Source organism: Streptomyces kanamyceticus (assembly GCF_008704495.1).
Lineage (GTDB): Bacteria > Actinomycetota > Actinomycetes > Streptomycetales > Streptomycetaceae > Streptomyces > Streptomyces kanamyceticus.
In genome coordinates this window covers 1,838,070-1,894,279 of sequence record NZ_CP023699.1, presented here as the reverse complement: position 1 = coordinate 1,894,279, position 56,210 = coordinate 1,838,070, and the positions used below count along the sequence as shown (strand labels likewise).

General features: G+C 69.9%; 49 protein-coding genes and 5 pseudogenes (2 of these 54 cut by a window edge). 29 read left to right on the top strand and 25 right to left on the bottom strand.

Translation table 11 applies throughout. From position 1 onward, the window contains the following. A pseudogene (locus CP970_RS46195) lies at positions 1–451 on the top strand (ATP-binding protein); its annotated part reaches 77 nt to the left of the window's first position; the annotation flags it as partial. A 211-nt stretch (positions 452–662) separates the two neighbouring features. On the opposite strand, the gene CP970_RS07350 reads toward CP970_RS46195, so the two are convergent. Beyond that, on the bottom strand, positions 663–1,541 hold the full coding sequence (locus CP970_RS07350) for an alpha/beta hydrolase (protein ID WP_055544291.1): 879 nt from the start codon (positions 1,539–1,541) through the stop codon (positions 663–665). 335 nt (positions 1,542–1,876) lie between these two features. On the opposite strand from CP970_RS07350, the pseudogene CP970_RS44795 reads away from it, so the two are divergent. After that, positions 1,877–2,176 (top strand): annotated as a pseudogene (locus CP970_RS44795) (transposase); the annotation flags it as partial. Positions 2,177–2,395: 219 nt separating this feature from the next. On the opposite strand, the gene CP970_RS07340 reads toward CP970_RS44795, so the two are convergent. Then, on the bottom strand, positions 2,396–3,637 hold the full coding sequence (locus CP970_RS07340; RefSeq protein WP_055544290.1) for an IS110 family RNA-guided transposase: 1,242 nt from the start codon (positions 3,635–3,637) through the stop codon (positions 2,396–2,398). A gap of 365 nt (positions 3,638–4,002) precedes the next feature. On the opposite strand from CP970_RS07340, the gene CP970_RS07335 reads away from it, so the two are divergent. Then, entirely contained in the window at positions 4,003–4,419 is a 417-nt protein-coding gene (locus tag CP970_RS07335; RefSeq protein WP_079043197.1) for a transposase, read from the top strand. On the opposite strand, the gene CP970_RS07330 is transcribed toward CP970_RS07335, so the two are convergent. Then, positions 4,382–4,888 carry a hypothetical protein gene (locus tag CP970_RS07330; protein WP_055544288.1) on the bottom strand — a complete coding sequence of 169 codons (507 nt, stop codon included), beginning with the start codon at positions 4,886–4,888 and terminating at the stop codon, positions 4,382–4,384. The genes CP970_RS07335 and CP970_RS07330 overlap by 38 nt on opposite strands. Before the next feature lie 112 nt (positions 4,889–5,000). Then, on the bottom strand, positions 5,001–5,150 hold the full coding sequence (locus tag CP970_RS44080; RefSeq protein WP_157877652.1) for a hypothetical protein: 150 nt from the start codon (positions 5,148–5,150) through the stop codon (positions 5,001–5,003). A gap of 297 nt (positions 5,151–5,447) precedes the next feature. Between CP970_RS44080 and CP970_RS07325 the strand changes: the two genes are divergently transcribed. From CP970_RS07325 to CP970_RS07310, 4 genes and pseudogenes are all read left to right on the top strand, one after another. Further along, positions 5,448–6,326, top strand: a complete 879-nt coding sequence (locus tag CP970_RS07325) for a hypothetical protein (RefSeq protein ID WP_055544287.1) — start codon at positions 5,448–5,450, stop codon at positions 6,324–6,326. After that, the gene (locus CP970_RS44790) at positions 6,311–6,589 is read left to right on the top strand and encodes a PDDEXK family nuclease (RefSeq protein ID WP_055544286.1); all 279 of its coding nucleotides are present in this window, start codon (positions 6,311–6,313) and stop codon (positions 6,587–6,589) included. The genes CP970_RS07325 and CP970_RS44790 overlap by 16 nt, the downstream gene beginning before the upstream one ends. Positions 6,590–7,317: 728 nt before the next feature. Continuing rightward, positions 7,318–8,442 (top strand): annotated as a pseudogene (locus CP970_RS07320) (IS110 family transposase). A 449-nt stretch (positions 8,443–8,891) separates the two neighbouring features. After that, positions 8,892–9,256, top strand: a pseudogene (locus CP970_RS07310) (transporter); the annotation flags it as partial. A gap of 378 nt (positions 9,257–9,634) precedes the next feature. On the opposite strand, the gene CP970_RS07305 reads toward CP970_RS07310, so the two are convergent. From CP970_RS07305 to CP970_RS07295, 3 genes are all read right to left on the bottom strand, one after another. Next, complete coding sequence (locus tag CP970_RS07305; protein WP_055544285.1) at positions 9,635–10,054, bottom strand: hypothetical protein; 420 nt, start codon at positions 10,052–10,054, stop codon at positions 9,635–9,637. Between the two features lie 11 nt (positions 10,055–10,065). Next, positions 10,066–16,560 carry an RHS repeat-associated core domain-containing protein gene (locus CP970_RS07300; RefSeq protein ID WP_398656898.1) on the bottom strand — a complete coding sequence of 2,165 codons (6,495 nt, stop codon included), beginning with the start codon at positions 16,558–16,560 and terminating at the stop codon, positions 10,066–10,068. Between the two features lie 253 nt (positions 16,561–16,813). Continuing rightward, the gene (locus CP970_RS07295) at positions 16,814–21,166 is read right to left on the bottom strand and encodes a LamG-like jellyroll fold domain-containing protein (protein WP_079043196.1); all 4,353 of its coding nucleotides are present in this window, start codon (positions 21,164–21,166) and stop codon (positions 16,814–16,816) included. Positions 21,167–21,383: 217 nt separating this feature from the next. On the opposite strand from CP970_RS07295, the gene CP970_RS45940 reads away from it, so the two are divergent. Continuing rightward, the gene (locus CP970_RS45940; RefSeq protein ID WP_157877651.1) at positions 21,384–21,551 is read left to right on the top strand and encodes a hypothetical protein; all 168 of its coding nucleotides are present in this window, start codon (positions 21,384–21,386) and stop codon (positions 21,549–21,551) included. A 207-nt stretch (positions 21,552–21,758) separates the two neighbouring features. Here CP970_RS45940 and CP970_RS07290 read toward each other — a convergent pair. Next, positions 21,759–22,043 (bottom strand): annotated as a pseudogene (locus CP970_RS07290) (transposase); the annotation flags it as partial. Positions 22,044–22,373: 330 nt separating this feature from the next. Here CP970_RS07290 and CP970_RS07285 point away from each other — a divergent pair. Genes CP970_RS07285 through CP970_RS07270 form a run of 4 tightly spaced genes read left to right on the top strand, consistent with a single transcriptional unit; the run spans position 22,374 to position 26,268 of the window. Beyond that, the gene (locus CP970_RS07285; RefSeq protein WP_055544283.1) at positions 22,374–23,495 is read left to right on the top strand and encodes an IS110 family RNA-guided transposase; all 1,122 of its coding nucleotides are present in this window, start codon (positions 22,374–22,376) and stop codon (positions 23,493–23,495) included. Positions 23,496–23,511: 16 nt separating this feature from the next. Continuing rightward, the gene (pcaDC, locus tag CP970_RS07280; protein ID WP_055544282.1) at positions 23,512–24,792 is read left to right on the top strand and encodes a bifunctional 3-oxoadipate enol-lactonase/4-carboxymuconolactone decarboxylase PcaDC; all 1,281 of its coding nucleotides are present in this window, start codon (positions 23,512–23,514) and stop codon (positions 24,790–24,792) included. A 12-nt stretch (positions 24,793–24,804) separates the two neighbouring features. Further along, positions 24,805–25,458 carry an MBL fold metallo-hydrolase gene (locus CP970_RS07275; RefSeq protein ID WP_055544281.1) on the top strand — a complete coding sequence of 218 codons (654 nt, stop codon included), beginning with the start codon at positions 24,805–24,807 and terminating at the stop codon, positions 25,456–25,458. 30 nt (positions 25,459–25,488) lie between these two features. After that, complete coding sequence (locus CP970_RS07270; RefSeq protein WP_055544280.1) at positions 25,489–26,268, top strand: exodeoxyribonuclease III; 780 nt, start codon at positions 25,489–25,491, stop codon at positions 26,266–26,268. Between the two features lie 50 nt (positions 26,269–26,318). Here the strand turns inward: CP970_RS07270 and CP970_RS07265 are convergent, their stop codons facing one another. Beyond that, on the bottom strand, positions 26,319–28,145 hold the full coding sequence (locus CP970_RS07265; protein ID WP_224058303.1) for an SGNH/GDSL hydrolase family protein: 1,827 nt from the start codon (positions 28,143–28,145) through the stop codon (positions 26,319–26,321). 213 nt (positions 28,146–28,358) lie between these two features. Between CP970_RS07265 and CP970_RS07260 the strand changes: the two genes are divergently transcribed. From CP970_RS07260 to CP970_RS07245, 4 genes are all read left to right on the top strand, one after another. Next, a complete protein-coding gene (locus CP970_RS07260) occupies positions 28,359–29,156 on the top strand; it encodes a class I SAM-dependent methyltransferase (protein WP_055544279.1) in 798 nt (265 codons plus the stop codon). A 19-nt stretch (positions 29,157–29,175) separates the two neighbouring features. Continuing rightward, positions 29,176–29,517 carry a TcmI family type II polyketide cyclase gene (locus tag CP970_RS07255; RefSeq protein ID WP_055544278.1) on the top strand — a complete coding sequence of 114 codons (342 nt, stop codon included), beginning with the start codon at positions 29,176–29,178 and terminating at the stop codon, positions 29,515–29,517. A gap of 10 nt (positions 29,518–29,527) precedes the next feature. Further along, positions 29,528–30,967 (top strand): cation:proton antiporter domain-containing protein, encoded by a 1,440-nt coding sequence (locus CP970_RS07250; RefSeq protein ID WP_055544277.1) that lies wholly within the window; start codon positions 29,528–29,530, stop codon positions 30,965–30,967. A 77-nt stretch (positions 30,968–31,044) separates the two neighbouring features. Beyond that, positions 31,045–31,494, top strand: coding sequence for a MarR family winged helix-turn-helix transcriptional regulator (locus CP970_RS07245; RefSeq protein WP_055544276.1), 450 nt, complete (start codon positions 31,045–31,047; stop codon positions 31,492–31,494). Positions 31,495–31,515: 21 nt separating this feature from the next. Here CP970_RS07245 and CP970_RS07240 read toward each other — a convergent pair whose 3' ends face one another. After that, on the bottom strand, positions 31,516–32,877 hold the full coding sequence (locus tag CP970_RS07240; protein WP_055544275.1) for an acetyl-CoA carboxylase biotin carboxylase subunit: 1,362 nt from the start codon (positions 32,875–32,877) through the stop codon (positions 31,516–31,518). Beyond that, positions 32,859–34,667 carry an acetyl-CoA carboxylase, carboxyltransferase subunit beta gene (gene accD, locus CP970_RS07235; protein WP_079043195.1) on the bottom strand — a complete coding sequence of 603 codons (1,809 nt, stop codon included), beginning with the start codon at positions 34,665–34,667 and terminating at the stop codon, positions 32,859–32,861. The genes CP970_RS07240 and accD overlap by 19 nt, the downstream gene beginning before the upstream one ends. 509 nt (positions 34,668–35,176) lie before the next feature. Here accD and CP970_RS07230 point away from each other — a divergent pair. Together CP970_RS07230 and CP970_RS07225 are read left to right on the top strand one after the other, a co-directional pair. Continuing rightward, a complete protein-coding gene (locus CP970_RS07230) occupies positions 35,177–36,268 on the top strand; it encodes a sensor histidine kinase (RefSeq protein WP_169801191.1) in 1,092 nt (363 codons plus the stop codon). Positions 36,269–36,275: 7 nt separating this feature from the next. Then, positions 36,276–36,938, top strand: coding sequence for a response regulator (locus tag CP970_RS07225; RefSeq protein WP_055544272.1), 663 nt, complete (start codon positions 36,276–36,278; stop codon positions 36,936–36,938). A 4-nt stretch (positions 36,939–36,942) separates the two neighbouring features. On the opposite strand, the gene CP970_RS07220 is transcribed toward CP970_RS07225, so the two are convergent. Genes CP970_RS07220 through CP970_RS07185 form a run of 8 tightly spaced genes read right to left on the bottom strand, consistent with a single transcriptional unit; the run spans position 36,943 to position 42,444 of the window. Beyond that, positions 36,943–37,425, bottom strand: a complete 483-nt coding sequence (locus CP970_RS07220; RefSeq protein WP_055544271.1) for an acetyl-CoA carboxylase biotin carboxyl carrier protein — start codon at positions 37,423–37,425, stop codon at positions 36,943–36,945. Beyond that, on the bottom strand, positions 37,422–37,883 hold the full coding sequence (locus tag CP970_RS07215) for an SRPBCC family protein (RefSeq protein WP_055544270.1): 462 nt from the start codon (positions 37,881–37,883) through the stop codon (positions 37,422–37,424). The genes CP970_RS07220 and CP970_RS07215 overlap by 4 nt, the downstream gene beginning before the upstream one ends. A gap of 2 nt (positions 37,884–37,885) precedes the next feature. Further along, a complete protein-coding gene (locus CP970_RS07210) occupies positions 37,886–38,176 on the bottom strand; it encodes an acyl carrier protein (RefSeq protein WP_055544269.1) in 291 nt (96 codons plus the stop codon). Next, the gene (locus CP970_RS07205) at positions 38,173–39,420 is read right to left on the bottom strand and encodes a beta-ketoacyl synthase N-terminal-like domain-containing protein (RefSeq protein WP_055544268.1); all 1,248 of its coding nucleotides are present in this window, start codon (positions 39,418–39,420) and stop codon (positions 38,173–38,175) included. Before CP970_RS07205 ends, CP970_RS07210 begins: the two co-directional genes overlap by 4 nt. After that, complete coding sequence (locus tag CP970_RS07200) at positions 39,417–40,679, bottom strand: beta-ketoacyl-[acyl-carrier-protein] synthase family protein (protein ID WP_055544267.1); 1,263 nt, start codon at positions 40,677–40,679, stop codon at positions 39,417–39,419. The genes CP970_RS07205 and CP970_RS07200 overlap by 4 nt, the downstream gene beginning before the upstream one ends. Beyond that, the gene (locus tag CP970_RS07195; RefSeq protein WP_055544266.1) at positions 40,676–41,071 is read right to left on the bottom strand and encodes a cupin domain-containing protein; all 396 of its coding nucleotides are present in this window, start codon (positions 41,069–41,071) and stop codon (positions 40,676–40,678) included. Before CP970_RS07195 ends, CP970_RS07200 begins: the two co-directional genes overlap by 4 nt. Before the next feature lie 27 nt (positions 41,072–41,098). Next, a complete protein-coding gene (locus tag CP970_RS07190) occupies positions 41,099–41,419 on the bottom strand; it encodes an antibiotic biosynthesis monooxygenase family protein (RefSeq protein WP_055544265.1) in 321 nt (106 codons plus the stop codon). Continuing rightward, positions 41,416–42,444 carry a methyltransferase gene (locus tag CP970_RS07185; protein ID WP_055544264.1) on the bottom strand — a complete coding sequence of 343 codons (1,029 nt, stop codon included), beginning with the start codon at positions 42,442–42,444 and terminating at the stop codon, positions 41,416–41,418. The genes CP970_RS07190 and CP970_RS07185 overlap by 4 nt, the downstream gene beginning before the upstream one ends. 135 nt (positions 42,445–42,579) lie before the next feature. On the opposite strand from CP970_RS07185, the gene CP970_RS07180 reads away from it, so the two are divergent. The 3 genes from CP970_RS07180 to CP970_RS07170 are packed head-to-tail and all read left to right on the top strand — an operon-like array spanning position 42,580 to position 45,246. Next, positions 42,580–42,939, top strand: a complete 360-nt coding sequence (locus CP970_RS07180; protein ID WP_055544263.1) for an antibiotic biosynthesis monooxygenase family protein — start codon at positions 42,580–42,582, stop codon at positions 42,937–42,939. Continuing rightward, positions 42,932–44,224: an NAD(P)/FAD-dependent oxidoreductase gene (locus CP970_RS07175; RefSeq protein WP_063806000.1), complete on the top strand. Its 1,293-nt coding sequence runs from the start codon at positions 42,932–42,934 to the stop codon at positions 44,222–44,224. The genes CP970_RS07180 and CP970_RS07175 overlap by 8 nt, the downstream gene beginning before the upstream one ends. Beyond that, the gene (locus CP970_RS07170; RefSeq protein WP_055544262.1) at positions 44,221–45,246 is read left to right on the top strand and encodes a methyltransferase; all 1,026 of its coding nucleotides are present in this window, start codon (positions 44,221–44,223) and stop codon (positions 45,244–45,246) included. Before CP970_RS07175 ends, CP970_RS07170 begins: the two co-directional genes overlap by 4 nt. Before the next feature lie 54 nt (positions 45,247–45,300). Here CP970_RS07170 and CP970_RS07165 read toward each other — a convergent pair whose 3' ends face one another. After that, positions 45,301–45,963, bottom strand: a complete 663-nt coding sequence (locus CP970_RS07165; protein ID WP_055544261.1) for a response regulator — start codon at positions 45,961–45,963, stop codon at positions 45,301–45,303. Further along, positions 45,960–47,219: a sensor histidine kinase gene (locus CP970_RS07160; protein ID WP_055544303.1), complete on the bottom strand. Its 1,260-nt coding sequence runs from the start codon at positions 47,217–47,219 to the stop codon at positions 45,960–45,962. The genes CP970_RS07165 and CP970_RS07160 overlap by 4 nt, the downstream gene beginning before the upstream one ends. Positions 47,220–47,353: 134 nt before the next feature. Between CP970_RS07160 and CP970_RS07155 the strand changes: the two genes are divergently transcribed. From CP970_RS07155 to CP970_RS07145, 3 genes are all read left to right on the top strand, one after another. After that, entirely contained in the window at positions 47,354–48,265 is a 912-nt protein-coding gene (locus CP970_RS07155) for an ABC transporter ATP-binding protein (protein ID WP_191094880.1), read from the top strand. After that, positions 48,262–49,116: an ABC transporter permease subunit gene (locus CP970_RS07150; RefSeq protein ID WP_055544259.1), complete on the top strand. Its 855-nt coding sequence runs from the start codon at positions 48,262–48,264 to the stop codon at positions 49,114–49,116. Before CP970_RS07155 ends, CP970_RS07150 begins: the two co-directional genes overlap by 4 nt. A gap of 90 nt (positions 49,117–49,206) precedes the next feature. Further along, on the top strand, positions 49,207–50,796 hold the full coding sequence (locus CP970_RS07145; RefSeq protein ID WP_055544258.1) for an FMN-binding glutamate synthase family protein: 1,590 nt from the start codon (positions 49,207–49,209) through the stop codon (positions 50,794–50,796). On the opposite strand, the gene CP970_RS07140 is transcribed toward CP970_RS07145, so the two are convergent. The 3 genes from CP970_RS07140 to CP970_RS44070 are packed head-to-tail and all read right to left on the bottom strand — an operon-like array spanning position 50,786 to position 52,004. After that, on the bottom strand, positions 50,786–51,250 hold the full coding sequence (locus CP970_RS07140; protein WP_055544257.1) for a PRC-barrel domain-containing protein: 465 nt from the start codon (positions 51,248–51,250) through the stop codon (positions 50,786–50,788). The genes CP970_RS07145 and CP970_RS07140 overlap by 11 nt on opposite strands. Beyond that, a complete protein-coding gene (locus CP970_RS07135; RefSeq protein WP_063805999.1) occupies positions 51,250–51,861 on the bottom strand; it encodes a PRC-barrel domain-containing protein in 612 nt (203 codons plus the stop codon). The genes CP970_RS07140 and CP970_RS07135 overlap by 1 nt, the downstream gene beginning before the upstream one ends. Beyond that, the gene (locus CP970_RS44070; protein WP_169801190.1) at positions 51,858–52,004 is read right to left on the bottom strand and encodes a hypothetical protein; all 147 of its coding nucleotides are present in this window, start codon (positions 52,002–52,004) and stop codon (positions 51,858–51,860) included. The genes CP970_RS07135 and CP970_RS44070 overlap by 4 nt, the downstream gene beginning before the upstream one ends. A gap of 217 nt (positions 52,005–52,221) precedes the next feature. Between CP970_RS44070 and CP970_RS07130 the strand changes: the two genes are divergently transcribed. The 5 genes from CP970_RS07130 (at position 52,222) to CP970_RS07110 (ending at position 55,995) form a co-directional block, all read left to right on the top strand. Further along, positions 52,222–52,665, top strand: a complete 444-nt coding sequence (locus tag CP970_RS07130) for a DUF6278 family protein (protein ID WP_055544302.1) — start codon at positions 52,222–52,224, stop codon at positions 52,663–52,665. Between the two features lie 114 nt (positions 52,666–52,779). Further along, the gene (locus tag CP970_RS07125) at positions 52,780–53,523 is read left to right on the top strand and encodes an amino acid ABC transporter ATP-binding protein (protein WP_055544256.1); all 744 of its coding nucleotides are present in this window, start codon (positions 52,780–52,782) and stop codon (positions 53,521–53,523) included. Between the two features lie 34 nt (positions 53,524–53,557). Beyond that, positions 53,558–54,475 (top strand): glutamate ABC transporter substrate-binding protein, encoded by a 918-nt coding sequence (locus tag CP970_RS07120; protein WP_055544301.1) that lies wholly within the window; start codon positions 53,558–53,560, stop codon positions 54,473–54,475. 9 nt (positions 54,476–54,484) lie between these two features. Then, positions 54,485–55,129, top strand: coding sequence for an amino acid ABC transporter permease (locus tag CP970_RS07115; RefSeq protein ID WP_055544255.1), 645 nt, complete (start codon positions 54,485–54,487; stop codon positions 55,127–55,129). After that, positions 55,126–55,995: an amino acid ABC transporter permease gene (locus tag CP970_RS07110; protein ID WP_055544254.1), complete on the top strand. Its 870-nt coding sequence runs from the start codon at positions 55,126–55,128 to the stop codon at positions 55,993–55,995. Before CP970_RS07115 ends, CP970_RS07110 begins: the two co-directional genes overlap by 4 nt. Positions 55,996–56,031: 36 nt before the next feature. Here CP970_RS07110 and CP970_RS07105 read toward each other — a convergent pair whose 3' ends face one another. Then, a protein-coding gene (locus CP970_RS07105) for an alpha/beta fold hydrolase (RefSeq protein WP_055544253.1) crosses the window boundary here: on the bottom strand, positions 56,032–56,210 show its final stretch. The gene runs 1,438 nt beyond the window's last position; the window shows 179 of its 1,617 coding nt (coding positions 1,439–1,617); the start codon falls outside the window, past its right edge — the gene reads right to left on this strand; its stop codon occupies positions 56,032–56,034.

Sequence of the window (56,210 nt, the reverse complement as noted above, 5' to 3'; positions counted from 1 at the left end):
CCGGCTGGCCCAAGCGCACGGCGGTGAGCTCGGGCACCTCGACTTCCTGCAGGTTCTCTGCCAGGACGAGATCACCCGCCGCGAGACCGTCGCCTTCCAACGCCGCCTGCAGCGAGCGTAGTTCGAGCAGCAAGTCACCCTCGAGGAGTTCGACTTCAACGCCTCCTCGAAACTGCCCGCGGCCCAGATCCGCGACCTGGGCGCCCTGCGCTGGCTGCATGCCGGGGAGTCGGTCATTCTGTTCGGCCCGGTCGGGATCGGAAAGACGCATGTCGCCCAGGCACTCGGCCATCTCGCAGTGCGCCAGGGCGCTCAGGTCCGTTTCGCCAAGACCAGCAGGGTCCTCGCGGGCCTCGCCGGCGGACACGCGGATCGCACCTGGGATAAGCGGATCCGCGAGTTGGTACGTCCCGACGTCCTCATCCTCGACGACTTCGCGATGCGCCAGCTGAGAAGCCGTATTCCAACCGTTCATGGAACGTATTAATCGAACGGAGTTCCTGGCGAGGGGTCTTCCACCGATGACACGAGCACGGGCTGGACAAAGGGGCTCCATGGACGGGGTGGGCTCCGGCCGGATCGTCCTCGGCGAACTCCGTCGCGCTGCCGGGGGCGATCCGGCCGGCTGATCCACTTCCCGGTGACTGGGACGAGAGCCCCTGTTACCTCGACGCCGCTCGGACCAGGTCGGCCAAGAGTGCTGCGAAGAGGTGCGGTCGGCTGAAGTATCCGACGTGTGACGCGGCCAAAGTGCGGACCTCGAACGGGTTCTCCGGGGTCAGTTCGTCCGCCTTGCGGATCATGTAGTCCTGGACGGCCGGGGGGATGCTCAAATCTTCGGTGAGGCGTACGAAGGTGTGCGGGACCGCACCCCATCGCGCAGCCCGGGCCACCGTGCCCTCCTCCAGCACCGCGTAGTTCTCGTCCGGGTCCATGGAGTCGAGTAGCATCCGGAACTGGTGGTCGGTGGAGTCGGCCATGACGGCGGTCTTGAGCTGCGCGAACAGTACGGGGTCGGCGTGCGCGGCGCGCCAGTTCAGCCGTACCACCCCCTGGTTTGCGGTGTCCGGCACGGTGATGCGTGCCGCTGCGGCGTCCAGCACGTTGTCGTCGAGGACGTCCCACTTCTCGGTGACCATCGCCGGGTCGCTAAGGCAGACCGCGGAAAGGTAGACGACGCGGTCGAGGAGTTCGGGCACGGCGTTCGCGACGGCGGTGACGGTCAGGCCGCCGAAGCTGTTGCCCGCCAGGACCAGGGGTCCCGACGGAGCGAGCCGGTGCAGGACGTCCAGCACGTGACGGACGTTGTCCTGCAACGTGATGCCTCGCATCGGGGAGGGGGCGGCGGCCAGTGCCGCCAGGTCCTGCGGCTGCTGGTAGTAGGCGGCCGGGTGGTTGGCGCGGTCGCCGTGACCGGGCAGGTCGACGGCGTACGAACGGTGCCCGTGGAGGGCCAGCTCGTTCTGCAACGGCCCCCAGGCGCGGGCGTTGCTGGACCCGCCGGGAACGAGCACGAAGGTGGGGCGTGCGCTGGTGTGCATGAAGGAATCCTCGTCATCCGGAGGCGAACGGTGAACAGTGCACGGATGACCAGGTGCCGACGGAACGCTCGGGTCAGCACCGAGTCCGGGACACCGAACGGATGCGCAGGGACTGCCAGTTGATGAGTACCGAGTGCATGATCGAGACCATAGGCCCCGCCCGGCACCCGCGCCACCGCATTGCCGATCGCCCCTGTGCAGTCGTGTTGCTACCGGTCCTCGAACATACGGAAGGACTGGGGTCCCGGCCGGGTGGCCTTCCGGCTGAGCGCGCATGAACGCCGAACCTCTTGGTAGCTCGGGGAGCGACCCCGTCCGAGCGGTTCCAGGAGGCCATGTTGTCGTATGTGAACGCGCCCGAGTCCACCGAGTTCAACTCGCCGCTCGTGTTGTGCGATTGTCTCGCTCACCGGTTCGGGAACGCCGCTGATCATCCCGGCCGGGTCCGGGCTTACGAGACGGACCTGACCGGCGTCCAGTGGCAGGAGATCCGGCCGCTGCTGCCGGTTCCTGCCTGGTTGGAGGGGCGGGGCGGGCGGCCGGAGGGCTACTGCCACCGGGTCATGCTGGACGCCGTGTTCTACGTGGTCGACGGCGGAATCAAGTGGCGAGCGATGCCGGCCGACTTCCCGCCCTGGGACCGGGTCTATGCCTTCTTCCGCCGCTGGCGGGAGCACGGCCTGATCGGCGAGTTCCACGACCGGCTGCGCGGGAAGGTCCGTCAGGCGGCAGGCCGGGATCCGCAACCCAGCGCGGCCATCATCGACTCGCAGTCGGTGAAGGCCGACGCGGTGGTCGGTGCCGGCAGCCGGGGCTACGACGGCGGCAAGAAGACATCCGATGCGAAGAACGTGTCAAGCGGCGAGGGCAAGACGTGGTTCTCGCGAGGTCGGGAAGGCCACGGCCTCGTTGAACGGGACCCGGTGCGTCAGACAGTGGTGGAGGCAGCCGACCATCCGGTTGAAGAGGTTCCTCTGAGCGGCCGTGTGCCGGTCTCCGGCCTCACGACGGCGGTCGTAGTGAGCCCGTGCTCCGTCTGAATGGGCCATCGCTGAGAAGGCCCACATATAGCCGACGCCGGCCAGCCGCTGGTTCTTCACCCTGCGGGCCGCGACGGACACGCTCTTGCCGGAGGCCCGGGTGACCGGGGCGGAACCCGCGTACGCCTTCAGACCTCTGGCGTCGGCGAACCGTGTCCTGTCGTCGCCGATCTCGGCCAGAACCCGAGCACCGCTGAGCGGACCCAGCCCCGGGAAACTGGTGATGATCTCGGCATCAGCATGTGCCTCGAACGCCTGCACCGCGGCCTCGGCAAGATCTTCGGCGCTCGTGCACGCGGCCTCCAACTGCCGAAGCAGCGCGAGTGCCTGGCGGCCCATGGCCTCCTCGACCAGGGGAAGATGACGCATCTGCGATGCGCGAAGTGCGCTGTGCAGACGCTCGACCTCTCTATCGATGGTGTTCTTGCGGCCTGCCTTCTTCAGCACGGCCCGCAGCTGCGGCCGGGTCAGCTTGGCAGCCTGTTGCGGAGTGGGTGCCGCGGCCAGGAGCTCCCGGGCTATGGGGTGATAGATGCCCTCACGGCGGTGCCCGACGGCGTTCAGGTAGCTGGGGAAATACTCGCGCAGGTGAGAAGTCAGCTTGTTGCCGGCCTGGGTTCGGTCCCATACGCCGTCCTGCTGGGCACGGGCAAGGACGGCGACGGCCTGGGCCACCTCCGAGTCGGCGGGGAGCATGCGGTGCGCGGCGGCGTCGGTGCGGAGAATGTTCGCAAGCACCATGGCGTCTAGGTGGTCGGACTTCTTCCGGGAGACCGTGTGACGGTCCCGATATCGAGCCGCGGCCATCGGGTTGATGGCGTAGACGGGGCGGCCGGTTGCCCGAAGGCAGGCGACCAGAAGTCCGCGGGAGGTCTCGATAGCCACCGGGATGGGGCTCTGCGAACTATCGCCGTGCTCGGCGAGCATCTGAAGCAGCTGGTCGAGCCCTTCCGCGGAGTCGTCGATGCGAGCACGAGCCAGCAGCGAACCCATTTCGTCAACGACGGCTATGTCGTGGTGGTCGCTGGCCCAGTCGATGCCGCAGAACGCTTTCACTCGCCTCACGCTTTCTCATCGAACCTGTGTTGTGGCTGGTCACAGCCGTGCAGGGCATGCGTCTCTCTAATGGAAGGGCTCAATGGCCCGACATCCGATTAGCCGTTCATGACCCCAGCGACCTGCGGGGCCCTCGGTCTTGATCGGAGCTGGCGGCTCCCGAGCACGTAAGAGGTAGTCCCCGCAGGGGGCTTGGACCACGATCATCATCGGTGATCAAGTGATTGCTCTCGATGCCGACGGCGAGCGTCAGCACACGTCAGTCTTCTTTGAGGGCTCAAGGCCCGGATCAACGGAGGACGTCGTGCTGACGCCGGCGATCGGCATCGAGAAGGTGCTTAACGAGCTCAGCTCTCGCCCATTAGATCAACGGCAGGCGCCGGCACCTGATCTGCGACACCCTCGGACTGCTCCTGACGATCCACGTGAGCGCGGGAGACGTCACCGACCGCCAGGCGGCCACCGACATGCTGCCCGACCTGGCCGACCGCTTCCCCACCATCACGAAGGTATGGGCCGACGGCGGCTACACCGGCACCCTCATCACCTGGGCCCTGGCCATCCTGCACCTGGCCGTCACGGTGATCAAGCGCACCGACGAGATCACCGGCTTCGTGGTCCTGCCCCGGCGGTGGTGCGTGGAACGGTCTTTCGCCTGGCTGCTTCGCTCACGCCGTCTCGTCCGTGACTACGAGCGCCGGCCTGACAGCAGCGAGGCCATGATCCGATGGTCGATGACGATGCTCATGATCCGCCGCCTCGCAGGCCCGCGGCAAGCGTGAACCGCCCCGACGGCTCCCTGACCAGCCAGCCCCGGTCCACCAGCCGCCTCGCCCTCGACCGCACGCCCTCCACCCTCGTCTTCACCGCGATATCCACCCCGAGCCTGGACGCCAACTCTGCGCAGGCCAGGCCCTTTTCAGCAGAGTTCAGCACCGTGACGATCCGCTGATACTCCGTCGGCAGTACCGACGCTTCGTGCCCTTCCCGCCACAACGCCACCAGCGACCTCACGTCCGAACTCCCGGAATTGTGAGCCGTGTTCACGGGCACGACCACCTCAGCTTTCTCCTCCCCGCCCGGGCCGGCGAGGACCTCGACCACGGTCTCCCGTGTGATGACGAACCGCTCCCAGTCCCGCTCGGCCTCCCGCAACTCCGCAAGAGCCCGGTCCGCCGCCTCCCGCAGCACCTCGACCCTCTGGGAAGCGACTCGTTCACGCTCTTCCAGCAACCCGATCACCGACGGCATCCCGCACCTCCACGCCCGCACCGACACAACGTGTCCTGCCTGCCACGGCAACCAGCGGACTATGCCGAACCAGCGGAAACACGGTGATCAAGAACGGAAAGACAACAGCCTCTTAGTCGCCGAAGAGGTTGACGTCCACTGTGCAGTTGCTGGCGGAGAGCGGCAGGACGGAGCCTTTGGCCGCGGCCTCGTCAGCGGTCAGCAGGCCCTTCATCTCGGCGGTTCGCGCAGGGGAGTAGAAGGCACAGTGTCCGGAGGCCATGGCCGACGGGGTATTGCACCCCTGTGGGAAGGGCTGCCCGCCGAAGTGCTTGCTGGTGAACGTGTGATCCTCGTGGAAGACCAGCGACGTGCCGGCTTTGCTTGCCCACCGTCCCGCGAACTGCGTTGCCGGAATCTCTGCTGCGTACATGGCTGGTGCCAGCACGCCTGGCCGCTGCCACCTACGCCGCCCGCAGCCAGCTGCGATGCCCACGCCCTCAACGACAGCCGCTCCCGCAGGCCGCGAGCAGTTCGTGAACCATCCCCGCGGCCGAACTGCTCGCCATACGCTTCTCTCATGAAGCCGAGCGACTTCTTCATCCAGATACCGGACGAAAACTGGAACATGCACGACGAGTTCGACTCGAAGCTCGCCCAGCAGTTGCGTCAGGGTGAGCTGGAGGATTACAGCGACCTGGAGGCGGGGTACGCACTCACTCGGCTCATGAAGTCGGAGCTGACGGCCTACGGCACTGACCAGAGTCAGAAGAAGCTCACAGACGAAGACAGTGCGTTGGCCATCCGCTCGCTCAAGGCCGTCTTGCGTCGCCTCGACGTCCCCTTCGATCCGCCGTTCAACGACTTCGACGGATGGCACGGCTACTGGAGCGCTCAAGGCATGACGCACGGTGGCTCGTGGGCGCTGCGTCGCGGGTACATCAACGAGCTCTTCACTCCGGTGCTCGCCAAGTTGGAGGAGCTGGAGGACTCAGCGACTGACACCTTGGGCTTCCGGGGAGTGGACGGTGAGATGAAGAACATCATCTTCGCGTCCACCAGCTACAAGCCTGAGATCATCCTTCGCGATGCCATCAGCAACACCATCGAGGTCGTGTCCGACGTGGATACCTGCCTTGTCTACAACCGCGCCCTCACTCGCGCTGGTCTGACGTGGGGTGAGCTGACCGCCTGGTGGCGGCATGAGCAAAATCTCGACTCAGCTCGGACGTCGAGGTGCAGCAACACCTCTTCCGTAGGTTGTTGGCTTCCCTGGGGAGCCCGCCGGAAGAACTGCTCTTCCGCACCTACTGCGAGCGCTACGTCAACGAAGGCGGCGGGAATCTGCCCGCACTCCTCCCGCAGGTGTATCTGCACTACGACCCGCTCACCCGCAAGCAACGCCGAGCGCTCAACAAGCCGGACCGTCTCAACCGTGAACGTATGGACTTTCTGCTGATGCTGCCGAGTGGTGCACGCGTCGTCCTGGAGGTGGACGGCGTCCAGCACTACTCGGTCGGGCTCGATGACGACAGAAGGCCCTCGCCCCAGCTGTACGGCGAGATGATGGCGGAGGACCGGGCCTTGCGGCTGCGTGGTTACGAGGTCTTCAGGTTCGGAGGCTATGAACTTATGAGCGATAGCGCGCCAGACATGCTGCGCGAGTTCTTCACCGTGCTCGACGAGCGGTTCGGCTCAACGCAGTCGGCCCGCCCGCGGTAGCCGTTGGTTCGAGCTGAGCTAGGAACCGCACCGGGCTCGGTTGTGGTCGCCCTGCCCGTCGATTTCGCCGACGTGGTGCGCCAGTCCCTGAAAGGCGGCCATCTCCGGGCGGCTCGCCAGCTGAGAGAATGTGCCGCTGGGGCGGGTTTCCTCGGGGTGATCCCGTCGCTCCTCGAGCAGGGGCGAGCCGCCAGTGCTCACACGCCAGCGGTCAGGACCGCGTAGGGCACTACCTGGTGGAGGAGCGGGAGGAAGCTGGCGAGGGGCAGCTGGTAGGGGCGAGCCACTGGGTAGTCCGTCAATAGGGCCCCGGGTGTACGAGGAGCCAACTTACCGGTGTCGCGTTCAGAGCAGCTTCAGTGCCGGTTCGGACGAAGTCTCCCGGGAGCGGTCGGGTCATGCGGTCGCGCTGCGCTGCGAGCGCTTTCTGTCATCAGCGGGCGTCAGCTGTCGCCCAGTCCTGGTTGGCGGTCAGGTCTGAACATGACAGGACACGCGGGGTTCGTGTGCTAGGAGGGGCGGGAGAATGCGTGGGTGCTATCCCGGGCCTGGGGTCTGACTCATGATTTTTCTGACCGAGGTGTCCCGCAGTCACGCTGTCGGCTGACGGTCGGGGATGGCGCGTTGTCGGTGCCGGGCCGGCTGGGCGTGTCCCGATAGGGGCCTGCCGTTCGTTGTGGCGTCCTCACGATGCTGACCGTCTGACGTGGCCTGGTACCGGCAACGCGATGCGCCGTCGGAACGGAAGGGGAACGGGCGTGTCCAGTTCGGCCACGTCCAGTACGCCGTCTGCTGCGCAGCCTCGTCGTCGCCTGGCGGGGGAGGTGGTGCTGGGGGTGGACACGCACCGGGATGCTCACGTGGCTGCGGTGCTCTTCGCGATGGGGACGGTGCTGGCCACCGCGGAGTTCCCGACCACCGCGACGGGGTAGCGCGCTCTGCTGAAGTGGGCCAGGAAGTCAGGAACCGTGCGGCGGGCCGGGGTGGAGGGAACCGGCTCCTACGGGGCGTCCCTGTCCCGCTATCTGCTGGCCCAGGGCATCGACGTGATCGACGTGAACCGCATGGACCGAGCGGATCGCCGTCGGCGAGGCAAATCGGATCCGCTCGATGCCCAGAACGCGGCGCGAGCCGTATTGAGCGGGCGGGCCTGTGCTCGGGCGAAAGCGGGCGACGGGCCGGTGCAGATCGCGAGAATGTACAAGCTCACGAAGGCATCGGCCGTCAAAGCCCGCACTCAGGCCATCAACCAGCTCAAGTCCGTCCTCATCACTGCCGACCCCGCCTTGCGGGAAGAACTGGCCTCACTGGGCAACGCCGAACTCTTCCGGACCTGCGCGCGATTCGCTGACGAGAACAGTCAGGACGAGGGCGGTGAAGTGGGGGTGCTGCGGGCCACGCGGATCACGCTGGGTTTGCTGGCGTGCCGGATCGGCCAGCTCTCCGAGCAGATCCGGGATGTGGACGCGCGTCTGGCCCGCCTCGTCAAGCGTCAGGCCCCGCAGCTGCTCGACGTGGTGGGGATCGGCCCGGACACGGCAGTCGCTCTGCTGATCACGGTGGGGGACAACCCGGAACGGCTGGACAGTGAAGCGGCCTTCGCTGCTTTGTGCGGGGTGAGTCCTGTCGAGCGTTCTTCGGGGCGTCGGCAGTTCCGTCGTCTCAACCGTGGTGGCGATCGGCAGGCCAATGCCGCGCTCCATCGCATCGTGTTCACCCGGCTGCGGGTCGACCAGCGGACGCAGGACTACTACGAGCGTCGGATCAAGGAGGGGAAGACCCGTCGCGAAATCGTCCGCTGCCTCAAGCGCTATGCCGCCCGGGAGGTCTTCCACCTGGTCAGACAGCTATAGCCAGTACCCCGCTCATAGGGGCCGTCGGTGACAAAAAGAAGCCCTCGCCGGTGTCCGGCGGGGGCTTCTGCGCGCAGCGCGTCAGGCTGACGCGGGGTATGCCTCATGGGCTCCACCGTACTCAGGTTGGCCGCTGTCGAGTGCCCGGGGGAGGGATGCGGTGACGACGCGGGTGCTACGGCCGATGCGGAGTACGCGGCAGGGGAATTCGCCGCGGCGGACCAGGTCGTAGCCCTTCGCCCTTGAGAGCCCGAAGGCACGGGAAGCGTCCGCGACGCTGCCGGTTCCGGCCCAGGTTGCGCGGATGCGCGGATTCGGTTCCTTTCAAGACGGCTTCAGCCGCGGAAATACCCCCCGGAATCTGCGACGTTCCCCTCTGGCACCGTGATCACGGAGGGGGAGCGGTGGGCCTGAAGCTGTTCAACTTGGCGGGCGGCGTGAGTGAGGTCATGCTGCGTCTGGCTGGGGTTGAGGCGGAGGTTCAGAACCTCGTCGAGGCGCACATGGAGACGATGTTGGACGTCAGGTTCCTGGCGGGTGAGTACGTCATCGACTGTGCCGACGGCGGACGTATCGACTCGCTGGGTCTCGACGAGAACGGGGCACCCGTGATCGTGGAGTACAAGCGCTGCACCGACGCTGGTGTGATCAACCAGGGCCTGTACTACATGGCCTGGCTGACGAACCACAAGGACGCCTTCCGGAACCTGGTCCGCGCCCGGCTCGGGGCCTCGGCCGCGTCCCAGATCCTGTGGAGCGCACCGCAGCTGATCTGCGTGGCCGGCGACTCACCCGCTATGACGCGCATGCCGTGCCCGCCACCGATGCGATCGGACTGCCGTACCCGAAGACCCTCAGGAGCGTGGAGCCGCTGCTTGCTCCTGCCCCCGCGCTGTGAGGTCAGGACTCCCGCCGCCGCTGCCCAGGAGAGCGAGAGGCCCACGTCCAGCACATCCTGACGGCTATCGCCGTCAACATCGAACACCTCAGCGGACTGGCACTGGCCCAGGAAACCTCCACGCCCCGCCGACCGAACGCTTTTCAAAACTACCTCGACCATCGCGAGATACCCCGGCCGCAGTCCTGGCGGATCCCGAGCAGCTGACCTCGGCAACTCCGAGATCCCCGACAGGCTCAAGCCAATTGGGGCCCCACTCCTTTAGGCGTGGGGCCCCAATCGTGTGTAGGTCGCCTACCCGAGCAATCCTTCAGGAACGGGGAGTTCGTGCCCGCTCAGCATGTCTGCCGTACGCTCCCGGGTCCTCTTCTGCATGAAAGGGATGGCCTTCTCGAGACGGTCCCGGTCGAAGAACTCCTCCAGGACCTGGAAGTACACAGCGTCCGTGAAGTGCTGGCTCGAGCTCTGCACCAGAAGGTCCACAAGGTCGAAGCACCTGCCCAGGAGTTCGGCATCCGGTACGTTCTTACCGAGCTCCGGAAGTACGACCGGCTCCATGAACGCCTCCTGCAGGAGGGCGTACGTGTCGAATCGGGCCTCACTGACGACTGCCTGCTCCGCGGGCATCTCGTACAGAGCAGCGATATGCTCCGCTGTCTCCGGCACCATGCCCAACAACAGTGCGGGGAAGTCTTCCCCTCGGATCTCACTCATCAGATGTCCCATCAGGCGCAGTTGCCAGAGGAGGGATCACAAATGGATCCGCCGCCATTGTCCTCAGGGTAGTAGGGGTCCTGCCCCTTGGAAAAACCGAACGGGTCGGACATGCCCTTGATCATCTCCCATGTGCCGCGCTTCCAGCCGTACTCCCTGACATAGCCAGGCGCCTGAGCCGCCGATGTCACGCCACCCGCGATGCCGAACGACTTGGCAAAGCCACGCAGGCGTGTGGGATCGCCGACCGGCTGGGGGCCTTTGTGCTTGGTCGGCTCGAACTTCTGACCTGTGAGGTCCTTGACGGCCGAGTTCTGCATGGTGCCCGCCATGCTCTTCTTGATGGCGCTCTTCATGTTCGCGTCACTGTGAGCCAGCTTCTTGATGTTTCCGGTGACGTCGCGGGAGTTGAGCGCGTTCCAGAGTTCCTTCGCCTCTGACTTGGCGACTGCCAGGTCGTGGTCGTTGAGAAGGCTCTCCGCGCCCTTACCCGTCTCCCTGGCCTTTCGGTCCTTCTCCAGGATGTCCGAGAGACCCTTCATCGCGGCCCACCCCTTGTCGATGTGCCACTGCTTCTTCGTCGCGTTCGGATTCTTCGAGTTGTGGTCGGGCAGCCGCTTCCCCGTGTTGAGCTCGTGGATAATCGCGGTCGACGTCTTGCCGTCGCCCCAGACCCTTCCACCCGTGTCCTTGGTATAGAGATTCGCCAGACTGCCGCGCAATTTCTTGTTGCTGACCGTCGGTGCGGTCGCCTTCGGCCGCGAGGCGCCAGGGTTCTTGTTCTTGATCCCGACCGCGTTCTTGGCCGAGTCCACGATGCTCGACCAGATGTTGTTGAAGAACGAGCGGAAGAACTTCCCGCTCGGGTCCGCGTACACCAGCGGGTTGTTGTTCCCGTAGGTGTAGCCGTGCATCTGCTGGGCGTCCGACGTGTCCATCACCGAGTCGACGGAGATGAACCGGCCCGTGTCCGGGTCGTACTCACGGGCGCCGAGATGGGTGAGGCCCGTTCCCTTCGACTCGTCGGTGCCGCCGACGAAGCCCTTCGTGCCGGGCCATGACCTCGGTGCCTCACCGCGTGTGCCGCCGAAGGGCGTCACACGGCGCTGGTTGAGGGACAAGTCGCGTGCCCCGACGGCCAGGAGGCCAGTGCCGTTGTGGTCGCCGATCGTGAAGGAGAAGGAGCCGTCGTCCGCGCGCACGGCCTGGTGGCCGTTGCCCAGGTCGAGGTACCGGGTGGCCTTCGCCTTGGCCGCGCCCTTGCCGAGCGTGACCTCGGTGTGACCGAGGTACAGCGTAGTCCGCTCTCCCGTACGGGAGAGCAGACGCTGGCCCTCAGTGTCGTACAGGTACTCCGTGACCTTGTCGGGCTTGCCTGCGACCGGCTCGGTCACCTTGGTGAGGTTGCCCTCCGCGTCCCAGGTGAGCTTCTGGTCGCCACGGCCGGTGGTGTTGCCGGTCTTGTCGTAGGCGTAGTCCATCTTCCGCGTGCCGTCCGGGCCCTCGGTGGTGACCGAGGTCAGCGCGTGGGCCTGCGCGGTGCCCGGCTTGGGGTAGGCGTAGGCGCGCTTGACGTCCTTCTTGGTGTCGCCGGTCGGGTTGTGGCGGGTCTCCGAGAGGCGGTTGCCGGTCTTGTCGTAGGTGTACGAGTGCCAGTACGGGGCCGGGCCGCCGAGGGCGTCGGCGGACGGGGACTCGCCGCACGTCCGGTCGCCCTGCGTCCATGCCTCGGTCAGGCGCCGCAGGTAGTCGTAGCGGAAGCACTGGTTGTCCGTGCCCGTGCGTGAGACGTCCTTGAGCGACAGGACGTTGCCCGCCTCGTCGTAGGTGTAGCTCGCCTGCTGGTCGACGCCCTTCTGGTCCTCGCGGTCCACGCGAGTCGTGGCCAGGCGCTGGGTGCCCCACTCATAGGTGTTGGTGACCCAGGTCTTTTTGCCGTCCGTCAGGCCCAGTTCGTGCTGCAGCGGCTTGCCGGTGTGGCTGAACTTGGTCGAGGCCGTCATACCCTGCCCGAACACGGACGTCGGACGCAGCGTGTCCGCCTCGTAGCCGTAGCTGACCGAGCCACCGGGCAGCGAGCCCGCCGCCGAGTAGCTGATCGAAGCGACCTTGCCCGACGGCTTGTACGCGGTGCCGGTCTGGTAGGTCCCGGCGAGCTCGCCCTCGGACTCCGGGATCACGACCGCGGTCCGCGCGGGGCGGTAGAGGCGGTCGTAGCCGGTGACCTTGGTCGTGTACTTCGCGTCGCCCACGTAGCGCGTGGACTCGGCGAGCTGGCCCTTGGCGCCGGGGATGGTGTCGTAGGTCCAGCTCAGGCGCAGCTTGCCGGTGTTCGAGCCCTCGCGGACCTCGGTCTTGCGGCCGCTGTTGTCGTAGACGTTGACGAGAGTGAGGCCGCGGGCGTCGGTGCTGGAGGCCAGTTGGTTGTGGTCGTCGTACGCGCTGGTCGTGGTGCCCTTGTCCGGGTCGCTGGACTTCACCACGCGGCCCAGCTGGTCGTACGCGGACGTCCATTTGTTGCCCGCGGGGTCGGTCACCGTCGAGGGCTGACCGGAGGGTGTGTACGTGTACTTGGTGCTGTCGTAGGGGGCGTCGGCCCTCCGCTCATGGTGCTGGCGCAGCTCGACCGTGCGGCCGCGGACGTCCGTGAGGGTCGTCGTGGCGGTCTCGCCGGCCGGCGGAACGACCGTGGTGCGGTCGCCGTGGTAGCTGGTCGTCGTGGTGTTCAGGACCTTGCCGCCGTCGCCGTTCCCGGCGATCATCTGCACCTGCACCGGGCGGCCGATGCCGTCGTGGGTGGTGCGGGTCTGCGACTCCACGGACAGCGCGTCGGCGGGCTTGAACAGCTCGGTAACGGGCTTGCCGTCCACGTAGTAGTCCGCGAACGTCTTGGTGACAAGGCCGCGTTCATCGTAGAAGACGTCGGAGATCAGACGGCCGCCGTCCGGGCCCGGAGCCTGGGACTGTCGCTCCCTGAGGAAGCCGTCGTAGAGCTTGTACGAGGAGACCTGGCCACCGTTGTTGTCGAGTAGCTTGGTGGCGACGGCCACCGGCTTGCCCTCGGTGACGGAGTAGGAGAACTCGTACGTCGGCGTGGACGACGTCTTGCGGTCGGCGAGCCACACCTTGGTGGAGCGGCCGAGCGCGTCGTACGCGAACTCCGTCTCCTTGCCGTTGGTGTCCGTCTCCTTGAGCATGTGCCCGCGCAGCGGGTCGAGCTGCGCCGTCGTCGTCTGCGCGCTCTTTGCGTCGAGGCGCGTGGCGGGCGGCGACACCGTCCTGGTCTGCGTGGGCATGCCCGTGGACGGGGTGTAAATCGTGTTCGTGGTGCGGCCGTCGGAGCGCTTGGCGCGCACCGGGGTGCCGCTACCGGTGACCGTGACGTCGGCGGTGAGGTCAGTCGTCGTCAGCTCGCGTCCGTAGTCGTCGAAGGTCGCCCCGGCCTCCAAGTACGTGGCCTTGGTGCCGTCGTGGCTCTTGAGCGTCGCCGTCGCGGTGGCGTTGCCCTTCGTCGGCGCCGCACCGTAGGCGCCACCGTCGTAGGCCGTGCGGACGTCGCTGACGACGTCCTTCTTGCGGTTTACCCCGCTGTCACAGGACGTGGCGACTGTCTCCACGCGCGCAGGCAGGTTGAGGATGTTCTTGTCGCTGTTGGTGGCGTACTCGGTGCGGGTGCACTGGGCGTCCGCACCGTTCGCCGGGTCACCGTGGTCGTCGACCGCCGTGACGCGCCCGGCTACCTTGTCGTACGTCGTGGAGGTGGACGCAGTGCGCCACTTCTTGCCCGCACCGTCGTCGAGGGACGTCCACGCCTGGGTCGTCGAGATGCCGCTGAAGCCCGCGGTGACGGTGCCCCAGTCGCGTGTCTTCTTGGCAGTCTCATGGTGCCAGGGGCGGTGGACGGTCTTACCGATGACCTTGCCGCCGGGCTTGTCGAACTGCACGGTCTTGTATGTGAAGCCCGCCAGCGCCGCGTCATCGGTGATCGCGGAACCCTCGCCGCCGCCGAGGGACACGCTCACGGACTTGGTCCCGCCGGATGGGCCCTTGCGGTCGCCGTTCATGCCGCGCAGAAAGTACGTGTCCGCCTGCGACTTCATGGCCGAAGCGCCGCCCTGGCCGCCGGTCTTGACCCGGACATGGCCGTAGCCGCGCCACTGCGACCAGGTCCTGTGCTTCTCCTTGGTCAGGCCGTCGTCATCGTTGTAGTGCCAGGCCGCGCCGTCGAGGAAGTCGTACGTCGTCACCTGGTCCGGGGCGCCACCCGTGCGGTCCGTCGCCACCACGGAGGTGACGACGTACTTGTTGAACCACTGCCGCACCGGATCGTTCTGGGCGTCACCGCCGATGTACTGGGGGAAGCAGCGTGTGGTGTTCGACTGCGGCGTCGGCAGCTTGGCCGCGTCGCAGGCGGGCGCCGAGTATGTGGCATCGATCTGGGCGCCGGACTCGTCGGCGACCGTGGAAAGACGAGACTTGATGAACGGCGCGAAGCCGTCACCCGTCTTGTCCATGCGGTTGGCGAGCTGTGTGTACGCAAACGTGGTCTTCGGCAGCGTGATCGCCGGGCTCGCGGTGTGGCCCGTGTGCTGCACGCTGTCGAGCAGCAGCTGGTAGTCCGTGTCGGCCATGCCCCAGCGGTGGCCGAGCTTCCAGGAGTCGACCTTGCCGTAGGCGCCGTCGGCCTTCAGGACCTCCGTGCTGACGTCGGTCAGGCGCTTGCGGGTCCAGAAGGAGGGTGCGAAGTGTGCGCCCTCGCACTTCTTGCCCGCCTTGCAGTTGAGGTCCCAGGGCGTGTCGTACCAGTAGAACGACTTCTCGTCGATCGTGTCCGGCGTACACGTGACGCCGTCCTTCGGCAGACATCGCTCGGAGTTGCCGAAGACGACGCGCGCCTCGGGCTTGGTGCCGTACATCGACGAGGACTTCAGACCGTAGTCGATGCGCTTGAGGTAACCGCCGCGGGTGTACGGGGTGGCGTCCTCGGCCTTGAGGTTGCGGCCGTAGTGGTTGGTCTCCTTGCCGTAGTGGTAAGAGATCGCGTTGCCGTGGGTGTCGACGACGTAGTCGAGGTTCCAGCGCCAGGCCTGCTGGCACCAGGACTTGGCGTAGGAGTCGGCATGGCAGGGCTCACCGGAGTTGTTGCCGAAGACCGGTACGGTCCAGGTGGAGTCCGTGGTCTCCTTGCCGTCCTTCCAGCCCGGCAAGCGGTGGTAGCCGAAGTAGTAGCGCGTGCCACCCGGGTCAGTCACACGCCAGTACTCACCGTCGTTGTCGCCGTTGCCACGGTTGGTGGACTTCAGGCGCTTGATCTTGGTGCCGTCGTCCTGCTGCAGCTTCCACTCGTCGTTGTGGCCCGTGGGCACGAGCTCGCCGCCCTTGCCGTTGAACGACACGAAGGCGTTGTCGTACTTCCAGCACAGGTCGCCCGGCTTGTTGCCGTCCGAGCCCTTCTCGCCGTCCTCGGCACACGACTTGTAGCGGCGTTCGATGAACCCGGGGGACAAGTCGAAGCCGTCGCCGACCCAGGACGCCTGATTGTTGGTCTCGCCGGTGCGCCCGTCGATCGTGCCGGAGTTGTAGCTCAGGCCCACGTCTGGGGAGAGGCCGCTGGGGACCTCGGGCACGGGCATGTCGTAGGCCCAGGTGAAGTCACCGGTGTTGAGGTTCGTGTCCCAACTGGCTGACGGGGAGAGGGAAGTGGCCTTGTAGTCGCCCTTCTCGCCCTTGGTGTCGGCTGCGGCGGCGAATACGGTGGCACGGCCCGCGCGCAGGGAGACCCTGTCCGCGGTCAGGGTCTGCTTGCCGGTGTCGTTCTTCGAGGCGACCGGGGTACCAGTGCGGCACTCGGTCTTGCCCGGGTTGGTGAGAACGCAGGCCGGGAGCTTGATGAGCTTGAGGCGGGAGGCGTAGGTGCCGCCGAAGGCACCGCCGAAGTCGGCATAGTCGACGGTTATGGAGACGTCGCCGCTGGGGGGTGCAGACTTGGCATCAGCCTCGGCCTTGTCGGCGGCCTTGAGGGCGCTGCGCGTGGCGGGCTCGTCCCCGTTTTTGCCTTCCTTGCCGCTCTTCGGTGCGAGCGTGAACAACAGGCCGTCCACACCGGCTCGTTCGGAGTGGCTGTGGTCCAGGACCTTGGCCTCGACGGTGCCGTCGAGTGCGTCCTTCCCCTCGGCGGCGGGGGTGAGTTCGACGGGCAGATCACCGTCGGCCCGCACGGACTTGGACGACAGATCGACCGTCGCTGTCTCGGGCTCGGGCCAGTCGGCCTTGGGCGCCTTGGCGGGCATACGCGGGCCAGAACTGACCTTGCGAGGCTGGACCCTGATGCCGTCTTGGCCGGGTATGGGCTCGTCGGTCTTCGGCAGGCCCGGGCGGCCGTCGCCCGCGGCCGCAGCGGCCGGGAGGGCTCCTGTGCCCTGGATCAGGCCGCCGATCATGAGGGCCGACAGAGTCAGCGCGACGCGTCTGCGTGCCGCGCCTGCGCCGCGTGGCGGCGCGGGCATGTGATGCATGGGTGTTTCCGTCCATCGCTGAGAGGCACCACGCCGGTGTGGTGTGGTGTGGGGGGAATGGGGTGAGGTGTGCGCCTGCGGCCTCCCCCGAACCGGGGCTCCGCTCCTCAAACGCCGGACGGGCTGGAAGAAGGCCGTCCGGCGGTTGAGGACGAGTCGCAAAGCGGCGATCCGCGGCAGAGCCCCGGTTTCGGGAAGGGGCAGGCTCGGGGGCTACCTGAAGGCCCAGCAGCCGGTCATGGACTCAGGAGCCGGCCCCCGCGGGGACCTCCGTCGGCACGTCGAACCAAGACCCTGCCAGCTCCTCGATCTGGCTGTCGTTCAGAGCCCCCTGGAAGACCCAGACGTCGTCGACGTTGCCGCCGAAGTACTCACTCCAGGCACCGTCGTTCTTCGCCCGGCCGACCTGCAGCGAGCCGACCGCCTTGAAGCTGAGGACGTCGTCGCCGGTGGACGCACGATCCTCGCAGGAGCCTGTGTCACCGTCCGAGCAGGCGACTTCCTGCAGCATGCCGTTGATATACAGGCGAGCTTGCTTGGCAAAGCCGTCGTAGACCACCGCAAGGTGGTTCCACTCGCGCACGTCGTAGAACTCGCTGTTCGTCACGCGCTCGTACGCCGCCGACGCACCGTCCTTGTCGGGCATGGCCAACTCCCAACGTCCCTGTGCGTCGGGGTTCTTGGGGTCGGGCACGAAGCGCACCGAGAAGGCACTCTGCCTTGAGCCCGCCGCGCTCACTACGGACACCCCGCCCTTCGGTATCGAGGCGGCCCGCGCCCAGGCAGTCGCTGTGAAGCTGGTGCCGGTGTCGACGGGCACCGAGGAGGTGGCGGCATAGCCGGAGGAGCCGTTGAGGACCAGGCCGCTGTCGCCCATGTAGGCGCCCTCGGCGTCCACCGCGGCGCTGCCGCCGAGGGTCATCTTGTGGCCCCATTCGGAGTCGTCAGGGGTGCCTGCGGACTCCGTTGCGTCGAACTTCCAGCGACCCTTGACCAGCGGCCGTTGTTGGAACAGCTGCCGGGCCTCGTCGGCCGACACGGGGCGGTCGTAGAGGCGTACGTCGTCGATCTCGCCAGGGAAGAACGCGCCGGGCTTGCCGTCGTAGTTGCCCGCGCCGATGAACATCGACCCGTCGGCGCGGAAGGCCCCGCCAAGTTTGGTCGAACCGGCCACCTGGCCGTTGATGTACAGGGTCAAGGTGTCGGCGACGGTGTCGTGCACGCCGGTCAGCTGGACCCACTCGTCGGCCTTCACGCGTCCGGGCTTGTCCGCCATCGCGCGGATGATGCCTGCGCCCGCCTTGTCCTCCGCGTACTGGTTGAAGGCCCAGCGGTCGAGTTCCTTGGAGTAGTACAACTCGAAGCCGGGGCTGTGCTCACCCGCCTGCGCGGTGATGATCGCCGGGCCGCTCGGCTTCCTGTCGAGTTTGGCCCAGGTGGAGATGGTGAAGCTGCGCGAGGTGTTCACGTGCGGGCCGCGGCTCTGGCCGATGCGGGCGTAGCCGTCCGTGCCGTTGAATGTGACCGCGTTGCCCGCTACGCCCTTGCGGCCGGCGATGACCCCGCCGTGGAACTTCGCGGGCAGCACGTCGCCGTGGCCCTCGACGACGGTTGCCGACTCCGGCTCGTCCAGTGGGAAGACTGCGACCGCCGGGCGGCCCGGATCCCCGATCTGCTTCAGGTCGTGCAGCTTGGCCACCTCGTTCGCGGAGACCTTCTTGTCGAAGATCTGCACGTCGTCGACCGCGCCCGGGAAGAACGCGCCGGGCTTGCCACTGTACGATCCTGCGCCGAGCTGCAGGCCGCGCCGGGCGTTCCAGGGCTTCGGCAGATCCGCCTCACCCGTCAACTTGCCGTCCACATAAAGCTGCAGACGCTTGCCCATGCTGTCGTAAGCGCCGACCAGGTGTTGCCACTCGTCAGCCTTCACGCCTCCGGGCTTGTCCGCCATCGCGCGGATGATGCCTGCGCCCGCCTTGTCCTCCGCGTACTGGTTGAACACCCAGCGGTCGAGATCCTTGGAGTAGTACAACTCGAAGCCCGGGCTGTGGTTGCCCGGCTGGGTCAGGGCGATTGCCGATTGGTCCGGCTTCTTGTCAAGCTTCACCCAGGTCGAGACGGAGAAGCCGCTGTCGGTGTTCACCACCGGGATGTCAGTTTTCGCGTATCCGCTGTTGCCGTCGAAGTGCAGCGCGGCGCCCTTCTTGCCGGCGACACCGGCCTTCGCTCCGCCGTGAAGACTGGCTGTGCGTGCGGGAGTCGACCCCTTGGACTCGGTGGCGCCTGTGCCCTCGTCCATCTGCCAGGTGGCACGCTCGGGCTGTCCGGCCTTCACGCGGTACTGGTATGTGCGGACCTCCGAGGCGTTGCCTGCCTTGTCGAAAGCCTGCGCGGTCACGAAGTTCAGGCCCGGCCTGCCGGGCAGGATCTTCGCGGTCTTGGCCGCGCCGCCGGAGGTGGACAGCTCGTGTTTGGCACTCGGGTCGGCGTTGATGCCGTACCGGTAGCGGGTCACGTCCGTGGACGACGACTTCAGGGAGAAGCTGCCGTACTGGCCCACCCCGTCGAACCACGGGTCATCGGGGTTCCCCGGATCCGAGGCCGGGTACTCGCCCGAGGAAACCGCGGGCGCCTTGGGCACACCGGTGTCATACACGAAGTAGCAGCCGGTCGGATCGCCCGCCCACGACCACGGCGAGTACTGCGCCCCGTCGTAGGAGCGCACGTACCAGTGGACCTGCTTGTTGGCCGGGATCGACTTCGGCAGGCTGACGGAGAAGTTGGAGCCGGACTTCTTCGCCGACGTACGCGCGGGCTTCCAACGCGCGATCAGGCCCTTACCGTCACCCGCGTCCCACTTCGCCTCGAACTGCACCGACACGCTGTCCTTGTCGGGGTCGGTGATGTTGTTGGCGTAGATCTTGCCGAGGGTGCGCACCCGTGGCGCGCTCCCGGGCTTCTTGCAGACGCCGCCGTACTCCATCGTCAGCTGCGACATCTTGATCTGTGACGGCGGGCGGTTGTACTTCACCCGCAGGTAAGCCTTGTCGGAGAACCGCTTCCAGCCGTACTTGTCGCTCTCCGACGCGGCCTTCATGCCGAAGGTGATGTTGGACCACTTCTTGTCGGCGGCCTCCTGCACCGCGGACTTGATGTTGAATTCCGCGTCCCTGGACCCGCAACCGGAGGCGCCGTGGGCGAACGACTCCGTGGCCAGCTTCTTCTCCCAGAAGCCGGACGTGCTCTGCGAGTTCCAGGTGGTCTTGTTGTTGATCCCCTTGGTGCGCCACAGCTGCACCTCGCGCTTCGAGCACGACGCCGAGTGCACATTGCGCACCACGAACTCCGCGGACAGGATCGACTTGCCCGCGAATTTGGCGGTCGGGATCTGGTAAAAGAGCCGCTTCGTGTCGTGCGGCGCGCAGTAGCTCCAGCCGCAGTAGCCGAGGCCCGCATCGTGCTTACCGTTGAACTTCCACTGCGGAGAACCGGCCCAGTACTTGGAGGCCATTGTCCAGGTCGACGCGCGCGGTGAGTACCACTGGGGGTCGATGAACACCGGATACGTGGTGTCCTTGCCCGCCAGGACGTCTTGGTCCGGCTTCAGGACCAGCGCGTCGCCCTTGGCGGGGAGGTCCACGTCGACGGTGGCGAGCTTGCCGGACTCGGCTGCGCCGGGTTCGGGCTTGCTGTGACCGAGTTCCGCGGACAAGGCAGCGGTCCGTGCCGTCGGCGCAGCAGCCTCCTCAGGGCCGTCGGTGCCACCCGCGGCATCGGAAGTGCCAGACTTGTCTGAGTCGCCGGAGCTCGAGTCCCACATCATCGGTTTCGGCGCCTCGAAGACGACGCCCTTGGCGCCCTTGTCGGCGGCCTCCAGACCGCCAGCCGCCGTCTCGCGCGTGTCCAGACCCACGGCACTGAGATTCAGCTTGAGTTCGGTGAGCTCCGAACTGGCGGCGGCCTTGGCCGACTTGACCACGAGGAGCTGAGTAAAGCCGTCCTCCTGCGCCCCCATGCGCAGATCCACATCCGGCAGCACGTTCGTATACGTGGCGGTGGCGCCGTTGAGCCGCGGCTCGGGCAGCTTCCCCGGCCAGGACAGGGCCAGCTCACGCCCCGCCTTCGTCATCCGTACCAGGGGACGGTCATCCCCGCCACCGGAGAACGCGAGCCCCACAGTCGTCACCTTCGGCGCGACCATGCCGTCGGTGGAGTCTGCCAGATCGGTATCGATCGGCTTCCACGCGCCGCCGACCCGCGCCCGCACCGGGCGCAGATACTCGCGGGCCTCCAAGTCCCCCTCGGGCGTGGCGAAGACGTCGCTGCTCTCTCCACGGAGCGCCGCGATCTCCACACTCTCGCCGGTCCGCCTGGCCTCGGCCCGCGCCTCGTCCTCAGACAGCGGCGCAGACGACGAATCCGCGTCGGTCCGCGCCTGCTTTCCGGCCGTGGCCGAGTCCTGCCCGGCCGCCGACGCGGCCGCCGCCCCGGGCGGCAGCCCGAACGTCAGCGCTCCGCTCAGCGCGAGCGCGGAAGCCCCGCCGACGACGCCACCGGCGACTCCTCCGACGCCACGCCTGCGCGCATGCGTCCCCATCACCACACCCCACCCCAAAAATGAGAAATTCCTGAAAGTAACCGGCAGAACCTAACTGTCGGGGTGAGGAGGTAGGCAAGCCGACTAATGCGGACAAAGAAGAGTGAATACACTTAAGGGATGGTGACGAATCCCATAGCCCTACATAGTTGCATGAACAGCGGAAACGATCCCATCTCGCCGCAGTCACGTGGTTATCACGCCGCACTCTGACGGCATGCCAGGAGTGCCTGGTTTCGGCAACGTGCTCTTTCCGGTCGACGACTTCGAAGAGGCCGTCGCCTTCTACGAGCGGGCAGGGTTCGCGGTGACGCACCGGCTTACCGCGTTCGACGAGGGCCCAAGCTTGGGCAAGAGCGCGGTTGGCGGTGTGCTGGGTGGGTGAGCTCTCCACCTGAGGGCTGTTTGGGGCCGGTGGTGACCCAGAGGCCTCGGCGTGCCGGGGTGGCGGGCTCTGCCCCTGCCCCGCGAGTAGCGCCAACTGGGGCTACGTCCAGCGGGACAGGGCCAAGCCAGCGCGCTCGAGAGTGATGGACGGCCGGTAGGCCCCTGCCGTCATCTGTTCGCACGTACCGGAAGGGAGTTTCAGGCGTTACTGAGGTTGAACTCGCGAAGTCGTCGGGGTGAGGGATAGGCCGGTTCCAGCGATGCAGCCGTCGATGAGGTCGCTGCGGTACTGGATGGTGCGCAAGCCGTGCCTGACGGTCTGGACCAGGTGCTCGGGACTGGTGAAAGCGACGTTGCTGAGCCAGCTTCGCCGCAGCAGGGACCAGATGCCCTCGACCGGATTGAGATCCGGCGCGTATGAAGGCAGTTGATGGACGATCAGCCAGTCCCGCTCGGCGATCCAGGTGCGCATCCTGGCGTCCAGGTGCACGTAGTCAACTCATCGTCGTCCTGTCCAGATCAGGTTCGGTGCCGGTTCGGACGAAGTCTCCCGGGAGCGGTCGGGGCATGCGGTGGCGCTGAGGGCAGTGGGACGGTTGCATAGCACCGTTCTGGACGGGGGTCTGACTCTTGACTTTTTTGACCGAAGTGTCTTGTCACGGGCATGTCGACTGCCGTTGTGGATGGTGCCTGCTGTCACCGAGCCACAGGGCGTGTCCCAATAGGGGCCTTGCCGTCCTTCAGGCGCCATCACGGTTCAGACCGCCCGACCGGCAGGTGCCAGCCACCCAGCACATCACCACGCGGGAGGCGGACCACCATGACGATCAGACAGCGCAGCACCTTTTCCACCAGCACAGGCCCGCCTGCCCGGGGCGAGGTCGTCCTGGGCGTGGACACGCACGGCGAGGTCCATGTCGCCGCAGTGGTCTGCTCACTGGGCCAGACCCTGGGCATCAAGTCCTTTCCGGCCGCGGCGGCCGGCTACCGTCGGCTCCTCGCCTGGGTTCGCAAGTTAGGCACGGTGCGCCGCGCCGGAGTGGAAGGCACCGGTACCTTCGGCGCGGGCTTGTCCCGCTACCTCCTGGCGCAGCAGGTCGTGGTGTTCGAGGTGAACCGGCCCGACCGCTCGGCTCGTCGACTGCTCGGGAAGTCGGACCCGCTCGACGCACAGGCCGCCGCGCGGGCCGTGCTCAGCGGTCGCGCCAGGGCCCGCGCCAAGACCGGCGACGGTCCGGTGCAGAGCGCCCGGATGTTCAAGATTGCCAAGGATTCCGCGGTCAAGGCCCGCACCCAGGCGATCAACCAGCTCAAGGCCGTCCTGGTCGTAGCCGACCCGCCCCTGCGGGAGCGACTATCCGGCCTGGGCAACCGCGAACTGTTCCGCACCTGCGCACGCCTCAGCCCGTGCGAGGGCGAGGCCGACGGGAGCGATGAGGACCCTGTAGCCGAGGCCACTCTCATGACGCTGAGTATGCTGGCTCAGCGCATCGAGCAGCTCACCGGGCAGATCGACGAGCTGAATCAGCGACTGACCGGGTTCGTTGAACTCCATGCTCCACAGCTGCTCGCGCCAGTGGGTATCGGCCCGGACTCCGCTGCAACGCTCCTGATCACCATGGGCGACAATCCCGAGCGGCTGAGCACCGAAGCATCTTTCGCCGCCCTGTGCGGAGTCAGCCCCATCGAGTACTCCTCGGGCGGCCGGCGCTCGCGCCGGCTCAACCACGGCGGCGACCGGCAGGCGAACGCCGCTCTGCACCGTATCGTGTTCACCCGCCTGCGCCACGACCGCACCCAGGCGTACTACGAACGCCGTACCCAGGAGGGCAAGACTCGGCGTGAGATCATCCGATGCCTCAAGCGATATGCCGCCCGCGAGGTCTTCAACCTGGTCAGGACGGTCTCTACCGACCCCCGTTATAGGGGCGTCCGTGACTGATGAGAGGGTCGGGCGGGTGAGTGAGACACCGATGAACACCCTGCAATACCGCTTTGACGGGCCAGAAGACGCCCCAGTCCTGATCTTGGGTGCCTCACTGGGTACCACATGGCACATGTGGGACAGGCAGATACCCGAGCTGACCCGGCACTGGCGGGTGTTCCGCTTCGACATGCCCGGGCACGGCGGGGCGCCCGCTCATCCCTGTGGGTCCGTGGGGGAGCTCGCCGCGCGGCTGCTCGCGACGCTCGACGAGCTCGGGGTGCAGCGCTTCGGGTACGCGGGCTGTGCCTTCGGCGGGGCCATCGGCGTCGAGCTGGCCCTGCGGCATCCGCAGCGCGTCGCGTCGCTGGCGCTGATCGCCGCGTCGCCGCGGTTCGGCACCGCCGACGAGTTCCGGCAGCGCGGTGTCATCGTGCGCAGCAACGGGCTCGACCCGATCGCGCGGTCCGCGCCCGACCGCTGGTTCACGCCGGGGTTCGCCGCCGCGCAGCCCGCGATCACCGACTGGGCCGTGCAGATGGTGCGCACCACCGACCCGGGGTGCTACATCGCCGCCTGCGAGGCGCTCGCCGCCTTCGACGTACGGGCCGAGCTGGGCAGGATCGGGGTGCCCACGCTGGTGCTCGTCGGGTCGGAGGACCAGGTCACGGGGCAGGGGGAGGCGCGCACGCTCGTCGCGGGGGTGCCGGACGCGCGGCTCGCCGTGGTGCCGGGGGCCTCGCACCTCGCGCCCGTCGAGCAGCCCGCCGCGGTGACCGACCTGCTCGTACGGCACTTCTCCTCGGCCTGGCAGGACCCGCAGGCCGCGATCACCGCGCCGCCGGTCAAGCCCGTGCTCGCCCCGCCGCTGGCGCCGCCCATGGCGGAGATCGCGCCCATGGAGCAGCCCGAGGCCGTGGAGGGGGCCGTCAGGCCCGATCCGTACGAGGCGGGGATCAAGGTCCGCCGCGAGGTGCTCGGCGACGCCCACGTCGACCAGGCGCTCGCCGCCGCCGACGACTTCTCGGGCGACTTCCAGGAGCTCATCACGCGCTACGCGTGGGGCGAGGTCTGGAACCGCCCAGGCCTCGACCGCCGCTCCCGCAGCTGCGTCACCCTCACCGCGCTGGTCGCGGGCGGGCACCTGGACGAGCTGGCCTTCCACACCAGGGCCGCGCTGCGCAACGGACTGACGCCCGCCGAGATCAAGGAAGTGCTGCTTCAGGCCGCCGTCTACTGCGGCGTCCCCGCGGCGAACGCCGCCTTCAAGGTCGCGCAGGGCGTGATCCGCGAGGAAACCACCCCCCAGGAGTAGCAGGATGGAGGCATGACGACCTCCACGAAGCGGATCACGTTCACGAAGAAGTCCCACGCGTGCGTGCGTCTCGAAAAGGACGGACGCACGCTCGTCATCGACCCGGGCGTCTTCAGCGAGGACGACGCGGCCCTGGGCGCCGACGCGATCCTCGTCACCCACGAGCACCCCGACCACTTCGACGCGGAGCGGCTGCGGGCGGGTCTGACGGCCAACCCGGCCGCCGAGATCTGGACCCTCAAGTCCGTCGCCGACCAGCTCTCCGCGGCCTTTCCCGGGCGGGTGCACACCGTCGGGAACGGCGACGCGTTCACGGCCGCCGGTTTCGACGTCCAGGTGCACGGCGAGCTGCACGCCGTGATCCACCCGGACATCCCGCGGATCACCAACGTCGGCTATCTGGTGGACGGTTCGGTCTTCCACCCCGGCGACGCGCTGACCGTCCCCGACCAGCCCGTCGAGACGCTGATGCTCCCCGTGATGGCCCCCTGGAACAAGATCTCCGAAGTCATCGAGTACGTACGCGAGGTCAAGCCCCAACGCGCGTACGACATCCACGACGCGCTGCTCACCGACCTCGCCCGGCCGATCTACGACAGCCAGATCGGCTCCCTGGGCGGCGCGGAGCACCTGCGTCTGACCCCCGGGGAGTCGGCCGACCTGTGACTGTCAGTGGCGCCCGGTAGGTTGTGAGGCATGCGCATTGCGACCTGGAACGTGAACTCGATCACCGCTCGGCTGCCGAGGCTCCTGGCCTGGCTGGAGAACACCGGCACGGACGTGCTGTGCATCCAGGAGACCAAGACGACGGCCGAGGCGTTCCCCGCCGACGAGCTCCGCGAGCTCGGCTACGAGTCGGCGGTGAACGCGACCGGGCGGTGGAACGGCGTCGCGCTCGTCTCCAAGGCGGGGCTCGACGACGTCGTCAAGGGCCTGCCGGGCGGCCCCGACTACGAAGGCGCGGAGGAACCCCGCGCCATCTCCGCGACCTGCGGCCCGGTCCGCGTCTGGTCGGTGTACGTGCCGAACGGCCGAGAGGTGGAGCACGCGCACTACGCGTACAAGCTCCAGTGGTTCGAGGCCCTGAAGGCGGCGGTCGCCGGGGACGCGGCGGGGGCGCGGCCCTTCGCGGTCCTCGGTGACTTCAACGTCGCGCCGACCGACGACGACGTCTGGGACCCGAAGCTCTTCGAGGGCGCCACGCACGTCACACCGGCCGAGCGCGCCGCCCTCGCGGCCCTGCGCGAGACGGGCCTGAGCGATGTCGTGCCGCGCCCCCTCAAGTACGCCCACCCGTTCACGTTCTGGGACTACCGGGAGCTCGGCTTCCCCAAGAACAAGGGCATGCGCATCGACCTCGCCTACGGGAACGAGCCCTTCGTCAAGGCGGTCACCGACGCGTACGTGGACCGTGAGGAGCGCAAGGGCAAGGGCGCGTCCGACCACGCGCCCGTCGTCTTCGACCTGGACGTGTAGGGGCTTGAGCCCGTCCGGCGTTTGAGGACGAACTCGGCGGAGCCGGTGATCTACCGCGCCAGAAGGCGCAGATCAACCGACTCCGCGAGGGCGGCGAGCCCCGCGTCGCCCGGATGCAGATGGTCCCCGCTGTCGTAGGCGGGGAGCATCCGCGCCGGATGCGCGGGGTCCCGAAGGACCGCGTCGAAGTCGAGCACCGCGTCGTAGTCATCGGTGCCACGGATGTACGCGTTGACCGCCTGACGCTGCGCCTCGGCCGCCGCCGTGCAGAGCGACTCGCCCTCGCAGGGCGTGATCGTCGCGGCGACGGCCCGGAGCCCGCGCGCGTGGGCGCGGTCCGCGATCTCCCGCAGGCCCGCGACGACCTGGTCGGCCGACGCGCCCCAGCGCACGTCGTTGACCCCTTCGAAGACCACCACGGTGCGCGCCGACGTCTGCGCGAGGACGTCGCGGTCCAGGCGGTGCAGCGCGCTCACGCCGCCGGTGTCGGTGGAGACGCCGTCGCCCGGGTAGCGGTCGGCGATGACGCGGTTCGCCGAGATGCCCTGGTTGAGGACGCCGTAGCGCGGTACGTCCGACTGGTTCAGGAGGCGGGTCGCGAGGACGTTGGGCCAGCGGTGGTTGGCGTCCTGCGTCGATTTCACGCCGTCGGTGATGGAGTCGCCGAGCAGCACCACGGATCCGGGGCCGCCGCCCACGTCGACTCCGGTGAGCAGCGGCCAGCTCGTGATCGTCGAGGTGTACGCCGTGCCGGAGCTCTCCGCGGCGTGGTCGCCCGGCGTGCTCACGTACGAACGCTGGATGGCCTGGCTGTGCACGGGCGCCGTCGTCACGGGTCCCGGCAGGTGGAAGCTGACCAGCAGGTTCGCGTCGGCGGGCACGTCGAAGTCGAGCGGATCGCTGAACGCCTGGGCGCCCGCCGGGACCTCGGTGCCCGCGGAGCCGCGGAAGGAGAGCCGCCGCGGCTCGGCCGCGGCACCCGCCCCCGCGCCCTGCACGGCCACGGTCGCACCGCCGATCCGCACCGGAGCGGCCGCGAAGGTGTTGTCGAGCCTGATCCGCACCCGGGGACCGCCGGTGCTGGTGTGGACGACGAGACGTACGGTGCGGTCGGTCCAGGGGCCCACCGTGGTGTATCCGGCGGTCGACGCCGACCAGGTGCCCGTCCAGCCCTTGGTCTGGGCCCGCACCGAGAGGGCGAACACGTGCAGGTCCGCGGCGCCGGGATCGCGCGGCAGGTCCACCGACGCGGCCTCGCGCCCCCGGACCAGTGGCACCGTCACGACGTACAGCCTTGCCTGCTCGGCGAGTTGGCCGCCGGGCGTGTTGATGTGCGGCAGGGCTACGGACTTGGTGGCGGGCGGGCCCGAGCGCCAGTCGGGCGCGGCGAGCCGGTAGGTGCCGCGCGAGCCGTCCTGGTAGCGCACGGTCCCGGTGCCCGTCGCTTCGCCGCCGGTGCCCGCGACCAGGAAGGCGAGGGCGTCGCCGCGGCCGCGGACCCGGACCGACTGGCCGTCGGCGCGCACGTTGTCGTCGTCGCCGGGACCGGTGCGGGGCCAGGTGAGGCGGCTGCCGTCAACGGCCAGGGTGCGGCCGGGAGTCCAGCCCGCGGCGGTCAGGTCACGTGCGGAGAGTGAGCTCCCGGAGCCGTCGAAGTCGGCGTCGGCGGGGCGGGCGTCGTCGCTGACCGCCCGGTTGTCGAAGAGCCGGTCCAGGGGGAGCGGCCGGGGTCCGTGTCCGGTGGCGGCCCCGGTGGTGGCCCCGGTGGTGGCCTCGGCGGACGCCACCGGGGCGATTCCGGTGAGCAGGGCGAGCGTGGCGGCGGCTCCCCAGATTCTTCGGCGCGAGATCGCTCGACGCAAGATCCTTCGGCGCACGACAGGCCCCTCCCGCGTGATGACGGATGCGCCATGAAGCTAAGGAGGTGGCGGAGGCGCGTCAATGAGCCGCACGTGAACTCGGCGCGAACTCGGCGCGGCGACGGGGAGCGGGCGGGCCGCACGCCCGGGACCTTGCGCGGATCCAAGTATTTAGTAGAGTAACTCAAGTAATTACTCAGGCAGTTACTCAATCAATGAGCACAGCAACCGATGGGAGCCGGTGTGGGCGAGGTCGAGGCGGAGGGCCGGTTATGGGACCGAGGGATCCAGAACTGGGCCGAGTACCAAGAGGCCCAGTTCCAGTCGTCCTTCGAGGACGCGCTGGGCCAGGCAGGGGTCGGACCCGGCGGCAAGGTGCTCGACGTGGGCTGCGGATCGGGGCTGCTGCTGCGGCTCGCCGCCGCGCGCGGTGCCGCGACGGCGGGGCTCGACGCCTCGCCGGGACTGCTCGGCATCGCCTGCGAGCGACTGCCCGAAGGATCCGACCTGCGCGTCGGTGATCTTCAGGAACTACCCTACGGAGACGGGGAGTTCGACGTGCTCCTCTCGTTCAACGCGCTGCGCTACGCGCGCGATCCGGTCGCCGCGGTGCGCGGCTTCGGCCGGGTCGTGCGGTCCGGCGGAGCGGTCGTCGTCGGCGGCTGGGGCGAACCGGCCAAGTGCGAGACCACCGCGATGCTCTTCGACGTGCTCGCGCTGCTGCCCGAGCCCCCGGCGGGATCCGGGGCCGACGCGGCCAACACGCCCACGGAGGTGCGGCGCGCGGTGCGCGAGGCCGGGCTGCCGATCGTCTTCACCAAGGAGCTCTCCTGCCCCTTCGACTACCCGGACCTGGCGACGGCGTGGTCGGCCCTCGGCGCCACGGGGCTGCTGCAGCACGCGAGTTCGGCGGTGGGCGAGCGCGCCGTCCGCGCCGTGTTCGACCGGCACTTCAGGGGCTCCGTACGCGCTGACGGCACCGTCGTGCAGCACAACACCTGCGAGTACGCGATCGCCCGAGTTCCGTAACGCGAAAGGGAGTTCGTCCATGCACACCACACTGATCGTCGCGCGGCACCTGCCCGGGAGCGAGGCCGAGATCGCCCGCCTCTTCGCCGAGTCGGATGCCAGCGGACTGCCCGAGCAGATCGGCGTCCGCACCCGCAAGCTCTTCACCTTCCACGACGTGTACATCCACCAGGTCGAGTCCGAGGTCGCGGCGGGACCGAGCATCGAGAGCCACCGCAAGAACCCGCTCTTCCAGCAGATCAGCAAGGCGCTCGACGAGTACATCCAGCCCTACCAAGGCAGTTGGGGCTCCATCCACGCCGCGTCGGCCACGCAGTTCTACCAGTGGGAGCGGGGTCGCGGCGTCGTCCCTGTCGAGTAGTCGTCCCGCCATGGCGGACCACAAGGGATGCCGTACGCGGACGGAGGGCGCGAGCGGGCGCGGGCTCGCCCTGATCTGCGCGCTCGCGGTCCTGCCGCTGGCCGCCGCGGCACTGCTGCTGTGGCAGGGGGTGGGGTCAGGGCCCGCGTCCGGCACGGGCGGTGGCGTCCGCGAGGGCGGCTCGGGAGGCTCCGGTGACGGCACGACCGGCTGGCGCCTGCTGCTCGCCCTCGCGGTGATCATCGCCGCCGCGCGGGCCGTGGGCGCCCTCTTCAGCCGGTTCCTCGGCCAGCCCGGAGTGGTCGGCGAGATGGTGGCGGGCATCGTGCTCGGCCCCTCGGTCCTCGGCCTGCTCGCTCCCGGCCTCTACCGCGCGCTGTTCCCCGGGGCACTCCTTCCGCACATCGAGGCGGTCTCCCAACTCGGCCTCGCGCTCTTCATGTTCCTGGTGGGCCTGGAGTTCGGCGCGGCCCGGCGCGATGGGCAGGGGCGCACCGGCCTCGCCGTCGGCGTCGTGGGGGTCGCGCTGCCGTGCGCCCTCGGCATCGGGCTCGGCTGCGCGATGTACCGGACGCTCGCCCCGCACGGCGTGGAGTTCGTGCCCTTCGCCCTCTTCATCGGCGTCGCCATGAGCGTGACCGCCTTCCCCGTACTCGCCCGTCTCCTGATGGAGCGCGGTCTCCTGCAGTCGCGCGCCGGATCGCTCGCGGTGCTCGGCGCGGCCGTCGCCGACCTGGTCTGCTGGCTGCTGCTCGCCCTCGTGGTGACCCTGCTGCGCAGTTCGTCGCCGCTGGGCGTGGTGCGCACGCTCGCGCTGACCGCGCTGTTCCTCGCGGGCATGCTGCTCCTCGTACGACCCTTGCTGCGCAAGGCACTTGTCCGTCCCGAGCGGTGGCTGCCCGACGGCGGGCTGCTCGCGCTGGTGCTGATCGGCGTGCTGCTCTCGGCCGTGGCGACCGAACGGATCGGGGTGCATCTGATCTTCGGCGCCTTCTTGTTCGGGGCGGTCTGTCCGGCGGGCGTGCCCGCGCTGGACGCCGTGCGGGACCGGATGCGGGAGTTCACGACGTCGGTGCTGCTCCCGCCGTTCTTCGCGTACGTCGGTCTCAAGACGGACCTCGGGCTGCTCGCCGACGACGCCGGTCTCTGGCTGTGGGCGGGGGCGACCCTGGTCGTCGCGGTGGCGGGCAAGGTCGTGGGCTGCGCCGCCGCGGCCGCGCTGATGGGCGTGGAGCGCGCGGACGCGCTGCGCGTGGGCACGCTGATGAACTGCCGCGGCCTGACCGAACTGGTCATCCTCACCATCGGCCGTGAGCTCGGCGTGCTCACGCCTTCGCTGTTCACCGTGCTCGTGCTCGTCGCGCTCGCCGCGACGGTGATGACCGCGCCGCTCCTGGACGTGCTCGACCGGCGGACGGCGGACGCGGCACTTCTATCCATCCACCAGTGACTTCTGCAATGATTGACCAAGTCCGCCGTTTTCCCCACCGGCGGTCTCGAAGCACGTCACAGCAGAGGTGAGCGAACATGACCACGATCACGGCGCCGCCCGCGGCCGGCAAGGCGGCGGAGAGCGCGCTGCTCGGCAGCCTGTTGGACTTCGCGCAGGCCCACCAGGACCAACTGGTGCGCACCGCCTCCGACTTGGGCATCACCGTGCCCCAGGCGAGGGCGCTCTACCACGTCGTCACGGCGCCCACCGTGCGGAAACTCGCTGTGAAGCTGCGTTGCGATGCCTCCTATGTCACGGGTCTCGTGGACCGCCTCGAAGAGCGCAAGCTCATGAAGCGGCAGGTGGATCCGGACGACCGCAGGGTCAAGATGCTCACCCTGACCGCGGCGGGCCGTCGCATGCACACGAAGGTGGCGCGCACGATGGACACGGCGCCCGCCCTCGAAGCGCTCACGGAAGAGGAGAAGACGCGGCTCGGCGCGCTCCTGGAGAAGGTGTCGGCGCAGGTGCCCGCGGGGCGCTGACGCGGTCGTTCCCGGCGCGGCCTAGGCATGGTCCGCCTCCGCCACGAGCTCGTCCGCGTACGTAGCGCGGTGGCTCCCCGACCTGAAGCACGGATCCGCCAGGACCCGGAGCAGGAACGGACGCGTCGTACGCATCCCGCGGCCCTCGATCCGGAATTCGCCCAGCGCCCGCTCCATGCGGGCCAGGGCGGCCTCCCGGTCGGGGCCCCACGTGATCACCTTGGCGAGCAGCGGGTCGTACGCGCCCGAGACGCGCGCGCCCGCGAAGCCGTAGCCGTCGACCCGGACGAAGGGGCCGCCCGGCGGCTCGTACACGTCGAGGACGCCCGGCGTGGGCGCGAACCCCCGGTCGGGGTCCTCGGCGTTGACCCGGCACTCCACTGCCACACCGCGCGGCAGCACGTCCTCCTGACGTACGGAAAGGGGCAGCCCGGCCGCCACCCGCAGCTGCTCGGCGACCAGATCGATGCCGGTGACCATCTCGGTGACCGGATGTTCCACCTGGATGCGGCAGTTGACCTCGATGAAGTGGAAGCGGTCCTGGTCGTCCACGACGAACTCGAAGGTGCCCGCGCCCTCGTATCCCGCCTCCCGGGCGCCGCGCACGGCGGCCTCCGCCATCTCCCGGGCGACGTCCGGCGCCAGCGTCGGCGCGGGCGACTCCTCGATCAGCTTCTGGCGGCGGCGTTGCACGGTGCAGTCCCGGACGCCGAGGTGGACGGCGCCGCCGTGCCGGTCGCAGAGCACCTGCACCTCGACGTGGCGGGCGGGGCGCACCAGGCGCTCCAGATAGACCCGGCCGTCGCCGAAGAGCTGCTGGGCCTCGGCGCGGGCCTCGCGGAACGCGTCGCGCAGTCCCGCGGCGTCCTGCGCCGTACGGATGCCGCGCCCGCCGCCGCCCGCCGCGGCCTTGACGAGCACGGGGTAGCCGACGGCGGTGGCGAGCGCGAGAGCGTCCGCCTCGTCGTGCGGGGGCCGCTCGCTGCCGGGCGGCAGCGGCACGCCGACGCGGCCCATCAGGGCGCGGCCCGCGGGCTTGTCGCCGAGCCGCTCGATGACGGCCGCGGGCGGGCCCACGAAGGCGAGGCCGTTCTTCGCGCAGACCTCCGCGAAGTCCCGGTCCTCGGAGAGGAGTCCGTAGCCGGGGTGGACCGCGTCGGCGCCGGTGCGCAGCGCGGCCTCGACGATGTTGTTCATCCGCAGGTAGCTGTGCCTGGCGGGCGCCGGGCCGATGCACACGGACTCGTCGGCCATGCGTACGACGGCGCTCCCGGTGTCCTCCGTGGAGTGCACGGCGACCACCGCGATGCCCAGCTCCCGGCAGGTGCGCGCGACGCGCAGCGCGATCTCGCCCCGGTTGGCGATCAGTACCTTGCGGAACACAGCGCCTCCCCGTGCCGCACCGAGCCGTCCATGTCCCGGTAGCGCCGGGTGCGCCGGGCGACGAGCTCGGCGGGGGAGAGCGCGAGGCAGTCCCGCAGGGCCCACCGGAGCGCGCCGCGCAGCCGCTCGGCGGCCAGGCCCGGGTCGGTGTGCGCGCCGCCGTCCGGCTCGCGCAGCACGCCGTCCACGATGCCGTGCCGCAGCAACCGCTCGGGCACCAGGCCGAGTTCGTCGGCGGCCCGGGGCGCGGCCGCGGGGTCCTGCCACAGGATCGCGGCGCAGCCCTCCGGACTGATCACCGAGTACGTGGCGTTCTCGCAGATCAGCACGTGGTCGGCGACGGCGAGCCCGAGCGCGCCGCCGCTGCCGCCCTCGCCGATGACGACGGCGACCACCGGGACGGGCAGGGTGCTCATCAGGCAGAGGCTCTCGGCGATCGCGAAGGCCTGTCCCTTCTCCTCCGCCTCGATGCCCGGGTGGGCGCCCGGCGTGTCGATGAGGGTCACCACGGGCAGGCCGAGGCGGGCGGCGAGACACATCAGGCGCCCCGCCTTGCGGTAACCGGCCGGGGACGCCATCGCGTAGTTGCGGGCGGCCAGTTCGGCGTGGGTGTGCCCCTTCTGGTGGCCGATGAGCATCACGGGCACGCCGTCCAGGGTGCCGATGCCGCCGACCATGGCGGCGCAGTCGCCGGAGGCGCGGTCCCCGCGCAGCTCCTCGAAGCCGTCGAGGACGCGGCCCGCGTAGTCCAGGACGGTGGGGCGCTCCAGCGCGCGCGAGCCCTTGACCACCGGCCACGGGGCGCGGTCGGGGAGGAGCGCGGGATCGGTCACGACGTACTCGGGCGGCTCGTTCACGACGTACTCGGGCGGCTCGTTCGGCGCGGGGTCGGGCGCTGGTTCGCGCGCGGGGTCGGAGAGGGGCTCGCGCGCGGGCCCCCGCCCGGCCGGGCGGTCGGCGGCCGCGAGCAGCCGCGCGAGCGCGGGGCGCAGCGCGCCGCGCCGGTACACTCCGTCCACCAGGCCGTGCTGGAGCAGGAACTCGGCGGTCTGGAAGCCGTCGGGCAGCCGCTGGCGGATCGTCTGCTCGATCACGCGCGGCCCCGCGAAGCCGAGCCGGGTGCCGGACTCGGCGACGATCACGTCGGCGAGCGTGGCGAAGGACGCGGCGACACCGCCGTACGTCGGGTCGGTGATCAGCGAGACGGTGAACACCCCGGCCGCCCGCAGCCGCGCGAACGCGGAGCCGGTCTTGGCCATCTGCATGAGCGAGTGGGCGCCCTCCTGCATCCGGGCCCCGCCCGACGCGGTGACGACGAGGAACGGCGTGCGGGTGCGCAGCGCCTCCTCGGCCGCGCGCGTGACGAGTTCGCCGACCGCGCTGCCGAGACTGCCGCCGAGGAACCGGAAGTCCATGACCGCCACGACCACGGGCCGCCCGGCCAGGCTGCCCCGCGCGCAGAGCACCGCCTCGTCGAGACCGGTGGCGGCGCGGGCGCGGGCGAGGCGCTCGGCGTACGGCTGGGTGTCGGTGAAGTCCAGCGGGTCCCGCGCGGCGACGGGGAAGTCCAACTGCCGTACGGAGCCCGGGTCCAGGAGCGTGCTCAGCCGCTCGGGAGCGCTCAGCCTGTGGTGGTGGCCGCAGTCCGGGCAGACCCGAAGGGCGCGCCGCAGCCGCGTGCGGTAGACCACCCCGCGGCAGGCGTCGCACACGGCCCAGTCGGAGTCGGTGTCCTCCACGGCCGGGTCGGATGCGGCGGCATGGTGTGGTCGGGCGCTGCTCACGGTCATCGTGTACCCCCTGTGCACGAAGCCTGCGTGATGGGTCGGCCCCACCGACCCTAATCGCGGCAGGTGGGGCCGCTCAACGCATCCGGCCCAAGGACAGATCCGTACGGCTGGGGGTGGCAGGGCGGCCTATGGCACCCGGGGGAGGGGACATCCCTCCTTCGGCAGAGCCGACGCGGGTCGGACGGGGGACACCGCCTGTCCCAGTGGACCAGTCGGCTGTCCGAATCGGCATATTGCGACATTGACGGCCTGCGGGATGACCGGAGTACCGTCACTCGTAGCGTGGCGGGACCCTCGGGTGACACTTACCTGCCTGCCGCGGGCCGAAGGCGGAGGGGCAGTGCTGACCGACCATGATCGTGCACTTGACCAGTACGGGGGACCGTGACCGGTGCACGCCGTGGCCTGCCCGCGGGCCCGACTCCGCCCGGCCGGCGGGAGACCGCGGCGCGCGCACCGCACGCCCGGCCCTCCCGCGAGACCGCGCGACCGAAACGGGGGAGGCTGCCGTGAACGAGGCTGCCACTGATCATTTAAGCCGCGGACCCGAGATCGCCGAGGCCCTGGGGGCCCGTCTCGAGTCCGTGCTCCACCACTACGAACAGCGCCTGCTCGCCTCGGGCGTGGGGGTCGACGACCCGCGCGTGCTGAACTTCTGCACCCTTCAGGCCCGGGCCGTGATCGAGGACTCGCTGCAGGCGCTCGGCAGCCGCCGTCCCCTGGAGCGGATGCGCTCGGTCGACGCCGAACGCGGCACGGGCGACGGCACCGTCTCCTTCCCCTACCAGGCCGACTGGCGCCTGGAGGATCCGCGCACCGCCGTGATGCTGCTCTTCGACGTGGTCGTGGAGGCGGTCGCGGCGTCCATGACGCACCACCCGGACACCTCGCGGTGCACCGTGGACGCGGCCGTCAGTCTGCACCACAGCATCATGTGGCGGTTCCAGGCCGCCCTGGAGACCAAGACCAGGCAGATGCTCCACGAGACGGCCCAGAGCTTCCTGGAGAACCGCCGCCGCATCTCCCGTGACCTGCACGACCGGGTCGGGTACGCGGTGAGCGTGGCCAAGCAGAACGTCGAACTGGTGCGCCTGTACCAGGCGTTGGACGCCCCCTCGGCGGACGCCAAACTGGTGGAGGCGGAGAACTCGCTGCGCACCGCGCTCGAAGAGGTCAGGCAGCTCGCGTCCGAGCTGCGGGTGCACGCCCGCATCGAGGGCCTGGAGAACGCGCTGCGGCACTGCGCGCAGGCGCTGTGCGCGCCGGGCGCCGCCTTCGACATCGTCGTCACCGGGCACGAGTGCTGGCTCTCCGACGACACCATGGACGAGCTCTTCCAGGCGCTGCGCGAGGCCCTGCGCAACGCCTTCGCGCACTCCATGGCGAGCACGGTCACCGTGCGCGTCGACATCGCGCCGCACGAGACGCGGGCGGTGGTCGAGGACGACGGGGTCGGCTTCGAGGTGGCCAGGCGCCCCGGCGGCGTGGGGCTCGCCTCGATGCGCGAGCGCATCGAGCGCCTCGGCGGCTCGGTCGCCATCTCCAGTCATACGGGCAGGGGCGTCTTCGTCGAGTTCCTGCTTCCCACGAAGAGCGGATGAGGCGCGGATGCAGACCGTGGTGACCCGCATCGTGATCGTCGACGACCACACCCTGGTGCGCGACGGACTGAGCGAAATGCTCAACGCGGAACCGGAGTTCCTGGTCGTCGGCGAGGCGGGGGACGGCGCCAGGGCGGTCGAGGTGATCGCGGCCAAGTCCCCCGACGTGGTGCTGCTCGACGTCGGGCTGCCGGACCGCGACGCCGCGGGGACGCTGCGGCGCATCCTCGACGTGGTCCCCGCGGTGCGAGTGATCATGGTGAGCGTGTACGACGAGCCGCGCATCGTGCAGGAACTGCTCAGGGGCGGGGCGCGCGGCTATCTGCTCAAGACCGTTTCGCGGCAGGACCTCGTCGCGGCGGTACGGGCCGTGGTCGCCGACGACGAACGGGTCGTCCTGTCGGTCTCCCGGGCGAGCATGACGCAGGTGCACGCCCCGGCTCCCTCCGAGCCGGGGCTGCTCTCCGCCCGCGAGCGCGAGGTCATGACCCTGGTCGCCCAGGGCATGACCAACGGCCAGACGGCACGCCAGCTCGCGGTGGCCGAGGGCACCGTGAAGCACCATCTGCGCAACATCTTCGCCAAGTTGGGCGCCACCTCGCGGATCGACGCCGTGAACAAGGCGATCGCGGCGTCGCTGATCACCGGTCAGGGCGGTGACCGCGGCTGAGGCCTCAGGCGGGTTCGATGGCGATCAGCGGCTGCCCGAACTCGACCGGTTCCCCGTCCGGTACGAGGAGTTCGGCGACCAGGCCCGCCGTCGGGGCCGCCACCGGTGTCATCAGTTTCATCGCCTCGACGACGCCGATCTGCTGGCCGGGGGTGACGGCGTCCCCCGGCGTAACGAAGGGCGGGGCGTCCGGCTGCGGGCGGTGGTAGAAGGTGCCGACGCAGGGGGAGAGCACCCGGGTGCGGGTGTCCTCCTCCTCGTGCGGCTCGCCCTCGTCCGCGCCGCCGCCCCCCGCGGCCGCGGGCGGCCGTCCCGCCGTCGGCGGTCCGTTCCACTCCACGACCACCGCGGTGCCGCCCGAGGTGACCTGGAGGCGGCTGAGCCCCGGCCCCGCGAGCCTGACCAGGCGCTCGGCACCGCGGCACAGCTCGTCCAGGTCCTGGCCCGTGCCGGCCTCGGCGTCGGTGTCGGCGCTGGTGTCGCTCATGCGGTCGCGCGCGGGGTGTCGGCCTCGATGCGGTCCCGGATGAGGGCCATCTGCACCTTGCTGTTGCGGTTGATGTTGTCCCGCATCCAGGCGTCGCCGACCGGGGCCTCGGGCTTCATGGCGAACTCCTGCCGCCAGCGCATCAGGGTGCCGTCCGCCACCTCCTCGTACGTCCAGTGGATGCGCATGAACGCGAAGGGCCCCGTCTCCACGCGGTGCGCCCGCACGGTGCCGCGGGCGCGGTCCATGACGCGTTCGGAGACCCAGCTCCACTCCTTGCCGTCGTCGTCGGGGTGCAGCGTGAGGCGGAACAGGACGCGGTCGCCCTCGCGTTCGAGGACCTCGACCTCCTTGTACTCGCTGAAGAGGTCGGTCCAGCGCTCCAGTTCGTTGGTGCGCTGCCACACGACGTCGAGCGGCGCGTGGATGACGATCTCGTTCTCGGTGAGCTCGGGCACGGTCAGGCTCCCTTCGGCGTGCCGGTCGGTGCGCCCGCTTCCTCGGTGAGGCGGCGGTTGACGACGGCGAGCAGCTCGCCGGGGGCCGCCGCCTCCTCCGCTTCCTTGCCGAGCTGTACGCCGAGGCGGTTCTCCAGCTCGGAGACGATGCCCAGGGTGCCGAGCGAGTCGACGCCGAGGTCCTTGAACACGGCGCCGGGTTCCGCGAGGTCGGCCGGGCGCAGCGCCACTCCGGCGCACTCCTCGACCAGCATGGCGAGCGTCTCGTACGTGAGGGGTGTTCCTGTGGTCATGAGGTCTCTCCTTCGGAAGGTGAACGGCGCAGTACCAGCGCGGAGTTGTTGCCCGTGAGGCCGCGCGCGAGGAGCAGCGCGGTGCGCACCGGCACGGTGCGCGCCCGCCCGGTGACGAGGTTCAGGTCGTGCAGGGCCGGGTCGGTGGCGCCGACCCGGGGCGTCGGCGGGATCACGCCGTGCCGCAGGCCGCGCACGGCGAGCGCCACATCGAGCGCCGCGGCACCCGAATAGGCGCGTCCCGTACCGGACTTGGGCGCCGTCACCGGCACCGAGCGCAGCCGCGCGCCGAACACGGCCCGCAGCGCCGCCACTTCGGCGGCGTCCGCCTCGGGCACGCCGAGCGCGTCGGCGAAGACCACGTCGACCTCGTGCGGGGCGACGTCCGCCTCGGCCAGCGCGATCCGGGCCGCGGCCGCGAGCCCTTCGGCCGACCGGTCGAAGCGGCGCGCCCCGGTGAACGTCGTGCCGTGCCCGAGGACCTCGGCCTGCGGCTCCGCGCCGCGCGCAGCCGCCGCCCGCGCCTCCTCCACGACGACCATCGCGCCGCCCTCGGCGGGCACGAACCCCCGGGCCCGCTCGGTGAACGGCAGATAGCCGCGCCCGGCACGGCGCTCCGCGCTGAGCAGTCCGTGGCCGAACTGGCAGGCCATGGAGAACGGGGACAGCGGCGCCTCCGCGCCGCCCGCGAGCATCGCCGCGGCCCCTCTGTCGATCTCCCTGCGGGCGTACGCCACCGCGTCGAGGCCGCCCGCCTCGTCGGTGACCAGGACGCCGCTCGGCCCCTTGAGGCCGTGCCGCAGCGAGATCTGGCCGGTGCTCGCGGCGTAGAACCAGGCGATGGACTGGTAGGGGCCCACGTGCCGGGGCCCCTTGCTCCAGAGTCGCTGGATCTCCTGCTGGCCGAACTCGACGCCACCGGCGCAGCTCGCCGTGACCACCCCGAAGGAGTACGGCGGGAGTTCCGCGGGCGACAGACACGCGTCGCGCAGCGCCATGTCGGATGCGGCGAGCGCGAGATGGGTGAACCGGTCGGTCTGCGCGACGATCCGGCCCTCCAGGTGTTCCAGGGGCTCGAACCCCCTGATCTCTCCCGCGAGCGCGAGCGGCGTGCCCCGCGGGTCGTAGCGGGTGAGCGGGGCGATGGCGCACAGCCCTTCCCGCGCCGCCTTCCACACCAGGTCGATGCCGATCCCGGTGGGCGCGATGGCGCCGACCCCCGTGATGACCGTGCGGCGTGTCACCTCAGCCCCCTCCGGTCCAGGACGACGGCCGACTGGAAGCCGCCGAACCCGCTGCCGACGGACAGCACGGTGTCCAGGCGTGCCTGACGTGCCGTCACCGGCACGTAGTCCAGGTCGCATTCGGGGTCGGCGTTCTCCAGGTTCGCGGTCGGCGGGACGAGGGATTCGTCCATCGCCAGGACGCAGGCGGCCAGTTCGATCGCGCCGATCGCGCCGAGCGAGTGCCCGACCATCGACTTGATGGAGCTGATCGGCACCTCGCGGGCGCGCCCGCCGAGGGCGAGCTTGAAGGAGGCCGTCTCGTGCCGGTCGTTCTGCTTGGTGCCCGAGCCGTGCGCGTTGATGTAGTCGATCGCGTCGGGCCCCCGGTCCGCCTGCCGCATCGCGCGCTCGATGGATTCGGCCAGCTCGATGCCCTCCCTGGTCAGACCCGTCATGTGGTACGCGTTGCTGCGGGTCGCGAAGCCGCCGACCAGGCAGTGGACTTCGGCGCCGCGCCGCCGCGCGTGCTCCAGCTCCTCCAGGACGAGGACGGCGGCGCCCTCGCCGAGCACGAAGCCGTCCCGGTCCCTGTCGAAGGGGCGCGAGGCGCTTTCCGGCGCGTCGTTGCGCTCGGAGGTGGCCCTGATCGCGTCGAAGCAGGAGACGGTGATGGGGGAGACGGGTGACTCCGAAGCGCCGGTGATCATGACGTCGGCGCGGCCCTCCGCGATGGCCTGGAAGGCGTAGCCGACCGCGTCGAGCCCCGATGTGCAGCCCGTGGAGACGGTGTGCACCACGCCCTGGGCGCCGCTGAGTTCGGCGATCTCACCGGCCAGCGGGGCGGGCGAGAAGACGCGGTGCAGGGCGGGCGAGGTGCGTTCGTGGTCGACCTCCCAGCTGCTGCCGCGGGCGGAGGCGCGGATGTAGTCCGACTCCAGGAGGGTGGTGCCGCCGACCGCGCTGCCCAGCGAGACGCCGGTGCGCCAGGGATCCTCGGCGGCCATGTCGAGACCGGCCGCGTCGAGCGCCTCGCGCGCCGCGACCGCGGCGAACTGTACGTAGCGGTCCATGCGTTGGGCCTCGTGCGCGCTCAGGCCGTGCTCGGCCGGGTCGAAGTCGCACTCGGCCGCCATTCGCGAGCGGAAGCCCGTCGGATCGAAGAGCGTGATGGCGCGGGTGGCGGTGCGCCCGGAGCCGAGGAGTTCGACGAAGGCGTCCGAGCCGATCGCGCCGGGCGCCACGACGCCCACCCCCGTGACGGCGACCTGCCGGGTCATGTCCCGTCCCGCTGTTCGGTGTCCACGTGCCCGAGGTCGGGCCGGGGCGCGAGCGGGCCGAGGTGGAAGACGATGCGTACGTCGACGTTGCCCGCGTTGCGGACCCGGTGGCGCATGCCGATGGGCACCATCAGGGCCTGGTCGGGTCCCAACCGGTGCGGCACGTCGTCGAGTTCGACGATGACATCGCCCTGCACGACGTAGAGGAACTCCTCGGAATACGGGTGGTAGTGCTCGGCGATCCAGTCGCCCGGCGTGATGCGGGCGACGCCCATGAAGCCGGACGTGGCCCCCACCGTCGGCGGCGTGAGCAGGGTGCGCAGTTCGCCGCCGCGCCGGGTATTGGGCACGGCATCGCGTGCGTCGACGACGCGCACGGTGTGCGTGGTCATGGTTCTCCTTGTCCCCGTTGGGTCGGATCAGAGCGGTGCTGCCGTGCGCAGCCGCACCGCGAAGGGTTTGTGGACGTAACCGGCCGATGCCGCCGTGATGGGAGCGGCGAGGTCCGGCTGGCCGGGGCTCTCGGCCCAGGCGCGGTAGTGCGCGGCCGAGGCCCACTCGCTGGTGATGAGCCATTCGTCGGGGTCGGCGAGGGACTGACAGAGCTCGTCTCCCAAGTGCCCTTCCGCCTGGGCGACTTGATGGCGTATCCGCTCGTACGCCGTGACGAACCGGTCGGCGCCGCCGCTCTCCACGCGGACGAGGAAGAGCACGCGAAGGCGCGGCTCCTCCTCGCTCATACGGTGCCCTCCACCACGTGCAGGCTGGTGCCCGGCACCGGGCGGTAGCCGTGATAGGTGAGACCCGCCTCGGCGAAGAGGTCGGCGAGGCCCGCCGCGGTGTGCTTCTTGCCGCCGACGTTGAGCAGCAGGAAGAGGTCCATGGCGGTGGTGACCTTGAGCTCCGTGCTGTCCTCGACGAGGTTCTGCACCAGTGCGACGCGCGATCCGGGCCGCCCCGCCGCCGCCATGGCGCGCAGCGCGGCGAGCGAGCTCTCGTCGTCCCACTCCAGGACGTTCTTGCACAGGTAGAGGTCCCTGCCCTTGGGCACGGACTCGCGGCAGTCGCCGCCGACGATCTCGCAGCGCTCGGCCAGCGGGCCCTCGCGCAACCCGGGCAGCGCGCCCGCGACCACGCCCGGCAGGTCGAACAGCGTGCCGCGCAGGCCCTCGTGGCGCTCCAGGAGGGTGTGTACGAGGTGGCCCTGGCCGCCGCCGATGTCCACGACGGAGTCCACCCCCGTGAGGTCGAGGGCGTCGGCGACCGGCGCCGACGTGATGCGGCTCGACTGGGTCATCGCCCGGTCGAAGGTCTCGGCGGCCGCCGGGTCGTCCTCGGCGAGGTGCGCGAAGAACTGCTTGCCGAAGAGGGTGTCGAAGACCCGCTCGCCGGTGCGCACCGCGTCGGCGAGCAGCGGCCAGGCCTGCCAGGTCCAGGGCGCGGTGGCCCACAGCACGATGAACCGCATGCCGCCCGGGGCGTCTTCGCGCAGGAGCCGGGAGAGGTCGGTGTGCGCGAAGCGGCGCCCGGCCCGCTCATCGAAGACGCCGTGCGGACCGAGCGCGCGCAGCAGGCGCTCCAACGTCGGTGCGTGCGCGCCGACTTGGGGGGCGATCTCGGCCGCGGTGCGCGGTTCCTCGTCGAGGGCGTCCGGGACGCCGAGCTCGACGGCGGCCCGCAGGGCGCCCGCGAAGCCGAGGCTCATGCCCAGCTCGCGCAGCTTCGTTGCGGCTTCGGGCGTGGGGCGTAAGGGAGTTGACGTCATGGTGAGGTGCTCCTCCGGTGAAGCAATTCAGGGACCAATCCATTGACTTACTCAATCAACGACTCTACATAATGACTCAAGCCGCGCAAGAGGCAACCGCGCAAGAGGCAACCGAGAGAGTGAGGGCAGCTCCACATGGCCGAGATCTCCGCTGACAACGAATTCGCCACGTTCATCAACCTGTTCCCGACCAAGCCGCGGGACCAGCAGAAGCTGGTCGACCTGATCGTCAAGGCGCACGAGGAGCTGATCCGGCACCGGCCCGGCTACGTCTCCGGCAACGTGCACCGCAGCGTCGACGGCTACCAGGTCGTCGACTACACGCAGTGGCGCCGACGCGAGGACTTCGAGGCGATGGTGCGGGACCCCGCGTCCGCCCCGCACTTCATGCCGATCGGCGAACTGACCCAGGGCAAGCAGGGCGCGTACGACGTCGTCTACACGCACGTCACCGAAGAGGCCGAGGGAGCGAAGGAAGGAACAGGTGATGAGTGACCCCCAGCGTCGCTACGACGTGGTGGTGGTCGGCGGCGGCCCGGCCGGTGCCTCCACCGCCGCACTGCTCGCCACCGAGGGCCGCGGCGTCCTCGTCCTGGAACGCGAGAAGTTCCCCCGCTACCACATCGGCGAGTCCCTCATCCCCGGCGTGTGGCCCACCCTGGACCGGCTCGGTCTGCGCGAACGCCTGGAGAACATGGGGCTCGTGAGGAAGTACGGCGCCACCCTGGTGTGGGGCCGCGACCTGCCGAAGTGGACCTTCGCCTTCGCCGAGGGCGGCCCCTACCCGTACGCCTACCAGGTGCGCCGCGCCGACTTCGACGCGCTCCTGCTCACCCGCGCCAGGGAGCTCGGCGCCCACGTCGTGGAGGACGCCACCGTCAAGGAACCGCTCGTCGACGGCGAGCGCGTGACCGGCGTGCGCTACCAGCCGCGCGGCGGCGACCCGGTCGAGGCGCACGCCGATTTAGTGATCGACGCGTCGGGCCAACAGCGTTGGCTCGGACGCCACTTCGACCTCATCCGGTGGCACGAGGACCTGCGCAACATCGCCGTCTGGGCGTACTACCAGGGCTGCCGGAGGTACGAGGGGCAGGAGAGCGGCAACGTCCTGATCGAGTACCGGCCGGGCGGCTGGCTCTGGTTCATCCCGCTCGGCGACGGCACCACCAGCATCGGCTACGTCACCCCGACCGCCACGCTCGCGGAGTCGGGCCTGACCGCGGAGAAGCTCTGGGCCGAGCAGACCGCCGAGTCCCGCGAGGTCGCCAAGATGATGGAGCCCGCGACGCGCGTCAGCGGCTTCCGCACCATCAAGGACTGGTCGTACCACCTGGAGCGCTTCCACGGACCCGGCTGGCTCGCCGTCGGCGACGCCGCCTGCTTCGTCGACCCGCTGCTCTCCACCGGCGTCACCCTCGCCCTGCGCGGCGGCACCACCGCGGCCACCGCGGCGGGGACGATGCTCGACACCCCCGCCACCGCGCACGAGACGGGACGGCGCTACGAGGAGGGCTACCGGCGCTTCCTCACCGGCATCCTCGATTTCGTCCGCGCCTTCTACGACCAGCGCAAGAACCGCGGCGAGTACTACGAGGACGCCAAGAGCATCCTCGACCGGGGCGAAGAACTGCCCGCCGGAGTCGACTTCGTGACCCTGGTGTCCGGCCTCGCCGACGGCGGCGACTTCTTCGACAGCCCGCCCGAGGACCGGTGGGAGATCGAGGAGGAGCTGCGCGACCGCGTCCCCGCGCCGCCGCTGACCGTGGAGCGGGGCCGGTGACGCCGCAGGAGCAGAGCGCACTCCTGCTGCGGGTCTCCACCGGCAGCTGGCTGATCCACGCGCTCAACGCCGTGGCACGGCTCGGCGTCCCCGACGTCCTGGACGACGAGCCGCGCCCCGTCGAGGAGTTCGCGGCCAAACTCGGCGCCGACGCCGACGCGCTCGGCAGGACCCTGGGCGCCCTCGCGGGCCTCGACTTCTTCACCGAGGGACCGCGCGGGCACTTCGCGCTGAACGAGGCGGCGCGGCTGCTGCGCACCGACGCGCCGGGACCGCTGCGGGCCTTCCTCTCGATCGGGGTGGAGCGCGTGCTGCCGCTGTTCCGGGAGCTGGAGCACACCCTTCGGACGGGTAAGCCCGCCGCCGAGAAGATCTACGGAATGCCGTACTTCGCGTACCTCGACAGCCATCCCGACGACGACCGCGAGTTCACCAGGTCCCTCGGCCGCAGCGCCGCCGCCTTCTTCGACACCGCGCTGGACCGGATGGCCCTGGACGGCGCGGAGCACCTGGTCGACCTCGGCGGCGGCGACGGCACCCTCGTCGAACTGGCGCTGCGCAAACACCCGCGGCTCACCGCAACGCTCCTCGACCGTCCCCGGATACTCGGCGCCGCACGCGAGCGGATGCGCGCGGCGGGCCTCACCGACCGGTGCGACCTGGTCGGCGGCAGCTTCTTCGCCGAGGTGCCCACGGGCGGCGACGTCTACTGCGTCGCCCGCTGCCTGCACAACTGGGACGACGACACGGTCCGAACGCTGCTGCGCACGGTGCGCTGCGCGGTGGCGCCCGACGCCCGCCTGCTGCTCCTGGAGGACGTCGTCCCGGAAGGCCCCGCGGCCGCGACGGACGACTACTCGGACCTGGTGATGATGCTCATCGGCGGCCGGGAACGCACCCTCGCCGAGTACGCGTCGCTGCTCGGCGACGCACGGTTCGCCCTCACCGGCGCGCAGCACGTCGGCACCGTCGCCGCGCCCCGGCTCCACCTCGTCGAAGCCGCCCCCTTCACCCAGGAGTGAACAAGCGCGGCGACGTCCGCGCCGCGGGCACCGGCGACCGCGGCGCGGACGGCGTCAGCGGTCCGCCGACACCAGGCCCGAGCGGTAGGCGATGATCACGAGCTGCACCCGGTCGCGGGCGCCGAGCTTGGCGAGCAGCCGGGTCAGATACGTCTTGGCCGTGGCCACGCTGATGCAGAGCCGCTCGGCGATCTCGGTGTTGGACAGTCCGCCGCCGACCAGGGTGAGCACCTCGCGCTCCCGTTCGGTGATGCCCTCGACGGCCACGTCGCGGCCCGGTGGGGCGGTCGTGGGCCGGTCGGCGAACTCCTTGATGAGGCGCCGGGTGACGCTCGGCGCGATCAGGGCGTCCCCCGCGGCGACCACGCGGACGGCGGCGAGGATGTCGTCCAGGGCCATGTCCTTGACGAGGAACCCGGAGGCACCGGCGCGCAGCGCGGCATAGACGTACTCGTCGTCGTCGAACGTGGTGAGCACGATGACCCGGGTCGGCTCCGCGCCCGAGGTGATCAGACCGGTCGCCTCGATGCCGTCCATGCCGGGCATGCGGATGTCCATCACCACGACGTCCGGGCGGAGTTCGGCCGCCTTGCGCACGGCGTCCGCGCCGTTGTCGGCCTCGCCCACCACCTCGATGTCGGGGATATCCGTGATGACCATGCTGAGCGCCGTACGGATCAGGGGCTGGTCGTCGACGAGCAGGACGCGGACGGTCATCCCGCCACCGCCGCTCGCGCGGGCGCGGGCACCGGCAGCCTCGCCGTCACCAGGAAGCCGCCGCCGGGGCGCGGTCCCGCGCTGAACTCCCCGTGCAGCAGGGCGGCGCGCTCGCGCATCCCGGCCAGGCCGAAGCCGCCGGAAGCGGGGTTCGTGACGTGGCCGCGGCCGCTGTCGGCTACTTCGATGATGAGCTCCCCGGCACGGTGGTCGACGCTCACCCGGCAGGATCGGGCGCCGGAATGACGTACCACGTTGGTGATCGACTCCTGGATGATACGGAACGCGGAAAGGTCGACATCGGACGGCAACGGCCGCTGTTCGCCCCGCCGTACGACCTCCACGCGCACCCCTGCGGCGGTGGTGGCCGCGGCGATCCTGTCGAGATCGGCGAGGCCCGCCGCGGGGTTCGCCGCAGGGACCGGTGCAGGGCCCGATGCCGGGTCTGATGCCGCGTCCGATGCCGTATCGGCCTGCCGGAGCGCGCCTAGCATCCGCCGCAGCCCCGAGAGAGTCTCCCGGCCCGCCGTCTCCACGGCCACCATCGCCTCGCGCGCCCTGGCGGGCTGGGTCTCCACGACGCGGGCGGCCGCGCCCGCCTGGAGGGCGATGATGCCGATGCTGTGCGCGACCGTGTCGTGCATCTCGCGGGCGATGCGCAGCCGTTCGGCGGTCACGGCCTGTGCCGCCGCCTGTGCGCTCATCCGCCGCGCGTACTCGCGGGACTGCCGCACCGACTTGCCGACCAGCCAGCCGACGGCGGCGAGCAGCGAGTACGTCTGCCACCCCGTCCAGCTGGTGTCGATGGTGTGCGGGAGCTGGACGGGCAGCCCCGACCACTGCCGGGTGAGCGCGTAGCCGGGCAGCACGCAGAGCGAGACGCCGAGGGCGGTCCAGCGGGCGCGGCGCGATCCGCCCGCCACGATGCGGGCCATGGCGACGTCGATCGCCAGGTAGTGCAGGAAGGTGATGCCGGTCTCGCCGCTCGCCAGCGTCGCGGTGAACGTCGCGGCGACGAAGAGGCCGAGTGCCGTCAGCGGCCTCGGGCCCAACAGCCGGGCGGCGCCGCACACGAGGCCGACGCTCGCGGCGACGAGGACCCAGTCGCCCGCGCCGAGCGGCGCGTCGCCGGTCGGCATCCCCGGAATGCCGAACTGCGAACGCAGGGCGTTGGCCAGTCCCACGCACCAGGCAACGGCGGCCCACGCGCCCACGGACGGGCGTTTGAGCAGGGAGAGCGGCGAAAGGGCAGGCATGCGCCGAGGGTAGCCGCGGGTCAGGGCCGCGGGCATCGGACCTGGGCCGTACAACCAGGGTCGACACCCGGGCCGCGGGAATGTCAGTCCTGGCCCGACGACGCGGCAGGTGCCCTCGCGACACCGTGGTGAGCGTGATCGAAGTCAACGAACTGACGAAGCGGTACGGGACGGCAACGGCCGTCGACGGATTGAGTTTCACGGTGCGCCCGGGGCGGGTGACCGGCTTCCTCGGGCCGAACGGCGCGGGCAAGACGACCACGCTGCGCATGCTCCTCGGACTCGTCGGTCCCACCTCGGGCACGGCGGAGGTCGACGGCGTCCCCTTCAGGACACGGCCGCGCGGACTGCGGCACGTGGGCGCCCTCCTCGACGCGGGCGACGTGCACGGCGGGCGCGGCGCACGGGCCCACCTGGCCGCGCTCGCCCGCACCAACCGGATTCCGCGGGCCAGGGTCGGCGAGGTCCTCGCCGAGGTGGGACTCGCGGAGGTGGCGGGGCGCCGGGTGGGCGGCTTCTCGCTCGGCATGCGCCAGCGCCTGGGCATCGCCACGGCGCTGCTCGGCGAACCGCCCGTACTCCTCTTCGACGAACCGCTCAACGGCCTCGACCCGGAGGGCGTGCAGTGGGTCCGCGGCCTCTTCAGGCGCCTGGCCGCCGAGGGCCGCACGGTGTTCGTCTCCAGCCACCTCATGTCCGAGATGGAACACACCGCCGACGACCTCGTCGTCATCGGCCGCGGCCGGCTCATCGCCGCGGAGAGCCTGTCCGCGTTCGCGGCCCGCTCGTCGCGCACGGCCGTGACCGTGCGGACGCCCGACGAGGCCACGCTGACCGGGCTGCTCGCCGCCGAGGGCGCGACGATCGCCCCGGACGGCACCGGGCGGCTCGTCGCGCACGGCCTCGCGGCGCCCCGCATCGCCGAACTCGCCCTGCGCCACCGGGTCCTGCTGCACGAACTGACCCCGCACACCGCGTCCCTGGAGGAGGCGTTCATGGAACTGACCGCCGACAGCGTCGAATACCTCGCGGGAGAGCCCCGATGACCACCACCACGTTGTCGCCTCCAATGACCGGGGCCACCGAGCCGCGCGCCCGCTTCGTGGATCTCGTCGCCGCCGAGTGGATCAAGCTCCGCTCGCTGCGCTCGACCCCCTGGGCGCTCCTGATCACCGCGCTCGCCGTCGTCGCCTTCAACGTCGGCGAGGCGTACGACACCTACCGCTACTGGTCGGCGGAGGAGGCGGACGAGGCGGGCCACCGGGCCCGGTTCATCCGCGACGGCATCCCGCTCCAGGAGGCGTTCACGCCCAACGCCACCATGGTGCTCATGCTCGCCGCGGGTGCCTTCGGGGCGCTCGCGATCGTGGGGGAGTACCGCAGCGGTCTGATCCGCACGACCTTCACGGCCGTGCCCGCCCGCCGTTCGCTGATGGCGGCCAAGGCGCTGGTCGTCGCGGCGGTCACGGCCGCGCTCGGCGTGCTCGTCGCGGGCGCCTCCTTCTGGCTCACCCAGGCGATCCTGTCGGGCAGGGACGCCGGGGTGCCGATCAGCCACCCGGGGGCCTGGCGCGTCGTCGTCGCGTCCGCGCTGCTCGCACCCGTGGCCGCGCTGGCAGGACTGGCGCTCGGCGCGCTCCTGCGACACGCGGGCAGCGCGGTCGTCGCCGCCTTCGTCCTCCTGGTCGTACTGCCCGGCGTGCTCAGCGACGAACGCCACTGGTCCGCCGTGGCCGGTCACACGCTGCCCTACCGGGCGTGGCTGCGCCTGGTCGAGACCGGCGCGCCGCCGTCCCCCTACCCGTGGACCACGGGCGGGGCCTGGCTCGTCCTCGCGCTCTGGCCACCCCTGGCGGCCGCCGTCGCCGTCATCGCCGGGGACCGCCGCGACCTGTGAGCGGCGCGGCTCATGCGGGTGGCACGCGGAGCCGAAGAAGGGGCAGGGAGTCCATGGCCGCCGCCGGGCGGCAGGGAGTGAGGAGAGCGCGTGGTGCGCAGGGGCCTGGTGGCCGTACTGGTGATCGTGGGAATCGCGGCGGCGGTGCTCGCCGTGACGGCCGCCCCGTGGTGGTGGGCCGCGGCGGGACCGCTGCTCGTGGCGGGCGCCGTGGGGACGTACGACGTGACGCAGCGCCGCCACTCCGTGCTGCGCAACTACCCCGTCATCGGGCATCTGCGCTACCTCATGGAGGCCGTGCGCCCGGAGCTCCAGCAGTACTTCATCGAGCGGGACTACGACGGCCGTCCCTACGACAAGGACACCAGGTCCACGGTCTACGAGCGGGCCAAGGGCGTCGCCGACCAGGACCCCTTCGGCACCGAACTCTCCGTCTACGAGCCGGGGTACGAGTTCTTCACCCACTCGATGGCGCCGAGCCCGGTGTCCGAGCACCCGCCGACCGTGCGGGTCGGCGGCCCCGGCTGCGCGAAGCCGTACGACATGGCGCTCTTGAACGTCTCCGCGATGAGTTTCGGCTCGCTCTCCGCCCAGGCGATCCTCGCCCTCAACCGGGGCGCCGCCGAGGGCGGCTTCGCCCATGACACGGGGGAGGGCGGCATCTCCGATTACCACCTGCGGTACGGCGGCGACCTGGTCTGGGAGATCGGCACCGGATACTTCGGCTGCCGTACGTCCGACGGCGGCTTCGATCCGGAGGAGTTCGCCCGCAAGGCGGCGGGCGACACCGTGCGCTGCGTCTCCCTGAAGCTGTCCCAGGGCGCGAAGCCGGGGATGGGCGGGGTGCTGCCGGGAGCCAAGGTCAACGCGGAGATCGCCCGGGTGCGCGAGGTGCCCGAGGGCCGCACTGTGATCTCGCCGAGCTACCACAGGGTGTTCTCCACGCCCCGTGAACTGGTCCGGTTCATCGCCGGGATGCGGCAGCTCGCCGGTGGCAAGCCGACCGGCTTCAAGCTCTGCGTCGGCAGCCGCAGGGACGTCCTCGCCCTGTGCAAGGCCATGATCGAGGAGGACGTCACCCCCGACTTCATCGTCGTCGACGGCGCCGAGGGCGGCACGGGCGCGGCGCCCATGGAGTTCGTGGACCACGTCGGCACGCCGCTCACCGAGGGCCTCGCCACCCTGCACAACGCGCTGGTCGGCAGCGGCCTGCGCGACCGCGTCCGGATCGGCGCGAGCGGCAAGGTGGCCACCGGCGCCGACATCGTCAAGCGGATGATCCAGGGGGCGGACTACACCAACGCGGCCCGCGCCATGATGTTCGCGGTCGGCTGCATCCAGTCGCAGCGCTGCCACACCAACCGCTGCCCGGTGGGCGTGGCCACCCAGGACGCGCGGCGCGCGCGGGCGCTCGACGTCGAGGACAAGTACCTGCGGGTGGCCAGGTTCCAGCGGGCGACCGTGCGCAGCGCGATGGAGATCATGGCGTCCCTCGGGGTGCGCGATCCGGCGCTGCTGCGCCCCTGGATGCTGCGGCGACGCGTGTCGCACGACGCGGTCCGCTCGTACGCGGACCTCTTCACCTGGCTGGAGCCGGGCCAGCTCCTGACCGCGAAGTCCCTGCCCACCGAGTGGCACCGCGCCTGGGACGGCGCGGACCCCGACACCTTCACCCCGTGATCCCGTGCGCCGCGCTGCCAGGAGCTCCCGGCGCCACCTGGATCACCACGGCGTACGAGCCGATCCCGAGCAGCCGTTCGCCGGGCACCTGTTCGCCGCGCGAGGTGTGCAGCGTGCCGATGCCGCCGGACTCCGGGTCGAAGGCGATGTCGCCGACCGTCCCGATCTGGTCGCCGAGCTCCGTCAACAGGCGCTTGCCGAGCGGGTTGTGGACCTCCGGGGACGACGCCGAGGTGAAGCGGGCCGGGGCGGCCGCCTCGACGACGACCGCGTCGGGGCCGACCGCGTGGACGTCCGTCCAGGGGATGACGTCGCCGCCCGACGAGACGTCGGTGAGCCGTAGCGCGGTGATGCCCGCGTGCTCCGGGTCCACGACGAGCCCGGCCACGGTGCCGACGCGCGAGGCGTCGAGGGCGCTCAGGACCGGGCACCCGAGCGTCTGACTGAACAGCATCACGGGGTTCCCTCCGTTCCGGCGGCGTGCTGGCCGCCCTTCTCCATGAGCCGTTTGCGCCCCACCGCGGCGGGCAGCTCGACGATGTCGTCGACCACGTATTCGATGTCGGCCGCGGGGACCAGCAAGGTGTCGCCGGTCATCGCCGGCCTGGCGCCGAGCGGCAGGAAGACCTTCCGCTGGTGCCTGCCGAGCGCCTCCGCGGAGTCCACCTCGATGGCCACCGCCCGGCCCTCCGGGCCCCTCTCGACCACCACGTCGAGCACGGTGCCCACCCGCAGCCCCCGGTCCGTGAGCACCCCTGCCCCGCGCACAGGACCGGCCGCCGTCTCGTCCCACGAGGCGACCGCGGCCCTGTCCTCCAGCGCGTCGGCCGAGGCGATCATCACCGCGTCGGCCCCCAGGGAGCGCACTCCCGCCCACGGCAGGCTCTTGCGCAGCGGCCCGGCCAGCAACCCCCGCCCGGCCAGCGTGAATCCGGCGATCCTGCCGTTGGCCGCGTCAAGCACGACGTCCTTGACCTGGGCGACCGCCTCACCGCCGAGCGTGACCACCGGACGCTTGGTGATCCCCGCCGCGAGCTCAAGGGGATTCAGCGCTCCCGGGTTCATCGCGCCCTCCCGCCTCGCGGCCGCCGTCCGCGCCGCACCACGATCACTCCGCCGCCGCGCCGCCGCGCCTGCGCCCCGAGCACACCGCCCACCAGCACGCCCGCCACGGCGACCACCGCGACGAGCCAGACCCACCACACCATCGCCCGCCTCCCGTTCGAGATCCGGTGAGCCGGTGATCCGGTCGAGGACCACCTCACCGAGGCACCACGAGTACCCGCCGGGGGCCGCTCAAGACCTGGCGCGGACGGCGTGATTCGCCCGATTCCGTGAGCAACTGATGCAAGATACATTCGTGGAAATACGGACATGCGCGCCCGCCAGCGCAGCCTGCTGTGCCACCCGATGGAGAGGCCGATCATGAACATTCCGTTCCTCGACAAGTGGCGCAAGCGGCACTCCGAGACGGAGCGGGCCGAGGGGCTCGCGGCCGCGTTCGACCAGGACCCCGACGGCGTCGCCGAGCTACTCTCCGAGTGCGAGCTGCTGCGCTCCCAGGCCGGTGCCGCCGGGCTCGAACTCGACGACTCCCCGGCCTCGTTGGCCGCGCTCGACCAGCTCCTGCCGCTCTGGCGCGACGACCCGGAACTGCTGCCGTGGCTCGGCAACGACGCGGGCCTGTACCTGGGATCCGTCGTCGTGCGCACGGTGCCCGGCGCCTCCTGGTACGTGTGGCCGGGCGGCAGCCCCGTCGTACGCCTCGCGTCGGGCCGGGAGGTCCCGGTGGTCGAGGCGGGTCTCGACTGGGCGGTGCAGGGCGCCCCCGAGCTGTCCCAGGTCTACGCCGAGGCTTCCGAGACGTAACCGTAATTGCCTCAAATACGGTTAATGCCCATACGTGCGTGTCGTCCCGTAAGTCCCGTTTAAGCGTGGATAGTTTGCGCGGACGTACACAGCTGAGAGTGGGCAGGTCTTGCCATGGCCGTCGATCCGTTGATCGAGCTGCGTGATGTGAACAAGTACTACGGAGAGCTCCATGTCCTCCAGGACATCGATCTCACCGTCGGCAAGGGGGAGGTGGTGGTGGTCATCGGCCCTTCGGGGTCGGGCAAGTCGACGCTCTGCCGGACGATCAACAGGCTCGAGACCATCCAGTCCGGAGAGATCAGGCTCGACGGGCAGCCGCTGCCCGACGAGGGGAAGGGACTCGCCAGGCTCCGCGCCGAAGTGGGCATGGTCTTCCAGTCCTTCAACCTCTTCGCGCACAAGACTGTTCTGCAGAACGTCTCCCTGGCGCAGACGAAGGTGCGCGGCCGCAAGAAGGAGGAGGCGGACAAACGCTCCCGCGAACTCCTGGAGCGCGTCGGCCTCTCCGCGCACGCGGACAAGTACCCGGCACAGCTCTCCGGCGGCCAGCAGCAGCGCGTGGCCATCGCCCGCGCGCTCGCCATGGACCCCAAGGCGCTGCTCTTCGACGAGCCTACGTCGGCCCTCGACCCCGAGATGATCACCGAGGTCCTGGAGGTCATGCAGCAGCTCGCCCGCGACGGCATGACGATGGTCGTCGTCACCCACGAGATGGGCTTCGCCCGCTCCGCCGCCAACCGGGTCGTCTTCATGGCCGAAGGGCGGATCGTCGAGGACCGGTCCCCCGAGGACTTCTTCCTGAACCCGGAGAGCGAACGGGCCAAGGACTTCCTCTCCAAGATCCTCAAGCACTGACGGGGGTGACGTGCTCTTGAAGCGACACAGCAGCATCACGCGTACGACACGTCCGGCCGCGGCGCTCGTCCTCATCGCGCTCATCGCCCTCGCCGCCGCGGCCTGCGGCAAGGAGGGCAGCCCGCCGACCAAGGGCCCCGCCGCGGAGGAGCTCCCCAAGTACCGGGTGGCGAACGGGTTCCAGCTGCCCGGGTCCGGGACGTGGAAGAAGGCCGAGAGCCGCGGCCGCTTCGTCGTCGGGGCCAAGGAGGACCAGCCCTACCTCGGCGAGAAGGACCCGGCGACCGGCAGGTACTCCGGCTTCGACATCGAGATCGCCAAGATGGTCTCGGCCTCGCTCGGCCTGGACCCCAAGAAGATCGAGTTCAAGACCATCGCGTCGGCGAACCGCGAGACCGCCCTGCAGAACGGGCAGATCGACTACTACGTAGGCACCTACACGATCAACGACAACCGCAAGAAGCTCGTCGGCTTCGGCGGCCCGTACTACATGGCGGGCCAGGGCCTGCTCGTGCGGCACGACGAGGAGGACATCAAGGGACCCGACGACCTGGCGGGCAAACGCGTCTGCTCGGCCGCCGGATCCACCCCCTACCAGCGGATCAAGCAGGACTACCCGAAGGCCACCCTCGTCGCGTACGACACCTACTCGGTCTGCGTCGACAACCTGCTGACCTACCAGGTCGACGCCGTCACCACCGACGACGCGATCCTGATCGGCTACGCGGCCAAGGTGCCCGACGAACTCAAGCTGGTCGGCAAGCCGTTCTCCCAGGAGCCCTACGGCATCGGTGTCCCCAAGGGCGACACCGCCCTGCGGTTCGCCGTCGACGACGCGCTCGCGGCCCGCGAGAAGGACGGCGACTGGAAGAAGGCGTACGACGCCACGCTCGGCCTCTCCGGAGTCCCGGCGCCGAAGCCGCCCGCCATCGACCGCTACCCGGCGAGCTGAGGAGGCGTCGTGGACGTACTGACAGACAATTTCTCCACGTTCGGCGAAGGCTTCATCGGCACCGTCGAACTCACCGTCTACGCCTCGGTCCTCGCGCTCGTGCTCGGCTTCCTCATGGCGTCGTTCCGGGTCGCGCCCGTCGGATCCTTCCGGGTGTTCGGCACGGTGTGGGTGACGGTCCTGCGCAACACCCCGCTCACGCTGCTCTTCTTCGCCGTGCTCCTTGGACTCCCGCGCTTCGGACTCGTGCTGCCCTTCAAGGTGTTCGCGGTGCTCGCGCTCGGCTGCTACACCTCCGCCTTCATCTGCGAGGCGATCCGCTCGGGCATCAACACCGTGCCCAAGGGACAGGGCGAGGCGGCCCGCAGTCTGGGCATGTCCTTCGGGCAGACGCTGTCCGTGGTCGTGCTGCCGCAGGCGTTCCGCTCGGTCATCGCGCCGGTCGGCTCCAACCTCATCGCGCTCGCCAAGAACTCGGCGATCGCGGGCGCGTTCAGCGTCACCGAGCTGCTCGGCACGTACAAGACGCTCAGCGAGCTGGGCTACAACATCGTCTGGACCTTCGTCTGGATCGCCCTCGGGTACCTCATCATCACCCTCGCCATCAGCGCGGTCTTCAACATCCTCGAAAAGCGCTGGGGAGTCGCCCGATGAAAGCCATCTCCCACGATTCGACCGCCCTCTACGACGTCCCGGGGCCCAAGACCGTACGGCGGCACAAGCTGTACGGGCTGCTCTCCACCGTGGTCGTCCTCGGGCTCGTCGCCTGGATCCTGTACCTGCTCTTCGACACCGACCAGTTCACGGCGACGAAGTGGACGCCCTTCGAGTACAAGGGCATCCAGGAACTGCTCCTGCGCGGCCTCGGCAACACGCTCAAGGCCTTCGCGATCTCCGCGGTCCTCGCGCTCGCCCTCGGCGGACTGCTCGCCATGGGACGGCTCTCCGACCACCGTCCGGTGCGCTGGGTGGCCACGCTGCTCGTGGAGTTCTTCCGGGCGATGCCGGTCCTCGTGATGATCTTCTTCGTCTTCGTGGCGCTGAAGGTCCAGCCGCTGCCCGCCCTTGTCGCCGGACTCACGCTCTACAACGGTTCGGTGCTCGCCGAGGTCTTCCGATCCGGCGTCAACTCCGTGGAGAGGGGGCAGCGGGAGGCGGCGTACGCCCTCGGCATGCGCAAGACCCAGGTCATGTCGTACGTCCTGGTGCCGCAGGCCGTGCGCGCGATGTTGCCCGCCATCATCAGCCAGTTGGTGGTGGCCCTGAAGGACACGTCGCTCGGTTATCTGATCACCTATGAGGAGTTCCTCCATGCCGGGAAGCTCATCGCGTCGAATCTCGACTACGATTTGCCGTTCATCCCCGTAGTAATGGTGATCTCGCCGATCTACATCGGGATGTGCATGTTGCTGTCGTGGTTCGCCCAGTGGGTGTCCAGGCGTCAGCAGCGCAATCCCAAGACCGAGGCCGCGGACGTCGCCCCGGCCGAACCAGGGACGCTGCTGCCGGGTACGCAGTAGCCAGCAGGGCCAGGCCCACCCGGCAGCAGCCGGTGATCACTGCTCGCGCAGCGGGACGGACAGGTACGACGGGTCCGCCTCGGGCGAGGAGAAGGTCAGCTGCGCGCCGGACGGGTTGTGCTCGATGTAGAGCGGGTCGACCGTGTCGACGACCAGGGCGAGCTTGTGCCCAGCCGGTACGTCGTAGGCCGTGGAGAACAACTCCAGGTCCACGC

Excerpts from the sequence above, each read along its gene's own strand:
- CP970_RS07110 (WP_055544254.1), top strand. The coding sequence starts at position 55,126 with ATGAAAGCCATCTCCCACGATTCGACCGCCCTCTACGACGTCCCGGGG.
- CP970_RS07140 (WP_055544257.1), bottom strand. The coding sequence starts at position 51,250 with ATGCTGTTCAGTCAGACGCTCGGGTGCCCGGTCCTGAGCGCCCTCGAC.
- CP970_RS44070 (WP_169801190.1), bottom strand. The coding sequence starts at position 52,004 with ATGGTGTGGTGGGTCTGGCTCGTCGCGGTGGTCGCCGTGGCGGGCGTG.
- CP970_RS07190 (WP_055544265.1), bottom strand. The coding sequence starts at position 41,419 with ATGAGCGAGGAGGAGCCGCGCCTTCGCGTGCTCTTCCTCGTCCGCGTG.
- CP970_RS07175 (WP_063806000.1), top strand. The coding sequence starts at position 42,932 with ATGAGTGACCCCCAGCGTCGCTACGACGTGGTGGTGGTCGGCGGCGGC.
- CP970_RS07195 (WP_055544266.1), bottom strand. The coding sequence starts at position 41,071 with ATGACCACGCACACCGTGCGCGTCGTCGACGCACGCGATGCCGTGCCC.
- CP970_RS07150 (WP_055544259.1), top strand. The coding sequence starts at position 48,262 with ATGACCACCACCACGTTGTCGCCTCCAATGACCGGGGCCACCGAGCCG.
- CP970_RS07250 (WP_055544277.1), top strand. The coding sequence starts at position 29,528 with ATGGCGGACCACAAGGGATGCCGTACGCGGACGGAGGGCGCGAGCGGG.
- CP970_RS07305 (WP_055544285.1), bottom strand. The coding sequence starts at position 10,054 with ATGAGTGAGATCCGAGGGGAAGACTTCCCCGCACTGTTGTTGGGCATG.
- accD (WP_079043195.1), bottom strand. The coding sequence starts at position 34,667 with ATGACCGTGAGCAGCGCCCGACCACACCATGCCGCCGCATCCGACCCG.
- CP970_RS07160 (WP_055544303.1), bottom strand. The coding sequence starts at position 47,219 with ATGCCTGCCCTTTCGCCGCTCTCCCTGCTCAAACGCCCGTCCGTGGGC.
- CP970_RS07125 (WP_055544256.1), top strand. The coding sequence starts at position 52,780 with ATGGCCGTCGATCCGTTGATCGAGCTGCGTGATGTGAACAAGTACTAC.
- CP970_RS07245 (WP_055544276.1), top strand. The coding sequence starts at position 31,045 with ATGACCACGATCACGGCGCCGCCCGCGGCCGGCAAGGCGGCGGAGAGC.
- CP970_RS44790 (WP_055544286.1), top strand. The coding sequence starts at position 6,311 with ATGGACTTTCTGCTGATGCTGCCGAGTGGTGCACGCGTCGTCCTGGAG.
- CP970_RS07220 (WP_055544271.1), bottom strand. The coding sequence starts at position 37,425 with ATGAGCGACACCAGCGCCGACACCGACGCCGAGGCCGGCACGGGCCAG.
- CP970_RS07135 (WP_063805999.1), bottom strand. The coding sequence starts at position 51,861 with ATGAACCCGGGAGCGCTGAATCCCCTTGAGCTCGCGGCGGGGATCACC.
- CP970_RS07225 (WP_055544272.1), top strand. The coding sequence starts at position 36,276 with ATGCAGACCGTGGTGACCCGCATCGTGATCGTCGACGACCACACCCTG.
- CP970_RS07330 (WP_055544288.1), bottom strand. The coding sequence starts at position 4,888 with ATGCCGTCGGTGATCGGGTTGCTGGAAGAGCGTGAACGAGTCGCTTCC.
- CP970_RS07300 (WP_398656898.1), bottom strand. The coding sequence starts at position 16,560 with ATGCCCGCGCCGCCACGCGGCGCAGGCGCGGCACGCAGACGCGTCGCG.
- CP970_RS07350 (WP_055544291.1), bottom strand. The coding sequence starts at position 1,541 with ATGCACACCAGCGCACGCCCCACCTTCGTGCTCGTTCCCGGCGGGTCC.
- CP970_RS07325 (WP_055544287.1), top strand. The coding sequence starts at position 5,448 with ATGAAGCCGAGCGACTTCTTCATCCAGATACCGGACGAAAACTGGAAC.
- CP970_RS07255 (WP_055544278.1), top strand. The coding sequence starts at position 29,176 with ATGCACACCACACTGATCGTCGCGCGGCACCTGCCCGGGAGCGAGGCC.
- CP970_RS07130 (WP_055544302.1), top strand. The coding sequence starts at position 52,222 with ATGAACATTCCGTTCCTCGACAAGTGGCGCAAGCGGCACTCCGAGACG.
- CP970_RS07260 (WP_055544279.1), top strand. The coding sequence starts at position 28,359 with ATGGGAGCCGGTGTGGGCGAGGTCGAGGCGGAGGGCCGGTTATGGGAC.
- CP970_RS07210 (WP_055544269.1), bottom strand. The coding sequence starts at position 38,176 with ATGACCACAGGAACACCCCTCACGTACGAGACGCTCGCCATGCTGGTC.
- CP970_RS07180 (WP_055544263.1), top strand. The coding sequence starts at position 42,580 with ATGGCCGAGATCTCCGCTGACAACGAATTCGCCACGTTCATCAACCTG.
- CP970_RS07270 (WP_055544280.1), top strand. The coding sequence starts at position 25,489 with ATGCGCATTGCGACCTGGAACGTGAACTCGATCACCGCTCGGCTGCCG.
- CP970_RS07165 (WP_055544261.1), bottom strand. The coding sequence starts at position 45,963 with ATGACCGTCCGCGTCCTGCTCGTCGACGACCAGCCCCTGATCCGTACG.
- CP970_RS45940 (WP_157877651.1), top strand. The coding sequence starts at position 21,384 with ATGCCAGGAGTGCCTGGTTTCGGCAACGTGCTCTTTCCGGTCGACGAC.
- CP970_RS07275 (WP_055544281.1), top strand. The coding sequence starts at position 24,805 with ATGACGACCTCCACGAAGCGGATCACGTTCACGAAGAAGTCCCACGCG.
- CP970_RS07200 (WP_055544267.1), bottom strand. The coding sequence starts at position 40,679 with ATGACCCGGCAGGTCGCCGTCACGGGGGTGGGCGTCGTGGCGCCCGGC.
- CP970_RS07185 (WP_055544264.1), bottom strand. The coding sequence starts at position 42,444 with ATGACGTCAACTCCCTTACGCCCCACGCCCGAAGCCGCAACGAAGCTG.
- CP970_RS44080 (WP_157877652.1), bottom strand. The coding sequence starts at position 5,150 with ATGGCCTCCGGACACTGTGCCTTCTACTCCCCTGCGCGAACCGCCGAG.
- CP970_RS07285 (WP_055544283.1), top strand. The coding sequence starts at position 22,374 with ATGACGATCAGACAGCGCAGCACCTTTTCCACCAGCACAGGCCCGCCT.
- CP970_RS07295 (WP_079043196.1), bottom strand. The coding sequence starts at position 21,166 with ATGGGGACGCATGCGCGCAGGCGTGGCGTCGGAGGAGTCGCCGGTGGC.